Annotated in this window: 48 protein-coding genes (1 of these 48 only partly in view); 24 read left to right on the top strand and 24 right to left on the bottom strand. The window is 38.2% G+C overall.

What is annotated here, in order from left to right; genetic code table 11:
- Together B4N43_RS14920 and B4N43_RS14915 are read right to left on the bottom strand one after the other, a co-directional pair.
- A protein-coding gene (locus tag B4N43_RS14920; RefSeq protein ID WP_075994922.1) for a glycosyltransferase crosses the window boundary here: on the bottom strand, positions 1-780 show its start. The gene continues 1443 nt to the left of window position 1, outside the view; the window shows 780 of its 2223 coding nt (coding positions 1-780); its start codon is at positions 778-780; its stop codon lies off the left edge, out of view.
- A 307-nt stretch (positions 781-1087) separates the two neighbouring features.
- Positions 1088-1396: a hypothetical protein gene (locus B4N43_RS14915; RefSeq protein ID WP_286735475.1), complete on the bottom strand. Its 309-nt coding sequence runs from the start codon at positions 1394-1396 to the stop codon at positions 1088-1090.
- 109 nt (positions 1397-1505) lie between these two features.
- Between B4N43_RS14915 and B4N43_RS14910 the strand changes: the two genes are divergently transcribed.
- Positions 1506-2102: a hypothetical protein gene (locus B4N43_RS14910; protein ID WP_286735474.1), complete on the top strand. Its 597-nt coding sequence runs from the start codon at positions 1506-1508 to the stop codon at positions 2100-2102.
- 1 nt (position 2103) lies between these two features.
- Here B4N43_RS14910 and B4N43_RS14905 read toward each other — a convergent pair whose 3' ends face one another.
- Complete coding sequence (locus B4N43_RS14905; protein WP_286735473.1) at positions 2104-3135, bottom strand: hypothetical protein; 1032 nt, start codon at positions 3133-3135, stop codon at positions 2104-2106.
- Positions 3136-3351: 216 nt separating this feature from the next.
- Between B4N43_RS14905 and B4N43_RS14900 the strand changes: the two genes are divergently transcribed.
- From B4N43_RS14900 to B4N43_RS14890, 3 genes are all read left to right on the top strand, one after another.
- Positions 3352-3945, top strand: coding sequence for a hypothetical protein (locus tag B4N43_RS14900; protein ID WP_286735472.1), 594 nt, complete (start codon positions 3352-3354; stop codon positions 3943-3945).
- Between the two features lie 89 nt (positions 3946-4034).
- Complete coding sequence (locus B4N43_RS14895) at positions 4035-4973, top strand: hypothetical protein (RefSeq protein WP_248932339.1); 939 nt, start codon at positions 4035-4037, stop codon at positions 4971-4973.
- A 12-nt stretch (positions 4974-4985) separates the two neighbouring features.
- Entirely contained in the window at positions 4986-5183 is a 198-nt protein-coding gene (locus B4N43_RS14890) for a hypothetical protein (RefSeq protein ID WP_286735471.1), read from the top strand.
- A gap of 210 nt (positions 5184-5393) precedes the next feature.
- Here B4N43_RS14890 and B4N43_RS14885 read toward each other — a convergent pair whose 3' ends face one another.
- On the bottom strand, positions 5394-5912 hold the full coding sequence (locus B4N43_RS14885) for a hypothetical protein (protein WP_248932341.1): 519 nt from the start codon (positions 5910-5912) through the stop codon (positions 5394-5396).
- Positions 5913-6221: 309 nt separating this feature from the next.
- Between B4N43_RS14885 and B4N43_RS14880 the strand changes: the two genes are divergently transcribed.
- The gene (locus B4N43_RS14880; protein ID WP_286735470.1) at positions 6222-7469 is read left to right on the top strand and encodes a hypothetical protein; all 1248 of its coding nucleotides are present in this window, start codon (positions 6222-6224) and stop codon (positions 7467-7469) included.
- A 192-nt stretch (positions 7470-7661) separates the two neighbouring features.
- Here the strand turns inward: B4N43_RS14880 and B4N43_RS14875 are convergent, their stop codons facing one another.
- Positions 7662-7943: a hypothetical protein gene (locus B4N43_RS14875; RefSeq protein WP_286735469.1), complete on the bottom strand. Its 282-nt coding sequence runs from the start codon at positions 7941-7943 to the stop codon at positions 7662-7664.
- Positions 7944-8397: 454 nt separating this feature from the next.
- Here B4N43_RS14875 and B4N43_RS14870 point away from each other — a divergent pair, with 454 nt between their 5' ends.
- The 7 genes from B4N43_RS14870 to B4N43_RS14840 all read left to right on the top strand — a co-directional run bounded on the left by B4N43_RS14870 (position 8398) and on the right by B4N43_RS14840 (position 19245).
- The gene (locus B4N43_RS14870; RefSeq protein WP_286735468.1) at positions 8398-8964 is read left to right on the top strand and encodes an RNA polymerase sigma factor; all 567 of its coding nucleotides are present in this window, start codon (positions 8398-8400) and stop codon (positions 8962-8964) included.
- Between the two features lie 114 nt (positions 8965-9078).
- The gene (locus B4N43_RS14865) at positions 9079-10224 is read left to right on the top strand and encodes a FecR family protein (RefSeq protein WP_286735467.1); all 1146 of its coding nucleotides are present in this window, start codon (positions 9079-9081) and stop codon (positions 10222-10224) included.
- Positions 10225-10386: 162 nt separating this feature from the next.
- Positions 10387-13764 carry a TonB-dependent receptor gene (locus B4N43_RS14860; protein WP_286735466.1) on the top strand — a complete coding sequence of 1126 codons (3378 nt, stop codon included), beginning with the start codon at positions 10387-10389 and terminating at the stop codon, positions 13762-13764.
- Positions 13765-13785: 21 nt separating this feature from the next.
- A complete protein-coding gene (locus B4N43_RS14855) occupies positions 13786-15654 on the top strand; it encodes a RagB/SusD family nutrient uptake outer membrane protein (RefSeq protein WP_248932347.1) in 1869 nt (622 codons plus the stop codon).
- 30 nt (positions 15655-15684) lie between these two features.
- Positions 15685-17001 carry an IPT/TIG domain-containing protein gene (locus B4N43_RS14850; protein WP_286735465.1) on the top strand — a complete coding sequence of 439 codons (1317 nt, stop codon included), beginning with the start codon at positions 15685-15687 and terminating at the stop codon, positions 16999-17001.
- Between the two features lie 66 nt (positions 17002-17067).
- A complete protein-coding gene (locus B4N43_RS14845; RefSeq protein WP_286735464.1) occupies positions 17068-18618 on the top strand; it encodes a DUF1565 domain-containing protein in 1551 nt (516 codons plus the stop codon).
- Between the two features lie 219 nt (positions 18619-18837).
- Positions 18838-19245, top strand: a complete 408-nt coding sequence (locus tag B4N43_RS14840) for a DUF5367 domain-containing protein (protein ID WP_248932350.1) — start codon at positions 18838-18840, stop codon at positions 19243-19245.
- Positions 19246-19390: 145 nt separating this feature from the next.
- Here the strand turns inward: B4N43_RS14840 and B4N43_RS14835 are convergent, their stop codons facing one another.
- Positions 19391-20284 (bottom strand): helix-turn-helix domain-containing protein, encoded by an 894-nt coding sequence (locus B4N43_RS14835; RefSeq protein ID WP_182983743.1) that lies wholly within the window; start codon positions 20282-20284, stop codon positions 19391-19393.
- Positions 20285-20433: 149 nt separating this feature from the next.
- Here B4N43_RS14835 and B4N43_RS14830 point away from each other — a divergent pair, with 149 nt between their 5' ends.
- Complete coding sequence (locus B4N43_RS14830; RefSeq protein WP_286735463.1) at positions 20434-23487, top strand: SusC/RagA family TonB-linked outer membrane protein; 3054 nt, start codon at positions 20434-20436, stop codon at positions 23485-23487.
- A gap of 10 nt (positions 23488-23497) precedes the next feature.
- Positions 23498-25009: a SusD/RagB family nutrient-binding outer membrane lipoprotein gene (locus B4N43_RS14825; RefSeq protein WP_286735462.1), complete on the top strand. Its 1512-nt coding sequence runs from the start codon at positions 23498-23500 to the stop codon at positions 25007-25009.
- Positions 25010-25453: 444 nt separating this feature from the next.
- Here B4N43_RS14825 and B4N43_RS14820 read toward each other — a convergent pair whose 3' ends face one another.
- From B4N43_RS14820 to B4N43_RS14800, 5 genes are all read right to left on the bottom strand, one after another.
- A complete protein-coding gene (locus B4N43_RS14820) occupies positions 25454-26155 on the bottom strand; it encodes a lycopene cyclase domain-containing protein (RefSeq protein ID WP_286735461.1) in 702 nt (233 codons plus the stop codon).
- Positions 26152-26610 (bottom strand): sterol desaturase family protein, encoded by a 459-nt coding sequence (locus B4N43_RS14815; RefSeq protein WP_286735460.1) that lies wholly within the window; start codon positions 26608-26610, stop codon positions 26152-26154. Before B4N43_RS14815 ends, B4N43_RS14820 begins: the two co-directional genes overlap by 4 nt.
- Positions 26611-26619: 9 nt before the next feature.
- Positions 26620-27456 carry a phytoene/squalene synthase family protein gene (locus B4N43_RS14810; RefSeq protein WP_286735459.1) on the bottom strand — a complete coding sequence of 279 codons (837 nt, stop codon included), beginning with the start codon at positions 27454-27456 and terminating at the stop codon, positions 26620-26622.
- Between the two features lie 4 nt (positions 27457-27460).
- Positions 27461-28939 carry a phytoene desaturase family protein gene (locus B4N43_RS14805; protein WP_286735458.1) on the bottom strand — a complete coding sequence of 493 codons (1479 nt, stop codon included), beginning with the start codon at positions 28937-28939 and terminating at the stop codon, positions 27461-27463.
- A 116-nt stretch (positions 28940-29055) separates the two neighbouring features.
- Positions 29056-29697 (bottom strand): MarR family winged helix-turn-helix transcriptional regulator, encoded by a 642-nt coding sequence (locus B4N43_RS14800; RefSeq protein ID WP_286735457.1) that lies wholly within the window; start codon positions 29695-29697, stop codon positions 29056-29058.
- Positions 29698-29978: 281 nt separating this feature from the next.
- Here B4N43_RS14800 and B4N43_RS14795 point away from each other — a divergent pair, with 281 nt between their 5' ends.
- Together B4N43_RS14795 and B4N43_RS14790 are read left to right on the top strand one after the other, a co-directional pair.
- On the top strand, positions 29979-32441 hold the full coding sequence (locus B4N43_RS14795) for an outer membrane beta-barrel protein (RefSeq protein ID WP_286735456.1): 2463 nt from the start codon (positions 29979-29981) through the stop codon (positions 32439-32441).
- Between the two features lie 201 nt (positions 32442-32642).
- A complete protein-coding gene (locus B4N43_RS14790; protein WP_286735455.1) occupies positions 32643-33152 on the top strand; it encodes an STM3941 family protein in 510 nt (169 codons plus the stop codon).
- 83 nt (positions 33153-33235) lie between these two features.
- Here the strand turns inward: B4N43_RS14790 and B4N43_RS14785 are convergent, their stop codons facing one another.
- Positions 33236-35581, bottom strand: coding sequence for a TonB-dependent receptor (locus tag B4N43_RS14785; protein ID WP_286735454.1), 2346 nt, complete (start codon positions 35579-35581; stop codon positions 33236-33238).
- A 414-nt stretch (positions 35582-35995) separates the two neighbouring features.
- On the opposite strand from B4N43_RS14785, the gene B4N43_RS14780 reads away from it, so the two are divergent.
- On the top strand, positions 35996-36634 hold the full coding sequence (locus B4N43_RS14780) for an isochorismatase family protein (RefSeq protein WP_182983732.1): 639 nt from the start codon (positions 35996-35998) through the stop codon (positions 36632-36634).
- Between the two features lie 169 nt (positions 36635-36803).
- On the opposite strand, the gene B4N43_RS14775 is transcribed toward B4N43_RS14780, so the two are convergent.
- Together B4N43_RS14775 and B4N43_RS14770 are read right to left on the bottom strand one after the other, a co-directional pair.
- Positions 36804-38024 (bottom strand): TCR/Tet family MFS transporter, encoded by a 1221-nt coding sequence (locus B4N43_RS14775; RefSeq protein WP_286735453.1) that lies wholly within the window; start codon positions 38022-38024, stop codon positions 36804-36806.
- Between the two features lie 124 nt (positions 38025-38148).
- Entirely contained in the window at positions 38149-39021 is an 873-nt protein-coding gene (locus B4N43_RS14770; protein WP_286735452.1) for a helix-turn-helix domain-containing protein, read from the bottom strand.
- 212 nt (positions 39022-39233) lie between these two features.
- On the opposite strand from B4N43_RS14770, the gene B4N43_RS14765 reads away from it, so the two are divergent.
- Entirely contained in the window at positions 39234-39413 is a 180-nt protein-coding gene (locus B4N43_RS14765) for a lmo0937 family membrane protein (protein WP_286735451.1), read from the top strand.
- A gap of 38 nt (positions 39414-39451) precedes the next feature.
- Positions 39452-40648, top strand: a complete 1197-nt coding sequence (locus tag B4N43_RS14760) for a GAF domain-containing sensor histidine kinase (RefSeq protein WP_286735450.1) — start codon at positions 39452-39454, stop codon at positions 40646-40648.
- Between the two features lie 102 nt (positions 40649-40750).
- Here the strand turns inward: B4N43_RS14760 and B4N43_RS14755 are convergent, their stop codons facing one another.
- Complete coding sequence (locus B4N43_RS14755) at positions 40751-41770, bottom strand: aldo/keto reductase (RefSeq protein WP_286735449.1); 1020 nt, start codon at positions 41768-41770, stop codon at positions 40751-40753.
- A 24-nt stretch (positions 41771-41794) separates the two neighbouring features.
- Positions 41795-42529 carry a 5'/3'-nucleotidase SurE gene (surE, locus tag B4N43_RS14750; protein WP_286735448.1) on the bottom strand — a complete coding sequence of 245 codons (735 nt, stop codon included), beginning with the start codon at positions 42527-42529 and terminating at the stop codon, positions 41795-41797.
- A 51-nt stretch (positions 42530-42580) separates the two neighbouring features.
- On the opposite strand from surE, the gene B4N43_RS14745 reads away from it, so the two are divergent.
- Both B4N43_RS14745 and B4N43_RS14740 read left to right on the top strand, forming a co-directional pair.
- Positions 42581-43489, top strand: a complete 909-nt coding sequence (locus B4N43_RS14745; RefSeq protein WP_286735447.1) for a diacylglycerol/lipid kinase family protein — start codon at positions 42581-42583, stop codon at positions 43487-43489.
- Between the two features lie 60 nt (positions 43490-43549).
- On the top strand, positions 43550-43816 hold the full coding sequence (locus B4N43_RS14740; protein ID WP_286735446.1) for a hypothetical protein: 267 nt from the start codon (positions 43550-43552) through the stop codon (positions 43814-43816).
- Positions 43817-43916: 100 nt separating this feature from the next.
- On the opposite strand, the gene B4N43_RS14735 is transcribed toward B4N43_RS14740, so the two are convergent.
- Entirely contained in the window at positions 43917-45935 is a 2019-nt protein-coding gene (locus B4N43_RS14735) for a hypothetical protein (protein WP_286735445.1), read from the bottom strand.
- A gap of 192 nt (positions 45936-46127) precedes the next feature.
- Here B4N43_RS14735 and B4N43_RS14730 point away from each other — a divergent pair, with 192 nt between their 5' ends.
- From B4N43_RS14730 to B4N43_RS14720, 3 genes are all read left to right on the top strand, one after another.
- Positions 46128-46331 (top strand): ArsR family transcriptional regulator, encoded by a 204-nt coding sequence (locus B4N43_RS14730; protein ID WP_088162485.1) that lies wholly within the window; start codon positions 46128-46130, stop codon positions 46329-46331.
- Between the two features lie 101 nt (positions 46332-46432).
- Positions 46433-47113, top strand: coding sequence for a hypothetical protein (locus B4N43_RS14725; RefSeq protein ID WP_286735444.1), 681 nt, complete (start codon positions 46433-46435; stop codon positions 47111-47113).
- Between the two features lie 152 nt (positions 47114-47265).
- Entirely contained in the window at positions 47266-48066 is an 801-nt protein-coding gene (locus B4N43_RS14720; protein ID WP_286735443.1) for a 3-keto-disaccharide hydrolase, read from the top strand.
- Between the two features lie 179 nt (positions 48067-48245).
- Here B4N43_RS14720 and B4N43_RS14715 read toward each other — a convergent pair whose 3' ends face one another.
- The 7 genes from B4N43_RS14715 to B4N43_RS14685 all read right to left on the bottom strand — a co-directional run bounded on the left by B4N43_RS14715 (position 48246) and on the right by B4N43_RS14685 (position 57362).
- Positions 48246-49481 carry a Ca2+-dependent phosphoinositide-specific phospholipase C gene (locus B4N43_RS14715; protein ID WP_286735442.1) on the bottom strand — a complete coding sequence of 412 codons (1236 nt, stop codon included), beginning with the start codon at positions 49479-49481 and terminating at the stop codon, positions 48246-48248.
- Between the two features lie 12 nt (positions 49482-49493).
- On the bottom strand, positions 49494-52298 hold the full coding sequence (locus B4N43_RS14710) for a TonB-dependent receptor (RefSeq protein WP_286735441.1): 2805 nt from the start codon (positions 52296-52298) through the stop codon (positions 49494-49496).
- Positions 52299-52551: 253 nt separating this feature from the next.
- Positions 52552-53724: a helix-turn-helix domain-containing protein gene (locus tag B4N43_RS14705; RefSeq protein WP_286735440.1), complete on the bottom strand. Its 1173-nt coding sequence runs from the start codon at positions 53722-53724 to the stop codon at positions 52552-52554.
- 103 nt (positions 53725-53827) lie between these two features.
- On the bottom strand, positions 53828-54010 hold the full coding sequence (locus B4N43_RS14700) for a hypothetical protein (protein ID WP_120336403.1): 183 nt from the start codon (positions 54008-54010) through the stop codon (positions 53828-53830).
- 248 nt (positions 54011-54258) lie between these two features.
- Positions 54259-55923 carry a hypothetical protein gene (locus tag B4N43_RS14695; protein WP_286735439.1) on the bottom strand — a complete coding sequence of 555 codons (1665 nt, stop codon included), beginning with the start codon at positions 55921-55923 and terminating at the stop codon, positions 54259-54261.
- Positions 55924-55955: 32 nt separating this feature from the next.
- Entirely contained in the window at positions 55956-56186 is a 231-nt protein-coding gene (locus tag B4N43_RS14690) for a hypothetical protein (protein ID WP_286735438.1), read from the bottom strand.
- 333 nt (positions 56187-56519) lie between these two features.
- On the bottom strand, positions 56520-57362 hold the full coding sequence (locus B4N43_RS14685) for a helix-turn-helix transcriptional regulator (protein WP_159728223.1): 843 nt from the start codon (positions 57360-57362) through the stop codon (positions 56520-56522).
- Positions 57363-57671 lie beyond the last annotated feature (309 nt).

Genomic DNA, 57671 nt, shown 5'->3' with positions numbered 1-57671 from the left:
AATGTTATATCGGTCTATTATTGTCTCAAGTTTGTTTCTATACGTCTCTCCCTCATATCGTAAAAGATTGGGGTGTGTCATCCCCAAAATAAGGAACATTACATTTGGATTTTGTTCGATAATAGCGGGTAGCGCATAAAGTGTAGTCTCTATACTCTTACTGGGTCCAAGTAAACCAAATGTACTGAGGATTTTCTTGTCCACGAGACTGTATCGCTCAAGAATGGCGTGTTTATCCGTCGCTGGAGCTAAATGCGTGCCATGCGCTATTACGGTTATTTTACTCGTAGGAATTTTGTAAGTACTAGTAAGGATATCGGCGGATCCCTGTGTCATCACGATGATTTGCGAACAATTATAAGCAATGGCATATACATGTTCGAGCAGCATGCGGTCTGGTGCTGGCAACACCGTATGGAAAGTCACGACAATAGCAAGTTGTGCTGAATTAAGATCCTTGAGAAAAGTTATGAACTCAGTTTCTTGACCAACGAAAAGGCCAAACTCATGTTCGATACAGATCAATTTAATATCCTGATCAAACAAAATGTTTTCAAGAATAGTGTCGAAAGAGAACGGGTTTGTTATATCTAATTTCCCTAGTGGACCATCTTCCTGAGACGTATTGTCATCTACTATCGGTATAGGAATTAGTCGATAAGACTCTTCAAATTTACTCGCGATAGCCTTCATTAGATCTGTTGTGTAAGTTGCAATACCGCAGGCGCGTGGAGGATAAGTGGATAGGAAAGCTATTCCTCTTTTTGTTGCTGAAATCATTGTTGGATTTTTAAGTGAAGTCCTTGCATACGATCTTCTTGTATCTTTGACAAGGTGCTGCACGTAGGGAGGTTTATAAATATACAAAAATAAATTGAAAGAAAATTTTTATTATGAGGGTAACAAGAGCAATATATATCCGATAATTTAACGCTGCCAAAATTTAATAAGAAGGAAACAGCCCGTTGAAGCTATTCAACTAATTATTTTTTTAATAAATCGGCAGCCCTTACAATCGATGAGAAGTTGGTTATAACATCCAACAATGAAGACATATTATTTACAGGTTATTGAACTTCGAAGTCTATCATTCACCTGATGCTTTTAAGGCTTTTATCTTTTCTACCAGCAACTTTAGTACTGGTTTCCTCGCGATTAAATTAAAACTCCAGATATCATCCGTGATGAAAACGTAATGTCCATCAAAACTGTAGATATAATCGCCCCCTTCCAGTCCAATTAACCAGGCTTCTTTCTTAAGGTCAGGGTAAGTTCTCAAAACCTTCCAGCAATATTCTTTAATTTCCGCCTCTTCCTGAAAATCATCGAGCAAGCGTAAAATACTGCGCTTTTCGCTCAGCCCATATAGGGATAACATTTCATCGATCTCATTCATAAAAGTATGTAATCCAAGAGCAATTTACATGCAATTCACTAATTACCAACAAAATATCCATATATTTATTATAAAAGGTTATGGTTTTTTACTAGAAATTCAACTTACGATGAAGAGCTATCAATTTCGTTTTAATAACCGCAGCAAAACCTCAGCCATTCTTGTTTGGTTTTTTACGGTTTTATTGGCTATTACACTATCAACTACCCTTTTTCTTGTACGCCCTGCACATGACCTCTCGAGCTGGTTGTTACTGATATTATTTCCGTTCCTCTTAATAGCTATTTATAAACTATTTAAGACGACTTCCGAACGACAATCGACAGAAATAGTAACGCTGAATAAGGACGGATTTACAAGTGCCTGTTTTGGTTCGGTTTTATTTTCCGACATAAGTGCAATCAACATTCCTGCCCGTGAAATATCATTGTTGGGCGGAGAAAACTATGATTACTACAAAAAAAACGACGTAGATACCCCTAACATTGTGATTTCGATTACGACCGACAGAGGCGATATATTTTGTTGGAGCTTAAATGAGTGGGGTGGCTTTTACAACTCAAAAGAGGACTTTTCTGTTTGTTTTGACTTTCTGACTGCCTTAACCGATCAACTGGTTCAATGTTTTCAATTAGAAGAATCGCCTAAAAGTTATTTAAAAATTCTCGATGAAAATGGAATATGGAAAAGAAGCAATGGTTATTGAGTTAGTAAAAGCTATAAATTGCCTTTAGAATACGATCTTCAAAATAATGAGCCTTGGCAGCATCTGACTTTCGTTGTATAGAGACCAAAAAGCCTTTTTCATCATAACTCATTCCCAGCTCACTTACTTTTCGTCCGTTCCAACTATCTTCCATTAGTTTCAGGTTTCGGTTTTGGTCGTAGACATACTTTTCGGTTTTGGGATCAGGGGAAGAAGGTGCATCAGTGAGCTGTACCAAAAGTCCGTCTTTGAATTGATACAATTCAGATGGTGTTTTCTCGACAGCACAGCCATTATGTAGAAACAACACTACCGGATGCCCTTTCAAATAGTAATACGTCTTTTTTTGATAACACGTGTCTGAACCGCCGCTATTTTTACTAAAATTGAAATATTCGGTACGTTCTTCTGCCTCGAATTCGTTTTCGGTATAGGAACGATATTGCATGGAAGAAAAATCATTATTCGCTGTCATTTTCTTCCAAAGGCTTTCGTCCGGTAAAGCACCTTCTAAAATCATGTTGTCCACTCCGGGAAATTGCTCTCCCTGCCAATCATTGTTTTGTGGCCTATTTGGAATCTGAGCATTCAATGTGAAGATTCGGATGATATCAATTTTATTATTCTTATTGTATTGGAAGCTACTCACTTTTACGATGCCATTGGAATAATCTATCCTTGCTTTTTTATCGATGAGTCCGTTTAAATTATAAAAATATCTGGTATAAAAAGCGGTATCAGATTTTTCGTTATTATATCGTATGCTCGTCATACTTACCACCATACCGTCGGTGTTAAAACTGTAAATATATTTCATACCAATCTTCTCTTCACTCTGCAGTAGAATGCTTTTTACTTTATTACTTTTCATAAAAGCAGGATTGAATGAAAAAACAGTTTTTGTAAAATAATCATCGTCCTCCAATGGGGTGACCTTATAGAATGGGAGCACCTGAGCCTTTCCCAAAGCCACAATACAAAAAAACAAAATAAGGGTTAAGAAGTAGCTAAGATTATGTTTTGTGTGCATCATAAAGAAAAATTTTTGTTCTTTTAAAATCGGGGGTTTCAGAAAAATCCAATTTACCCAAAAAACTTAGATAAATGGCATCAAATTTCCCGATGTCATCATTCGTAGAATTCATAATTGATATATACAATATGAGCTATTTATTGTAGCTTTATCTCCAGCTAGTTAATCTTAATAAAGTCTACAAAGAATATTTGTCAGCCAATATCTGCTTTAGAAATGAAACGTATAATAACACTATTCCTAGTTTTTTTATCAATACAGATTAATGCTCAAGATCTTAAAAACCTCAATGATGTCGCAAGTAACGAAGGTATACCGAAAGGGAAAGCTATTATCTATGGCAACTTCATACAACGATTAGGATTCAGCAGTGGCGGTTTTCCGCAGGACATACGTTTGATCAATACAGATACAAAGGAGGTTTGTGCATTTAGAGTGAAACCAACATTCAAATCATCAAAGGAAAATATCTTCATATATACTATCGAGCCGGGTAACTACGCTATTCTAAATTATTGGTGGACCCATAGTAAGTGGTATGGTGGCAAAATGTTTACAGAATATATTTTTAAGAATACGGATACAACGGATGGTTTTGAAGATAAAGTAAACGCTGGTCTGATAAATATAGATGAATTAGAACGCTTTACTTTTAAGATCACAGAAAACTCATTAAACTATCTGGGAACCTGGCATTTTAAAACCCCTCCAGTTTCATTCACGGATGACAAAGTCATACTCGACAAGAAAATGGAAGATAGGTACAAAGCCATTGACTTTTCCCAAGCTAAGCTAGTTATACCAAACTAATAAGCTCAAATCTGGAAATGAAGAACATGTAGTATAAAAATCCTAAGTATTAAAAATATAACAACACCGGATCTTAGCCCCATTACAATATGAGAATCGAAAATAGAAGAGTTGTTAATAGAAGACAGATTAATAAGGCTATTGTAGAGGATGATAAAAAAGGTTTAATCTTAACAGATTCTAACCTAAATATTTTAAATAATCTTGGTTTCGAAGAATTCCGTCTCTTAGATTTTGCCCCTAATGGCCACATTATACTTTTGAAATCCAAAAATTGGCTAACAATACGCAATGCAAATAAAACGACAATTACAGCTTTTGACATTGAAACTAAACAACAACTCTTTTCTACTGACAAATTTCTGGGATATAGAAGCATAATTGATAAGTCATCTAACTATTTTTTACTCGAATATTATTCTGGATTATGTTGTGTAAATATTAAAAACGGTGAGGTGGTTTTCAAAAAAGATAAAATTCACAAAAGTCTTTACAATGCAGATTTACACCTTAAAAGCAACATTGTTTATATCCCAACAGAAAAAAAATCTATTCTGAGATATCACTTTGACGATCATTATTTCGATGAAATAAAACTTGAAAATATAGGCGGTACGAGTTGGATAAAATTTGATAATACCCAAACCTATCTATTGGTAAGTGACAAAAAAAATTCATTACACTGCTTTACACACGACAACTTTGTCAAACCAATATGGACAATAAATTTTTCGAAACTTAAAAAAGATAATAGAATTTGCTGTTACAATATCATAACTACTGAGAGCAATTTGGCGTGTATTCACGGATTTATGCCTGCGAGTGACCAAACTGCGTACGCCGGGGGTACACTACATATTTTCGATATCCTCTCTGGTGAAATAATTGATTCTTTGGATTATGCAAACATTCAAGAAGAAATAATCACTGATTTCCAAGAAGATGAAATCATTATTGACGACTTAAGGTCACTATCATTGAAAACTAAAACATTCCGACAGACGCCGATAGCATCATATCTACACTAGAACTAAATCGATATGGATCATTTAGACCTTATACCATTATGGCCATTAGTAGCTAACATCAAACAGGAAATTAGCTATGGTCAAGGGAAAATGGAAACCCACAATGGCACGAAACAGTTTATCCCAGGCACCAAGTATATTATCGATTGGTATGCTGGGATGTGCCAAGATATTACCGTAATTGGCTTGTCCAGGATACGAAAAAATTAATTACCCTTGTTATACGGGCTGGATGGATCGAAAACTTCTGGGTAAAGTTATGCTACAATCCTAAAGTTTGCTCAAAAATAAAGGCCAACTTTGATAGAGAGGAGGCCGGAATTTAATGGTATACAGAAAAATTTGTAAATGATATGCTTGTCGGTATACCTCAATGGAATATGCTTTATCTGTCATTTCTAATTTTTCAAGCATGCTCGATTAAATACCCAGAATTTTTTGAATACTTATTTTCCCCTTTTTAGAAAATCCAACTTTTCTAAGTCCATCTCGTGAGTAATAGGTCCTTTCTTTAATTTCTGGATTTGAAATCAATTTATTACAACTCATACTGATATTAATATATCCTACGATATCGTCTTTATTTCCGTAAAGTAAAACAGAATAGCCAGTATCAAAACAAGCAATATCTTCAGAGCCATAAGTATGATGATCTGTAATAATCTTTATAAATTTATCTTTATCCTTAATAGTCCTAATATAATCAAAACAAGGAGCTATTCTATTGTTATATACAATTGAAATAGCTTTACTTTGGTTACTTTTCTTCTTTGGATTAAACCGATACAGCTCTATTTTAATGACCTGATTAATATCAAGTTTTTTTGCAATATTTATTACTGGATAATTGTCGTCTACTGCTTTCTTCTCATCTTTCAATTGACATTTAACACCTGTAAAATAGAACATCAACAATAACATAACCAAACTTGTTTTCATAAATTATTTTCTATAGATATTGACGCTCATAACATATCCACAATTTATTCTTTTATCTTTAAAATTTGACCAACTAATATATATTTTTTTGTTACCATTCATAATTAATCGTGTCTATTAGTTCTTGCATTATCGTTATTTTATTGTCCTTTCGTATTTTATCTATATCCTTTTTTACTAACCTTTCTTATAGCATTTGTCATAGAAATAACCAAATTAAATTACTTATATTCAATTATACAAACGACACTGAAAGAAAATACCTTATTTCATTTTTCGTTAGTAACAGTTAAGCCTATTCAAGAACTTATGAAACGTTTGGATATAAACAAGACAAGTCCCGTATCAAAAACGAGGAATATCAATAGACAAAACATCTTAAGAACTGATTTTGAAATCCTTACTAACTTCTATGAGATCTGTAAAAAGAAAAAAATATCAGAACGAGAAGTTTCGTTTTTAATGGGAAAGACCAACAAATATTTCCAAGGGTGTCTCAAGCTGTTTTTTAAAAGTACGATTAAACCTGAATTTCTAACCATTCTGCCGGCCATTACTTCTAAAAACATTCAAGAAATTATACCAAATGACATCGCACCAAAAGAAACTATCGATATCCATGGTACTTATAAACAAGAGAGAAACGAATTTTCGGTCTCAGATTATTATAAATTTACTGTAATTTATCAAAACGGAACCACTAGAAACTATCGTTGGAAAATAGAAATTACGAAAGGGACAAGATCTAAAGTGAACCCAGAACTATTTGAGATATTGAAAAAATTAATCTCACGCCATTACTTTCACAAGCCAAAATTTGCGTTCAATATCTATACTACACTCAATTCGAGGTTTAAAAATGCTTTCAGTCCTTTAGCGCTACAAATTGTGCTTTCGAAACTAACCAATAAAAGCACCAACCCAGCATTTTCTTTGCAAGAGGGTATCGATAATACGAGAACTACATATAGCAAGATATTGACCGAAAGCGAAAAGTTTCTGGAACATTGTCAGGACTATATGATCTGGATTTCGAGCTATGTGCCATTAGATTCTCCCTCGAGCAAGTATTTCATCTGGTATGAAGATACTGACGAAAATGATAAACTGCTAACCTCTCTTGATGGAAAAGTGCTACTCTCACCTTCCATCGAAGAATTGCTGACTGTGTTGAAGAGTAATGACAGTATCTTTAAAGCGCCTGTTAATTTAGAAGCATGGTTGTCCGGTATGGAAGACTTACCACCTACAAAGTCGGTCTCTTATTCTCCCAAGGAAATTATTGACGGATTTAAAGTAGATACTGTTTCTGTGGATACACTCGGTTATTTTGTAGACTTTTACAATCTAGCCGGCGATCTAGGTTATCAAGATGATCGATTCGACGCTCTTCAAGAATTTCGGAAGATTGGAGAGCTTACGAAAGTTTGGGATTATTTTTGCAACAACCGTCTTTTCAAAGCCAGGAGACATAAGGAACTCTCTTTCGATAGGGCAAAGTTCATTGTTGATTTTAAGAAATTGGTTGGAGGGTTTGAGGCGTTAATGCTTGGGTAAACGATTTTGTAGCTACAGGCTTTCATCTGATTACTAAGATTGATTTCAGCACAATTCCGAAAAATATATTTATTAAATGTAAAGATGATTTAGGCGATATTTACGAACTAACTATGGAAAAATAGACGGAAATCTAGCTTGGATCTCTTGGATGACTGGGATATTTGCATTTTTCACCCTTATTTTGCACCGTTATTTTTTATGGGTAGTTTTCAATATATTGATCAGGACAAAAAATGTAAGTACAAGCATAATTGCCTGAATGATAAATACAGGGTAAAGTAAATCTCCTTGGGCATAACGATATCCAAAACTGACTATCGTTACCGGAAATGTAAATGCTAATCCAACAGTTGCCCAATCGCTGTACAACGGGTCGTCAGGATAAATAGAACATACAGATAGTGTACCTATACTGACATAAATCAATGCGATAAAAAATGGACCTTTCCTTTTCTTAAGGTATTTGATCATATCTATTTGGCTAATTTATTTGACCAACGCAATATAGCAATTTACAAAGATTGGTTATATCTCTAAAAAGGCATTAAATATTTTTTGCACTTGAACTTTAAATTTAATACACTCCTATATCAAAAACATCGAAATTTATTCAAGAAGTTCTCTCGCTCATCACTGTCAGAAGAATTATTGTAGTTTTCTATATCAGAATAGGCCCTACATTAACGCGGCCTTAACCGTTTTTTTTTAATCGGGTTTTTCGGAAAAATCCAATTTTCCCAAAAAGACTTAGATAAATCGCATTTTGAATTCGCGTATCAACTATACCCAAATTGCCTGATCAATGATTTCCACAATTAGGTGGTCAAGATTTCAGAAATTTCAATGATATTCTTATTTTGCTTTTTAGCTATTTTGTATTTAAGTTTGAATTGTTTTAACTACCGACTATAAACATCCCGTAATTATGGATTACACCGTTTACTCTGATATGCAAATTTTTGAATTGGTTTGTAACGGCGATGAGCGGGCCCTTCAGCACTTTATGTCGCGTTTTTGGCAACAGTTATTTAAAACAGCTTTTCATACATTTCCAGATGCTGTAGTATGCCAGGAACTGGTACAAAATGTATTTATTAAAATCTGGGGAAATAGAGAGAAGATCACATTAAAGTATTCAATTCATACTTATCTATTCAGTTGTATTCGTTATGAAGTATTCCATGAAATCAAAAAAACGATGAAACATGCTGAATTAAAAAATGACGAAATCAACTATATAGATTCATTTGACCCGCTTATAAGAATGGAATACACTGAGCTGCTCGACTATGTTGAACAATTAATCGATAACCTTCCAGAGAAATGTAGACAGATATTCTATCTCAGTCGAATAGAACAATTAAATAACAAAGAGATCGCCCTGCAGCTAAACCTTTCTCCAAAAACAGTAGAAAATCAAATCTCTATCGCCATTAAAAAGTTAAAGCAAGATATTTCTAAGAATACTATCTTATTCTTTATTTTCCTTTAAAATTTAATCAATTCAAAAACAAATACTTACATTTTATTTTATTAAAATCGAAATTTCCTTTTGGGGGTAAATTCAAAAATTGCACTCTATACCATAGAATCAATTTATAATTTCATGAAGGAGCCTAGATTAATATACTTAATCAAAAAAATTCTAAATAAAACTTCCACAGACCAAGAAATGATGGAAGTGGATAACGATTTATTGAATACCTACCACCACGCTCTTTTAGACAGTCAGGACCTTGCGGATAAAGATGAAATGGAAAAAAAAATACAGCAAAATGTATTAAATGCCATTCGTGAAAGTGAGCAGGGAAATAGGCTACAAAAATTGACGAGACGCTACCTGCCTTATGCGGCAGCCATATTAATCATATCAAGTATAGGATTCCTATTCTATATCAACATCAAATCCGACCATTTGGATAAGCCAAAAGAAGAACATGCAGTGCTTAAGCCTGCCAACGACAAAGCTGTGCTGCAAAACGACAAAGGCAAGCTGGTCAATCTTTCAGGACAAAAGGCAGGCGACACGATCCAATTTGGGGCATTACTTCTAAAAATAGAAAAAGAGGGAGTTATTAGCTACAAAAAGAAGGATGCCGATATTACCGGTCCACCAAAACTAGTCACATTAAAAACCCCGAAAGGAGGAAAGTTTCAGATCAATCTAGAGGATGGAACAAAAGTATGGCTCAATACCGAAAGTAGCATTGTATTTCCCGAACATTTTGATAAGGATCGGCGACTGGTCTCTATACAGGGTGAGGCCTATTTTGAGGTTGCGGAATCCAGGTCAAAACCATTTATTGTTCAGGGAGACAACTTCGGAGTCCGTGTATTGGGAACTAAGTTTAATGTATCTAGCAGAACAACCAATAAATTTTCAAAAGTTGCTTTATTACAAGGTTCAGTACAGCTAACGTCGAAAGTAGGGAACAAGATATTAAAACCCGGAGAAAGGGCCACGATGGATGCCTCTAGAGTTATCTATGATAAATTTGACCCTGAAACTGAACTCGCATGGAAAGATAATTATTTTATTTTCAAAGATGAAAATATCAAATCTGTAATGGATGAATTAGCCCAATGGTACGATGCCGAAATCATATTTCAGGGCAATGAATGGAACGACGTAAATTTTAATATTCGCATATCCAGAAGAGAAAATATAGAAGAAATCTTGTCCATAATGGAATTCACAAAATCCGTGCAGTTTAAGATCGAAGGAAGGAGGATCTATGTCATAAAAAAATAACCAATTACTAAAACTAATAAAGCCAAGATGCTCGAACATCTTGGCCGTGAATAAAGTTTTAAAATTTTCAGTCAAAAACTTAATAACCTTTTAATTCCTCACAAATTTATGAAAATAATATTGGGAAAGGAACATGCTATGTCCTTATCTAAGATAATCCTAATGATGAAATTTTACATATTTCTCGCTTTTTTAGCTACTGTAAAGGCCAACACGCCCGTTTACAGTCAGAAGGTGAGCCTACATTTTAAAAATAGTAGGCTGGATGAGGTGCTTACAGAACTCAGCAAGCAGGCGCACGTCGACTTGGTCTATGACACCAAGCTGCTGAAAAATGCCCGCCCCGTGACGCTTAGTCTGAATGGGGTTTCACTCAATGACGCGATGAAAGCTCTTGTCGAAGGGCAAGGCCTAGAGTTTGAAGTAAGGAAAAAAACCTTGGTCATTCGTCCCAAGATAGAAAAACTGGATATTCAGAACACAAACTATCCGACGGAGATCCAAAAAAGTGTCAGTGGAACGGTCAGCGATCAACAGGGCAATCCATTGGCCGGGGTAACAGTCAGAATAAAGGATTCTCAACTAACCACATCAACAGATAACAAAGGTAATTTTACAATTTCCCCTCCAACTGGAGAACAGGTACTGACATTCAGCTTTATCGGTTACCAAACCCTCGAACGCAAAATTAACAAAGACCGCGAGAGTTACCTGACTGTTACCTTAACCTTGGCGAGCAACAACTTAGACGATGTCGTTGTTGTGGGATATGGTACACAGAAGAAAATTACAGTCACCGGTTCGGTAAGTTCAGTGAATATGGCCGATATGCGGACCCCTGTTCCAAATCTATCGAATGCACTGGCTGGAAAAGTAGCCGGGATCATCTCTGTTCAGTCTAGTGGTGAACCGGGTTATGATAATTCTACTTTCACCATCCGTGGTATAGGCACCTTCACCGGAAATAAATCACCATTGATTATAATCGATGGTGTACAGCGGGACGATGTCAATGGAGGCTTCGCTGGATCTTTCAATAATATAGACCCCGAAGATATTTCGAGTATATCGCTGCTTAAAGACGCTTCGTCTACAGCGATGTACGGTGCAAAGGGGGCAAACGGTGTAATGATCATCACAACAAAAAGAGGCGTTGCCGGTAAACCTAAAATCTCCTTCAAAGCTGAATCTGGGTTTTCAAGTTTCACGAAAACTCCGCAGATGCTGGATGGTATAAAATATATGGAACTCCAGAATGAGGCAAGAACAAATATGGGCTTAACACCCGTATACTCTGATGAACTGATCCAAAAAACACGGAGTGGCTTGGACCCTTATATGTACCCCAATGTCAATTGGATAGGCGAAGTATACAAGAAAAATTCCTTCTTAAACAATTTCAACCTGAATATCAACGGTGGCGGAGAATCTGTGAAGTACTACATTTCTGCATCTTATTATAATCAAAAGGGTCCTTACAAGGTAAGTAATATAAATAATTACAATCCCAATTTAGATTTTAAACGTTATGATTTCCGTAGCAATGTTGATGTCAATTTAACGAAAAGTACCTTGGTTCAGCTTAATTTGACGGGTATGTTGGTCAATTCAAGATATCCTGGAATATCGGCCGGAAACCTATGGTACCTAGCTTATGCAACTACACCCGTCGCCTACCCCACCAGGTATCCGGACGGAAGATGGGCAGGGCCTTTAAATAATGGCGGCAGCAATCCGTTAAATGAGGTTCAAAATAACGGTTATTCTGACGAGTTTAAACCGGTTATCCAATCGGTTCTGACCATCAATCAAAAACTAGATGCGGTTACTGAAGGGCTTTCTGCTTATGCTCGTTTTTCATTTGACAGCTATGGTGAATTCAATAACCGTAGGTCCGGAAGGAATGACTTATGGCAAGCAACAGGTCGTACACCACAAGGAGAGCTTATCTTCAACCAGACCCGCGTGGGTCAGCAATTCCTTGATTATAGCCAAGAATCAGCCGGTCAACGCGTTATGTACCTTGAAACCAATTTAAATTATGACCGTACTTTCAATGACCATAAAATAGGCGGAATGTTACTCTATAATATGCGAAACCGCTTGGTCAGTTTGGCCGGCTCGGTGATCGGTGCTATCCCCTACCGCAATCAGAGTATTGCAGGACGGATTACCTACGGCTTCCGGGATAAATATCTTGCGGAGATCAACGCCGGCTATACGGGATCTGAAAATTTTGAGAAAGGCAAGAAATTTGGTCTATTCCCTTCCATTTCGGGTGGCTGGGTCATCTCCAACGAAGAATTCTTCGAACCGCTGAAAAACACATTTAATCTATTAAAGATTAGGGGATCCTATGGAGTTGTCGGTAACGATAACATTGATGGGGGCAGATTTCCCTACTTAACACAAATTGGCGCTGGTGGAAATACAGGTTTTGGCCTGAATGGGACTTCGGCAGCGGGAATGACCGAGAATGTACTGGGCGTACAGAACCTCACCTGGGAGAAGTCTTATAAAAGTGATATCGGTCTAGAAATCGGTCTCCGGAACAAACTCAATATCGTATTGAGCAGATATCATGAAAACCGGAAGGATATTCTTATCCGGAGGAAATCAATCTCTTCGATTGCCGGTTATAGTAATTTGAATGTTTTCGCGAATCTTGGCGAAATGAACAACACCGGAGTAGACGCAAATCTGGAATACAATGATAAATTCGGCGGTGTCAGCTTGCGTTTGTTCGGAAATGTAACTTACAGTAAAAATAAAATTATTTTTGCCGACGAGCCGATCCGCAAATATAGTTATCAAGCTGAAACAGGAAAACGTTTTGGCGAATATAAAGGGTATGTGGCTACAGGTTATTTTGTAAGCAATGAGGAAATTGCCAACTCACCCGAGCAAAAGTTTAATCCAGTGCAACCAGGTGATATCCGTTATAAAAACCTGAATAGTGCTGACGACAATGTCATTGATGCTTTTGATGAGACCTACCTTGGTAAATCGTGGTTTCCAACATGGCTATTTGGTGCTGGATTTGGAATCTCCTATAAGGGCTTTGATCTTTCTCTATTCTTTCAGGGTGTTGGTGATGTTGGTATTATGGCAAATGGTTCGGGAATTGATTTTCCGGGAGGTGGGGCTAAGGGCGCTGGCGTTATCCCATTTTCGGGCATTGGACTTTACCCCAACAATACCATGTCTATTGTCGAAGATCGCTGGACAGCTGATAATCCACGCCAGGATGCCTATTACCCACGCCTTACCATGGCGAACAACTCGGACAATAATTACCTGAATAGTACCCATTGGCTAAAGGACGGAGCTTACACACGGTTAAAACAGGCTTCAATCGGTTACAATATTAAAGCTAAAGGATTAGACAAGCTCGGATTTAACGCACTATATGTATATTCTTCGGGGCAAAACTTACTGACTTTCAGCAAATTTAAGCTTTGGGATCCCGAGTTGGGTGATAATGGCGCTAAATATCCATTGAACCGCATGATCACCTTTGGTGTTCGGGCACAGTTTTAAACCTATTTAATCTTAGCAAACATGAAATACAGATCAACAAAATATATTGCTTTGGGCTTACTGACACTAAGTTTAATGCAAAGCTGCACTTATCTCGACAAAAAACCGGACAATCTACTGACCTCCGATATGCTCTGGGAAACCCGCGCCAACGCAGAAGGTTACCTGAATCAGATTTATAGTTATGTAAAAATGCCCGTGGATGACTATACCGTTTTGGGAGCAAGTGACGAAAACTCGTGCAATATCCCAAGTGTAAATGTACGCAAGATGGTTGCAGGCAACTGGAATCCCCAAAGTGCTTATTGGCAAGAGTACTGGAATGATGCGTATAGTGCTATCAGACAATCATTTGTTTTCGAAGAAAACATCGATAAAGTTCCGGAAAGTGCGATGGGATCTGACCTCAAGATACAGTATAAAGCCGAGGCAAGATTTCTCCGCGGATGGTTTTATTGGAAATTGCTCCGCCAATATGGTCCGGCAGTATTATTGGACAAACCACTTGGCTTAAATGAAGACTATAATAATTACCCTCGCAACTCATTTCAGGAATGTGTGGATTATATCAATAAGATGATGGATATGGCTGCGGCTGATCTGCCTGTTGTTTGGTCCTCCTCGGCCAATTACGGACGCCCGAGTAAAGGTAGCTGTCTAGCCGTAAAATCACAGGTAGCTCTTTGGGCTGCCAGTCCGTTATGGAATGGGAATCCCCGCTTTGCCGACTTTAAGAACAAAGACGGAAAAGCTTTAGCTCCGTTGCAAAACGATCCCAGCAAATGGAAAATAGCCGCTGATGCTGCAAAAGCTGTCATCGATTTAAATGCTTACAAGCTTTTTACAAATCTGGAGGAGGGAGATACCAATTTCGACCCGTACCTGTCCTTCCGTGATCTCTTCCTCACGAGCTTTAATAGTGAGATCATATTTTCTACTCACAGAGCCGATACCTGGCAATGGGGGCATGAAAAACGAAGCGCTCCTGAACCAGGTGGTATCAATATGATGAATGCGACTCAGAATGTGGTGGATGCTCACCTGATGCGCAATGGCAAAACCATAGACGACCCTACCTCCGGCTATAAAGAAGATGGCTTTGTGCAGCAAGATGATCCCGCTAACTATGGAAAGTCAAGGGACGGAGTAAATAGAGGCTACATCACGGGTAACTCTTCGATGTATGTGGACCGCGAGCCACGATTCTATGTCAACATTCTATACAATGGTAAGCCAATATTACCTGCGCCTACAACGGATGATCGTAACTATTTTTCATCGGATGTCAATAAAGATGGCCGTGGTAGAGCAGAATTCTATTATTCGGGGAAAGCAGGTGCAGGACAAAATTCAAATAGCGCTGACAAAACTGGTTATATCGGGCAGAAAAATGTGAGTCCAGCCTCCAACATCCGCCAGGACCGTGCTGTTTACCGTCCATTTATTCATCTTCGTCTTGCGGAGATCTACCTAAACTATGCCGAAGCAATGAATGAAGTCAACCCTGGCCATCCAGATATTCTAACCTATTTAAATCTTGTCCGTCAGCGGGGCGGCTTGCCGAAACTTGAATCGGTTTACCCTCAGGTGGCTGGCAACAAGGATGAACAACGCAAATGGATCTTGCGTGAGCGGCAGATTGAACTGGCCTTTGAAGGAGACCGTTATTTTACGCTAATCCGTCGCTTGATGATGGGAAATCCCACTGTTCAGACGATATATCGTCTGAACGTTAGTGCCAACGATAATGGTCAGGGCTTTGCTTTTCAGGATTTTTATAAACGGCAAACGCTGCAAACCCGGTATTGGAATGACAAGATGTATCTATTCCCCATCTTACAAGATGACATTGACAAGAATAATGCGCTTGTACAAAACCCGGGATGGTAATTAAAATATGGACTTTATTTTTAAAGATTTATGAAATTAACATATAACGCAACTAGTTTAATCTTTTTTGCTCTCCTTATCCTTAGTCTAGCTGGCTGTAAAAAAGAGGATGCCGGTTTTACCCACGATCCCAATACCCCCATAGTCATTACCGACTTTCTTCCAAAACAGGGATCTGGAGGAACTGAGGTATTGATCAATGGCGAGAATTTTTCCTTGGATACCGCAGCGATAGCTATAAAAATAGGTGGTGTTCCCTTAAAAGTTATCGCTTCCAATGGTACACAGATCATGGCTGTTGTACCGAAAAAAGGAGGAACCGGCCCTCTTGAAATTTCGATCGGTGGAAAATCCGGCACTTCGAAAGATACTTATACCTACCTTTACACAAGAACGGTAACCACATTAGCGGGTAATGGCGCTGCAGGATTTGCCAATGGTAAAGGTACCGATGCCATGTTTAATTTTAGCGGTGAAGCCTGGTACCGTAACAACGGTATAGTCGTGGATGACGCATTAAACGTATATGTAACTGACCCAGGTAATCACTGTATACGAAAAATAGACCCGAACGGAAACGTAACAACATTTGCAGGTTCTCCAGGTAATGGTGGTTTTGCTGAAGGGAAAGGCACTGAAGCACGTTTTAGTCTCCCCTATGGCCTTACCATAGATGAACATGGAAATCTGTATAGTGCTGATCCAGGTAATTGGGATATCCGAAAGATTTCTCCAGACGGAACCACCAAAATCGTTGCTTGGGGCAATAGTGCCCCATGGTTTATCGCTTACGACAGAACTTCAAAAAAAATCTATTACAATGTCGTTGATTCACCGGCCCCTATCTACCAGATCAATTTGGACGGTACGGCCTCTAATACTGTTATCACCGGACTGAATTATCCTGCGGGTATGGCCTGCGGTTCAGATGGCAGTCTTTATATCGCTTTACATGGCGATAATCAAATCCGCCAATATGATCCAAAAACCTGGAAGTATACAGTTATTGCTGGAACGGGCAAATATGGCTATAAGAATGGCCCAGGGAAAGACGCCGAATTCGCACTCCCTTGGGGCATTGCAGTCGACAGTCAAAACAATATTCTAATTGCTGGAAATGGTACCAATGGCGGCGATAGTAATTCTCCCGACCAAAGCATCCGCTTTGTAGACGGCAAAACATATCAGGTAAGTACCTTTGCAGGATCGGGCAAGTCTGGCTTCATAAATGGTATTGGAGAAGCGGCGGCATTCAATGTGCCTGAAGGCGTTGCCGTTGACAAAAACGGAACTGTGTATGTACTGGATAAAAAGAACAATAGCATTCGTAAAATCATATCAGAATAAGAATTCTGTAATTTCAATGAACAGCCTCTATTAAAAAGGAGGCTGTTATTATATACAGCCCTATCAATGAAATTAAAATATTTATTTTCACTTTTATTAATTGCTCAAAACACAACTCTGTCGTGTGCATCCTGTAAGAAATGCGCTCCCTTAGCTCATAATCAGACCAAGATCCCTCTGAAAAACAAATATGTCGACATAAACGGTAACGATAACAATTTGGGTACTAGAAATGCCCCTTTTAAGTCTATTTCAAAAGCAATCGCCAGTGCTTTGCCCGGTGATACGGTATTTGTAAAGAAGGGAACTTATCATGAGAAGGTATTTATTTCAAACTCCGGCACGATTGAAAAGCCGATAGTCCTAATACCCTATTCCAATGAGCTAGTTCGTATTAATGGAGACGGACTGTTAATTTCCGAAATGGAAGCGTTACTAACGATAAGGAATGCAAAAAATATACAGGTCGAAGGGTTTATAGTTGAAAATTTTAGAACAAGCGCCAAAGGAATTGATATAAATGGCATTATTATCGACAAGGGATCAAAAAATATTAGCCTCCGAAAGAATACAATCCACCATATCGAAAATAATGCTTCTCCACAGGATGGACGAAGTGGACATGGTATACTTGTTATAGGCAATACTGCCGAACCGCTAACAAATATTATTGTTGAAGAAAATATTGTTCACGATTGCAATACAGGATATTCTGAAAACATAACCGTCAACGGGTATGTTGACGGATTTACTATTCGCAGAAATAAGGTTTATAACGGTGAAAATATAGGAATAGTCGCTGCAGGTGGATATGCAGGTAATGCCAATCCAGCACTTAATTATGTACGCAATGGTCTGATCAGTGAAAATGAAGTTTATGATATTAATGGAAAAACAGGTCCTATTCCTGCGTTTGAAAAACATAATGGCGCCATCGGAATTTACATTGACGGTGCGCGAAATATAATCGTTGAAAGAAATTGTGTTTATCGTTGTGGCCGGGGTATTGGACTCGTAAGTGAAACTGATAATTTTCCCACACAGGATTGTATTGTACGGAATAATTTAATTTATAACAATTCCCTTGCGGGAATTAGTTTAGGTGGTTATCTTAATTACACCGGCGGTGGAACGATAAGATGCTATGTTGTCAATAATACCTTATATAAAAACAGCTTAGATCGTGGATACTTTGACGAGTTCGAAGGAGAAATCCGATTGGTCGAAAATTGTATGGATAATGTACTACAAAACAATATTATTTATACAATACCTGGACAGCCTTTTATAAACAAATATACCAAGTCGGGACGAGGCAATAATATGGATTATAACCTCTATTTTAGCGAGAACAACGCTACTTGGATATGGGAAGGACAGACCATCTTATCTTCTGACCAATGGAAAAAAATCTGTAAAACCGATCTGCATTCTAATTATAACCAAAATCCATGTTTTGTGAATCCAACCGCAGCTGATTATAGCATAAAAAGAGGTTCTCCTGCAAGATCTTCCGCTAACTTTATTTCCCAACAGATCAATGGAAACTTAGATCTGAGCGGAAGACCGAGAATAGTTAAGGGATTGCTGGACAAGGGAGCCCATCAGCATAAATAAAAAACATCAGCGTGTTTTTGAATAGTGAAAAGTTTAGGCATTTAAAATTAGCTCGGGTATGAAATCAATTCATTACATTAGCTGAGCAAAATTCCTCATTGCACAAGTACAGAGATTTACAAAAATTTCTATCATGTCATTACGCAGCATAGAATTTTCTTGTAGATGAATCTCGAAAGTGGCGTTTGTCGGATAATACCTTTGTTCAAAATTTCAAAAATGAAAAAAACGTTTATTTTACCAGTTCTTGTTATCGGATTTTTAATTTGGTTTTTGGCAACGTTGGCTTTCCGATTTGCGGGACAATTCTTTTTTATTACCGATTCACCGGTCGTACTTACTAGTTTATATGCAGCAGTAATTCCTGCATTGATTTTGATTTCAGTCTTAACTTTCAAAAGATTTAAACTTTCAGGTTTTGAAAATATAGTCGCTGGCGTGCTATTGGTATTGCCGGGAATGATTCTCGATACATTCGCTATTCAATTTTTTGAAGAGATCTTTCCCAATATGCCGTCAAGCCGAGCTGCAACATTTGGTTCTTGGCTCATGTGGGCTTATAGCGTTGTATTATTAACATCAGTCGTTACAGGACTGCGACAAAATAGGATACTTGGCGGGGACTGAAGAACAGACATGCGCTATGGTAATAAATACCGTTTAGCGTCCTCTTTTCAGCATGCCTATTTCAATATGTTTTATAGTTATATCGTGTTCTCAACAGCATACACTGCCAAAGGTTAATAGAATATTACCGGAATTTATTGATTTTTTAAATAAGACCCATCTCTATAATCGCAGCCAGTTCATCACATCCCATGACCAATAGATAACGCAAACTATTAGGAACATAACCAAAGAATTTTTTGAACGCTGCAGTAAAATGGCTTGCGTGCTTATAACCAAGTTTATTTCCAATAACGCTGATCGTTAATCTGTGATCTTTTAATAGATGTTGTGCTCGCTGCATTTTACACTTCAACACAAAATTGAATATCGTTATTCCATAATAGCTTTTAAAGTGCTGTTTAAGATATTGAACATTGGTCCCAACTTCTTTTGCAAGTTTATGTATGGTATAGGTCTCATGAAGGTTTGTTTCAATAAGCAATTTCACCTGGCTAATTTTCTCAATATCTGATTCGCGTAGTTCCAGTTTATTGGATGGAATACCAGGCTGCACCGCATCCATTAGGGTTGAGAGAATAAACAGTGATTTGGACTTATAAAATGCAGGTAATAACAAACTGCTTCCATTCATTCGTATTAGATCCTTAGCTTTTACATACGTTATAAGCGACGTCTCCTCTGAAATTTTCTCCGCATTTAGTATTGCATCATTTATCGCAGCTATATGCTGCTCGGAAATATCCATTTGCTTAAGATAAGAGTCTCGATATAACAGTATGAGACAGCGCGAATTGCTATGTTTGGATGTGATGCTGACTGTATTCGCATGCAATCGTAGCAACATACTACTGCCCTCTTTCAAAACAATTTTCTTCGGCCCAGTTGACAAGCTGCAGCCCTCTTCAATAGCTATAATAACAAGATAGCTCTTATCTTCCGGGACAATGTTATGGTCTGTGTACGGATAGACCATCCTTACTTTATAATCCGGATGATCGTATTTAAATGCTTTTTTTTCTGCTTGAAGTAACTCCATCGAATAGAAATTTCCAATAGTATAAGTCTTATTTCCGATTGCGTTATTCGGTAAATTATCTTAGCAAGTATCTTCGTAAGCTATTTATTTAGACTTAATATAATCAAAGGTATTGAAATCATACTACTTATTCAATTAAACATTAAAAAATGTTAAAAAGCTACTTATTAATCCTATTTCTATTCTTCACCTCGCAGTTTTATGAAGAGGTGGCCGCACAGACTAATTTTACCGTGGAGGGGCGTATCCTGGATTTAAAAACCGAAGAGCCTATTAGTGGCGTTTCAATCCGTGTGAAAGAAAGTATCAAATCAAGTTCTGTGATGACAGGTTCACAGGGCAGTTTTCGTATCCGCCTTCATCAGGGACAGACATTGGTGATCTCACATCTCAATTATACGCCACAGGAAATTCAGGTTCGTAGTGGACAATCCAATCTTGTCATCCGACTAGCTGAAGACCCACACATGCTATCCGAAGTAAACGTAACTGGTGCATTAGGGATAAAAAGGCAAGCACGAGAACTCGGTACTTCGGCACAATCTGTAGACAATCAAGAATTGAACCTTGGTAAGGTCGTAAATCCTCTTTTGGCGTTATCGAGTAAAGTTGCCGGACTAAGGATCAATGCAACAGACTTAACAACAGGAAAAACTGACCCGGGGATTCAAATTAGGTTAAGAGGAACACGTTCTTTAAACCGGTCAAAAAATGATCCCATATATGTTGTGGATGGTGTACCACTGCCCGATATTACGCGAATAAATCCCAATGATATCCAAGACATTACTGTACTGAAGGGAGCTAATGCTGCTGCATTATATGGATCTGAAGGTGTCAATGGTGCAATTATGATCACCACAAAATCGGGTCGGGCAGAAAGAGGGCAGATCAACTATAGCAATAGTACGCTGTTTTCCAAGGTTTTCCTGCTACCCCCTGCTCAACAGAATTTTGGTCAAGGACAAAATGGTGTGTACAGTCCTGTAGCAAATGAATCTTGGGGAGATCGTTTTAATGGTGAGGTCCGAGATTTTGGGTTACCCATCAATGGTGTACAACCAACGAAGGTATATAGTGCTCCGGATAAAGATAACCGATTGGATTTTTTCGATACGGGCGTAACAGTACAAAACGATCTCTCATTCTCTTCTGGCGATGACAAGGGATCTTATTACGTTTCTTTGCAGGATGTTCGTATCAAAGGTGTGATTCCTGGCGACAAATCAAGTCGTACTGGAGTACGATTTAATGGGTCGCGTCGATTTAACAAGTTGAATACCTCTTTCAATACAAATTACGTTTTTTTCAAGAACAATACGACAAGTGATGGCCCATGGTTATCTGTTTATACACAACCCGCCAATATCGACTATAAAGATGCACGAAACTGGCAGGATCCAAGTTCGCCAAATCATCCTTTAAACTGGTATAATCCAGTTGCCGGCACTAGAAATCCCATTTTCATGGCCGACAATAACAGAAATACCTCTGATCAGCATACATTAAATTCAAAACTGGAGTTTAATTATGAATTTACAGATTGGTTAGATGCGACTTTCCGTACTGGACTATATTTCCAATCAGAACCTGGTCGTGTAACGAACAAAAAATTGGTTTCTAATGTAGCAACAAGAAATATAAATGGTAGCGTAAATGATACACATAGAGGCTTTACCCGTTTCAACAATGATTTGATCCTGAATTTTCATAAAAACTTTGGTGATTTCTCTACCAAGTTTTTGGTCGGACAAAATGTTCGAATGGATGATACGAAATCTATCAATATCAGTGCTACAAATCTATTATTTGAAGATATATTCAATCAGGGCTCTCGCACTGGCGAATTGGTCGGTGGTTCAACAATTACAAAATACCGTTCGCTCGCGACTTACGGAGAATTTACGGCTGGATATAAAAACTATCTTTTTCTAACGTTTACAGGGAGAAATGATCAGGTATCGGTGCTTGACCCAGGAAACAACAGTTATTTTTCTCCAGGTGTAAGTTCCTCTTTTGTATTTACAGATGCGATCGCGAGCCTGCAGAAGAGCAGGGTATTGAGCTACGGTCGTATTTTTGCTTCTTTTAATAAGACAGGAAACGTAACCTTAGATCCTTATCGTCTGAACCTGAGTTATAGCCAAACCGCGGGTTTTCCATTTGGTAGTTTGGTCGGATTTACTCCTTCCCTATCTGAGCCAAACCGATCGATAAAGCCCGAATTTGTTAAATCATTTGAGGTAGGTACCCAGCTCGGATTTTTTAACGACCGTTTGCGGACGGATATTGTTTATGCTTATTCGGACTCGGATGGACAAATATTTGATGCTGGTATCTCACGTGCAACGGGCTTCAATTCAACGATCGTAAATGCTGGACAGATCATCAATAAGACCTATGAAATCATGATCAATGGAACTGCAATTAAAAGCAAAGATTTGAACTTACAGTTTGGCCTTAATTTCAGTTATACCGACACAAAAGCCAAAAATCTATATGCCGGCGACGAGTTTAACATCTTTCGACAAGCTTACGCTATCAAAGGCCTACAATATCCAACACTTCGCATGACTGACTTTTTAAGAGAAGACGGGAAAATCGTTTTGGATCCAAACGGGAATGTAATCCCTTCGGAAGAAGAAAAGGTAATGGGAACGATGGTACCGCCCTATCTTTTTGGATTTAACACCAAATTCAACTATAAATCCTTTACAATGGGTTTTCAGATTGATGCGAGACTGGGAAGTTGGATGTATTCGGAGGTAATCCCGAGGATGTTTGCTGCCGGAACACATCCGGAAACTGCAAAATACGATAGGCAGCCTTTTATTATGCCTAATTCTATGGTACGCCTGGCCGACGGATCAATTGTCGAAAATAATGAGGTATATTCTAAGGGAGATAAAGCGTGGTGGACGGCATACGGAAATATACAATCTGTCACCGCCGCTAAAGGAGATTACCTAAAGCTTAGGGAACTCTATATCGGATATGATTTGCCGCAATCGTGGCTATCCCATCAACGGATGATCAAAAAAGCAAGCATTGGTTTTGTGGGAAATAACCTTTTCATCGTCAGGCATTCTTCCAATACAATCGGCGACCCAGAGGCACTTTATAATCAAACAGATGGCTACAACAGCTTCAGACAGATTCCGACATCAAGATCAATGGGTTTTAATGTCAACATTACTTTTTAATACTACGGAGATGAAATACACTATCATAAAATCAGCCTTATTTGCGATTACTTTACTTACAGCGAGCTCCTGTAAAGACTTTCTTGATGTAAATGATAATCCGAATGCGCCAATAAAAGAAAATTTAAGCCTAAATGCCAAGCTTCCGGCTGCCTTGGTCGTATCTGCCGTAAATGAATCTGTCCAACTGAATCAGATCGGTGGTTTGTGGGGAGGTTATTGGGGAACTTCAAATGAAGGAGTGAGTGCTTTTACGGCGTTAAAGACCTATAATGGTCCTGCGATAAGGGATACAAGAGACGGCATACCTGTCTGGGAATCCAATTATAACAACCTACTGTATTACAAAGAAATTTTGGATCAAGCCAATGTCGAAGATGCAAGATTTTATGCGGGGATCTGTAAGATCATGATGGCCCACCATTTCTTTACACTTGTTGACTTTTACAATAATGTTCCCTTCAGTGATGCCTTAAACGGCTCTGTTAACCTGCATCCGAAATATGAATCAGGAAAAGATGTTTATGCCAAGTCCGTTGATCTAATTACCGAAGGTATTGCAGATATCAAGGTTGCCTCTCTGTTGCCCACAACAGACGACGTTCTTTTCAAAGGCGATAAAAGCAAATGGACCAAATTTGGTAACACGCTCAAATTAAGAGCCTTGCTAAAACAATCGGAAGTTGCTAGTCAAGAATCCTATATTAAGCAGGAAATATCGAAAATTATCGAAGAAGGTTCAGGATTTCTTTCCGAGAATGCAGCTGTCAATCCGGGATATCTCAACACTGCAGCAAAGATGAATCCTTTTTACGAGACCTTTTATCGGAACAATGCAGGTGTGGCAGTAGCAAATTATGCCAATATCAGACCAACACAATTTTTGATCAACACGTACAAAGCCTATAACGACCCGCGCTTACAACAAAACTATACGCAGGTCAGCGGAGAATTTAAAGGTGTCCTTTTTGGAAATAATACCATAGCTGAGGAGTTTGCAGCGGTTAATACTTCAGCCTTAAAGGGTCCGCTGGAGAATGGTAATCAGCCCGCTGGGATTATAAAATCATTTAGCCAGTCAACCGTTCTCATTTCCTTAGCGGAAACTGCTTTTTTAGAAGCAGAGGCCATCGAGCGGAAATGGATCAGTGGCAACGCGAGTGAATCCTACCAAAAGGGAATTCAAGCCTCATTTAATTATCTGTTCAACCAAAATAATTACAATGCGCAATCCTATATAAACCAGAAAAGTGTTATTTATACGGAAGCGAGTAACAAAATTCAACAGATCATAACCCAGAAATGGCTTGCATTGCACAACATCAACAATATCCAGGCATGGAACGATTATAGACGTCTGGGTTATCCTGCAATACCAAATTCACTATCATCGCCAAGTTCAGGAGCGTATCCGTTGCGCTTTATGTATCCGGAGACAGAAATCAATACCAACAACGCCAACGTGCAAGCACAAGGAGAAAATGGAGTCCTGCTGGCAAGGGTATGGTGGGATACAAAATAGTATTGTTTATCAATATAGAAATTTAGATTAGAGAGCTAATGTTATCAATTGTGGGTAGCATTATTTGTCAGACGGGGTCCATTGAATGGGCCCCGTTCTTTTTATGACAAATTGCACTTTCACCTCCTGGACTTCCAAAATCATCATCAAGATTTCTCCATATCTAATGCTCATTTTTTTTACAATTACATTTAATGAATGAGGCCGTTATAATACACATACAAGTTATAATGAGACAGATCTACCTGCTTTTGCGATGGATAGCAATTTAACTTTTATTTTGGCCTTGGATTTTGGCTGGTGACGCCAGAAAATAAATTTGTACACTCCCCTAATGTCGGCACATTTTTCTAGGGTGGCACATTCAATACACATTATTGGGTCGATCCACAGGAAAATATGATCGGTCTTATTTTCACACAGGAATATATGGTTAACTCTTCTTTATTGATTGGATTCATGCGACTTACTTTGAAATTTTTTAAAAAAGTAAAGAACCCACAAAAACTGGGTGTATCCGTACACCGCATCTTCAACCGGAATCGTAAGTACCCTGATCCCCATAAATTCCATGGGATTGTAATTGACTATTGGAGATTCCAACCCTGTTCCGGTGAGTATACCATTGACAGGTAAAAAGCCTAACATAAGCAAGGTGAAGACGACAGAGGCCTGCGTAATCCATTGTATCCGAAATGCAAAGTGAAAAAGCACTAATGTCACGATGGTCACAGTAGCGGTAACAACTGTATAGATTCTGTCGGCATATCGAAGTGCCACCACAGCACATATAATGACACTCACAAAGACAACGATATTATTAAAGGCGGATAACGATTGTAATCTAAAAAATTTATCAATGCAGAAATAGGTGAAAATACAAGAAAAAGGGATGAAGATAAAGAATAACCATTCTTCCAATGGTAATCCAGCTATAACTAGGCCTAGGGTGTATCTTGTGTCAAACCACCATACTCCCCTACTGGTAAACCAGACATCCCAAGCTATAAAAAATACAGCAACAAGTGCTGCTGCCTTTAAAAATGGGACAAACTCACGATCGAACCGAAGCCGCTTGTCGAAGGATGCGACAAAACAGATTATGACCGTAAAAAATAAGATAAGCGAGTAAGTATATGGCATCATATTTTTTCATTGTTAGTATACATTTTAAAGTATTTCATCGGAACATATAAAAAGCCAAAACATTCGCCCTCCTCTTTGCCTAAATGTTTATGATGTTGTTTATGGGCACGACGAAGCGCCAAAAAGTAACGGTTATTTGTTTTACTCAACCATTTGAAGCGTTGATGGATAAATATATCATGCACAAAAAAATACGCCATACCATAGAGCATAATCCCTAATCCAATATAAAACAGATAATTGTAATCCCTTAACGAACCGAAATACATCAACGCGATGGTGGGAAGAGCAAAAATGATAAAAAAGTAATCATTCTTTTCCAAAAAGCCCGCATTGCTATGATCGTGGTGATCGCGATGTAATATCCAGAGAAAGCCATGCATAATGTACTTATGGATAAGCCAGGTTGCGCCCTCCATAGCGATAAAAGTGATCAATACTGTAATAAAATTCATAGTTCTATATTATAAGTAAGCAGCTTTGTAACGCAGATAGCTTTTGAAAGCAACATAGGCTTTTTGCACATTTGGTATCCTAATCCTACTTTCCAAAATTTCTTTTGAGGATTTTTTCCGAATCTTCGCAAACAGTGAAAGGTAATATCTGTAAGCTAGATAAACGCCAAATTTTGCCGATGCAGGCAATTTTTTAATTCCCAAAAGCGCTTCCTTAAATTCGCTGTGTATCTCATCCTCAATCTGGCTTTTGAGTGCATTATCGAAGACTGCCATATCCAGATTCGGAAAATAGGTGCGGCCAAGAACATGGTAGTCGTCTTTAAGATCCCGCAAGAAGTTTATTTTCTGGAATGCAGAGCCCAGTTTCATAGCGTAAGGTTTTAACTCCTCATAGCGCTGTCTATTACCTTCCGTAAAAACCTGTAAACACATCAGTCCAACCACTTCCGCCGAACCATAAATATATTCTTTATAACGTTCAGAATTATAGTCGACTTTATTCAGGTCCATTTCCATGCTATGTAGAAATTGGCGGATTAGCTCGATGTCAATAGCATATTTATTTACCGTCTCCTGGAAAGATTGTAATATCGGATTTAATGAAATACCTTCCTCAAGCGCACAGTTTGTCTCGAGGTATAACCGCGCCAGCAATCGCTGCTTATCATAACCATGAAAACTGTCCACTATTTCATCAGCCAATCGTACATAGCCATAAATCGCATAAATACTAGCCCTAATGCTGGGCTTTAGTGCCAAAATACCGAGCGAGAAACTTGTACTATACTTTTCAGTTGTTTTTTTGCTTACTTCATAAGCGAGTTCATCAAATAGCTTTTTCATGGTCTTATGTTTTACGATATAATTCAATGGCTTCTTTGGCAACAATTTTCCCTGATAAAATGGATGGAGGCACCCCGGGACCAGGAACCGTCAGCTGACCTGAATAAAAAAGATTATGGACTTTCTTATTTCTGATCTTGGGTTTCCATACCGCTGTCTGTTTCAATGTATTTGCTAGTCCATAAGCATTTCCAGCGTAAGCATTATAATCGCTGGTAAAGTCGCTTACACAGTAACTTCTCTTGTATGCAATCTGTTCATATAGGTTTTTTGTACCGGTACGCTTTTCCAAGCGCTTTAACATCTTAATTAGATATTTTTCACGTGTTTCATCATCGTCCGAGATAGCAGTCGCCAAGGGCATTAATAAGAAGAGATTCTCACTGTTTGCAGGAGCTACATGAGGATCCGTTTTGGATGGACAACATACATAGAACAGCGGATTTTCAGGCCACTTTTTTTCACCATAGATACAGTCAATATGATCATCCAACGGATGCTCAAAGAAAAGTGTGTGGTGTGTTAGATTTGGAATGGACGATTTCATCCCCAGATAATATATCAAACTTGAGGGGGCAAAGGTCCTGCTCTTCCAATAATCATCATCGTAGTTTCTCAACTCCTTGGCAAGTAGTGTTTCGATATGGTGATAATCGGCCGATGCAACCACGAGATCAAATGGATGATTCACGCCATTAACAACTAATGAAGTGATCTTATTCTTTTCAATATTTAACGTATCAACATTATGATCAAAATGAAAAGTGACTCCTTGTCTCTCCGCTACTTGTTGCATCGCCAGTACCAATTGAAAAAAGCCCCCTTTCGGATAATGGGTACCCAGTGCATAACCGCCGTAGTTCATCAGGCTATATAATGCCGGAATATCCTTGGGTGAAGCTCCCAAAAATATAACCGGAAATTCCATCAATGTCCGCAATCTTTGGTCCTTAAAATATTTGGCAACATAGAATCGAAAATTGGAAAGCAAATCTAGCTTCAAAGCGCTAAGTGCAATTTTTGGAGAAAGGAATTCACTCCAATTGTGACAGGGCTTATTGACAAAATCACGCATGCCGACTTCATACTTAAATTTTGCAGCCTCCATAAATCGATCCAATTGCGTACCCGCCCCAGATTCGGTCTGTTCAAATAATTGTTTTAACTCCTGATAGGATTCAGGTACTCGAATCTGTCCGGAGTTAAATATCATTTCAAATTGTGGATTGAGTGATATAAGCTCAAAAAAATCAGCTGTACTGCATCCAAAATCCGAAAAAAAGGACTCAATAATATCAGGCATCCAGTACCAGCTCGGTCCCATATCAAATTTAAATCCTTCTGTTGTACTAAACTGCCTCGCCCTTCCACCGGGCTGCATATGTTTCTCAAAAACATGCACATCGTATCCTGCCTGCGCAAGATAGGCCGCCGCTGAAAGACCCGAAAAACCTGCACCAATAACTGCTACCTTCTTTTTCATTTTTGTTTTTTTAGCTGAACTACTTGGGTAATCCCCCCAATAGATTTACTGACACTGCAATATGGTAATGTACACATTGTAGTGCTTTTGTTATTTCTATCGCATCTCGGTATGGACTATAACTTCACTTGCTCCAGCAATTTTTCCGGTGAAATATTTCTATCATAGATTAATTGATGAAATTTGCTCAATTTATTCAATAAACTTATCAGTGTTATTTTTTCACTATAGGTCAAATCACCTGAAACAATCTGCGTAGCATGACGTATTTTTCCCATTTGTCGATCCAATGCCGATAAGCCATCTTCCGTGATATAAAGCACCTTACTTCGCCGGTCCAGTTTTGAATCTTGTTGACCGATCCATCTTTGTTTGATCAAACGGTTTATAATAGCCATGCCGGCCGGCTTTTCATGAATATTCCTTCTGATCAACTCCATTTTTGTCATCTCACCAAAGGATCGTAGGGTAATAAGGTATATAAACTCTTCTTGTGTGGAAAAATCAGATTCCCAAATAGCAGCCTTTGAATAACTTTTTGCAAACCTATTCATATGCACTATTAATGTGCTGATTACACTCTCTGGACTACGCCCATTTTCCTTACCGTCCCAATTAGGCTCGACTAGAACATCGGTTTCCTTTGTTACTATCCAACGTTTAAATCCATCAGCGTCAGTGCTGTAGATTCCATCTACGTTTTCCTGTTCAAATTCTTCAACTAATACAATGATTTCTTTTAAAAGCTGATATTTCATACTCTTTATTTAGAACATAAATATACTATATTTGTTTTAATTATTTTAAAAAAGAATATTTTTAGAATAAAAATAAACCAAAAGAAATCTCTATTTGAGTGGTAATTTTGACAAACTGCATCCCATATCGGGCTGTGCTTTGAGCATAAGAAGACCTAGGTGGCAAATTTATAATCATGTTTATTATAAATCGTGCAACATTTTTTCCATGAGTTCGACTAACCTATAGTCATTAACTACAAACAATTGTCATCAGGCTTTAGTACAAGCAACTTAAATATATGAATATCTTAAAAAAAATTGCCCTAGTTCTCCCAAATCTCTTGTTTTTTGCTATCTCTCATGCTTCATGCAACACGACTACCATTTCAATCATCGATTCAACCTTTACTGTTACAGGCAAAGTAATCGATTCTATTACGAAAGAACCCGTTCATTTAGTTTCAATATACCTGATGGATCATCAAAGTAGCAGCACCCCTGTCAAAACAGTGGTGACAAATGAAAGCGGAGGCTTCCAATTGACCCATAGTGAGCGTTCATTTTACCTAAAAATCAACCACCTTGGCTTTCAGCCTCAGATAAAAAGAATTGAAACGCCGAGCGGGAGCAATATAGATATCGGTACTATAAGGCTTCATAAGATTGACAATAAACTTGAGGAGGTTGCGGTTTCTTCCAAGAGACCTACCTTGGAGCTAATTACCGGTGGGTATAGATTTAATGCGGAAAACAATATATTAGGCAATAGTACAAATATAGCAGAACTGCTCAAGCAGGTACCGGGATTAACCGTTGATGAAATGGAAGGCAAATTACAATTGCTCGGAAAGGGGGCTACTGTATTGATAAATGGTCGAAAAGTCAATTTGGGTGGTCAGGATTTATTGAACTACCTGAAATCTCTACCGAGCAACGAGGTCTTGTCTGTTAATGTGCTTACCAGTCCAGGCGCAGCATATGATTCCGCAGGAGACGGAGGTGTGTTAGATATCAGACTTAAGAAAAATTCCAATTTGGGCTTCTTTGGGTCGGCAAGTACAAGTGTTTCTACCCTTTGGGGAACGGACCAATCGCTTAATTTAAATCTAAAAAAAAGTAAGTTTGAAATTTCATTGGGCTATAATTTTTCATATGGTGAAAATTTACATAAGCGAAACGATCTTATAAAAAACTATTTCTTACCTGATTCTAGTTATCTCTATAGACAAGAGCAGGTTAGTGAAAGATCCCAAAAGACACATTCCATGAAAATCAATACACTTTATAATATTGATTCAACAAGTACACTCTCTTTTAATTATTGGTACGCCAGCTTTTATGGTAAATTTCCAAATGAACGAGACGCCACGATCTATAATCGGAAAAATGAATTTCAAAGGCAGCTTAAACAGCGGGACTTCATGTTTTTAGACAATAATTTCCATATCGTCGATTTGATCTACGACAAAGATTTCAAAAAGAAAAACAAGCTTTCGATCGGTCTGAATTATGCTAAATACTCGAACGAGAATAACACTTCATTCTGGAGAAAGGCATATAATTTTTCTAACACGGAAATAAATTCCTCAGAAAATGATAGCAGAAATTTTATTATTACGAGACCATATGAAATCTGGACCTTCAATACAGACTACAAAGCTAACATCGGAAAGGGTACTGATCTAAAATTTGGTGTAAAATATGCCCGTGCAAATACAGAAAGCTTCTTTAAGATTCTGACCACAGATGGAAATATCGTCGAAGGAGAAGCAAATATTGAAAATAAGGTTCAATATAACGAAAATATACTTGCTGCTTATTCTTCTCTGAGTGGTAAATATAAACACTTCTTCTTCGATGTAGGCTTGCGACTAGAATCATTCGATTATAAATTACGATCGCTTTCAACTGACGAACAGATTAAAAACAACTATCTTAATCCATTTCCCAACTTTAATGTACGATATAATTTCGAGGACCTTAAAAACAGCATTGCTTTATCGGGGAACAGAAGAATCGAACGACCAGGTTATAACATGCTCAATCCATTTGCGGTGACCAATAATCCCATCTATTTTACCAACGGCAACACACAGTTGAAGCCATATTTTGCAAATAGACTAGATTTGCAATATTCACATAAGTGGAATACCAACCACTCACTGATCTTTTCTTTATATGGAAACTCCTCGAAGAATATGTTTACCTATATCTCAAGATATAATGAGGAGGTTGGAAGTCCAGAGTTTAACTATTATAATGATTATAATCTAAACCAAATTGGAGGTTATGTCATGTCGCAAAACAAATTTGGAAGCAGCGTGAATGTCAGTACATATTTATCGGCCCAACGACCGACTTTCAGATCGAATAATACAGAAGATATTTTGTTACCTGGGATTGTCAACTTTAGTGGGTCGATCAACACCTTTATTAATATTCTGCCAAAGACTACTGTTCAAATATTCGGCTTTTATGCTTCGAAAAGAAATAGTTTTCAAATGCAATATGGGGCAACAGGATATATCACGACGGGTTTACAACAAAAAGTGCTTCGGGACAAGCTAAACATATCCCTGACGATTGAGGATATTTTCAACTTACAAAAAGCACCTATTTCCATTTTAGGCAATGTGATTAGCATTGAAACAGTGAATAAATTGAAGTCACGCTATGCAAAATTGAGTTTCAGTTACAATTTCGGAAAGACCTTCTCCGCAAAACAGACCAAAAAGCTGGAAAAAGATTCGAGGATAGATTAACCCATCAATAGGTTAATCGTCAAAGATGATTCGTGGAAGGATAGCGCTGGATATAATTAAGTTTAGAAAATAGCTTAAATACAGATAGACCTCAAAATACTGCGAATTTAAAACGAATCCATACGAACTGAAATTCGCATGAAAATTTGAAAAGCGTTGTTTTAACTTAGTCCGATAAACATGTGAAAGAGAACGTTAATTATGAATGAGACTATCATAGAATTCGATAACAAAAAACGTCTGAAATTAGCACTATTTGGCTTGCTGTTGACGATAGCGGCTTTGGCATTTGCTTACTATATTTTCTTTGTCGCTGAAAAAATAAGAATTTTCCATGGAGCATTGATGTTGACCTTAGGGGGCTTAGGATGTTATTGTCTAATTGGCGGAGTAAAAAGCCTATTTGTTAAAGATCGGACTGGCCTAATATTGAACGCAAATGGCATTCGATATAATGGTACGCCAGTAGGAATAAAAGCTGGGACTGTAAAATGGACTGCTATTCAATCTGTCTCGACAGGAATGGCCCATGGCGTCCATTTTGTTTTTTTGAAGCTACACCATCCCGAAAATTATATGCAGCAGTTCTCTCCACAAGTGCAACAACATGTGCTCGAAAATGGAATAGCCGTTTCGGCAGATCAACTGTCGCTTGATTTCAATACACTCAAAAAATTGATAGAAGAGTATTATGAGCGGTATAAGCGATAAAAAGAGGGAAAAGACTGGCTATAAACAAGCCCCTATAAAATCTTACAGGGGCTTGTTTCTATTAATCGTATCAAATTGTTGTATTACAAATCCAGTTGGATACCTAAATTCGCTATTGTTCCACTTCCTTTTACATAATAACGGCCTTCATTTGTCGCTCCCCTCACCTCCGCGTGCAGTGGAAAGTAATCATTATTAAGGATATTATTAACTGAAAAAATGAACGCCAGATTCTTTAATTTGTAGCGTGTTTGGAAATCCATCAGACCATAGCCCGAAATCGGATATTTGCCATAATTATACTCAGAAGGTTGAAACACATCCCGTTTCCCCAAATGTAAATACTGCAGATAGACATTCCACCGATCTGTCAATTTGAAATCTGCATTGATATTTACTTTAAAAGGTGAAATAATGGAATTATCCAATTTATCCTTGTATTTTCCCTCATTTTTCAAATCTTGTCTACCATCCATATACCCGAGTATAGTACCAAACTTCAACCATTCAACAGGGGTTACATCGACTACAAATTCCAAACCATAAATACGTTGAGGCACTTGAATCAGTTCATAATTACCTGGCGTTGAAGTTTCTGCGAAAGTACTACCCTTTTTGGAAGAGCTATAGTACCCTGTCAATTGGTAACTTAACATAGCATAGGTTCCATTTAGCCCCAACTCAAAATTATTGACAACTACAGGCTTCGGATCAATTTGACTCAAAGGTACTCCATTCCGTAATACAAGTCCTACATCGCCGATAGAGTACCCTTGTGAAAATGATACAAAGGGCTGCAGGTATTTTAATTTATTATACCTTCCCGCCAAATTGAATACAAATGCGTTTGAGTTGCTCTTATCTCCAGGAGTGACTTTCCCTGCTTTTGTTAGATCTCCTACTTTGAAATCCAAGTTTTCGTATCGCACACCACCTTTTAAGATCCAATATTCAGCCAGGTTAAACTTACTTTGAAGGTATAGGGCGCCACTTTTCATATTCATGTCGGGTGTCACTAATCCATCGTCCAACGTTTTTTGAACCGTGTGATCCTTTAAAAAATCTACTCCATAAATTAAAGTTACCTTATTGCTGTTGGATAGATCAAAGGGCGTACTAAAATTTAGTCTGGCTCCCTTATGATCAGAATATATTTGGTTGTAGCTTTCAAATACCGTGTTCATATCTTCATAATACAGACTCATATTTGCTGAGGTTTTACCAAAGTTACCATCATACTTTACATGAAAAGCCTTATTGTAAGGTGTCCCACCGTTAATCACTGTATCTGAAGGTATCCCTATAGCAGGTTTACTACCAAACTCTCCCTTAGTACCGACATATTTACTATCCTGAACACTTCTATAATAGTTACCCATAAGTTCAACACGATGATTATCGTTAATCTGATAACCAATCTTCGCCAAGGCATTATAACTTTTTGTCTCGCCCAGGCCATAAAATGGACTTACAATGATACCATCGGAGCTACGTACCACACCTGTTCGCGCAATCTTTCCTTGCACAACATAATCAAACTTGTCTTTCGATCCAGAAAATACTTGTGCCAAATTATACCCATATGTTTCATCTGGTTTGACCAAGCTTAGGGAATTATTTAAAGAGGTTGAAGAATGAAAGCTCCTGTCTGTCTTTGGCTTCTTTGTTATGTAATTAATTATACCACCGGCGGCGCCATTTCCATACATTGCAGAAGCACCATTGATGACCTCAATATGGTCAATTGCGCTAGCGTCTATCGTCTTCATATCTCTTCCGCCATTTCTTAAAGGAGTAGATTGTGGAATTCCATCAATAAGTACCAAAAAATTCCGACCACGTATTTTAGCAATGAAATTGTTTTGGCTTTCCTCACTGGGAGAGATACTTGGCACTTTCTGCATTAAAATATTGGGTAGGTTGTCATTTATCAGACGTTGATCTTCTAAAGTCTTACCTCCAATATAGGTAATTGATGATGGCACTTCGTCAATACTTTCAGCCAGTCGGCTCGCCGTTACGACAACTTCATTCAAATGATTACTTGTTTGCTCCATGACAAAGTCTGGGAGCTCGAGGGTTTCCCTTTCCAGTGCGATCTGCGATTTGATTTCCTGAAAACCAATATGCTTTACGGTCATGGAGTGAATTCCTTTAGGAATCTTTGAAAAAATAAAATTCCCTTCATGATCAGTCTTGGCGCTATTTATCCCGTCAATATTGACATACACATTGGACAAACCTTTCCCTTCTGAATTTTTCACCTTGCCCTTAATTGTCCCCGATTCTTGATCATTACCATTTTTCTTAACAGCAATCGGTCTTTCCCTTGAAAAACTTATTGCTGGAATTATGGAAAAACTTAAAACCAATAGACTGCTCGCTAATGTTGTTTTTTGGGTAATAAACCAAGATCTTGTTGTTTTCACGTGTTGAAGGTATTTAAAAAATCACTCGTCCTGTCCGCATATTGATATCTGTTTATTTCCAAACCTTTCTATCCGGGAAAGCCTGTTCTGAAAAAGAGATAATTACTATTTAGACTAATTATTATTAACGGCAAATATAGTAAAGTTGGGAAATACTTAAAGCTAAAAATTTAGAATAATAAGCGATCAAATATCTCGAGCGATTATTCTTTTAGAATGCAATAATGATAATAGCAGAAATGAACCTTAATGTACATTATGTTTTACGCTTGTTGTACTCCATTTTTTGCTGCTTCAACAGCCCCTAACTTTATCAAACAAAAGAAAACAGGTTCCTCTAGGTTATATTTCATGACATACCGGAACCATTGTCATTATTAAAAAATTAGTATTAACATTTTAAATCTTAAAATCATGGCACTTACAACAAGGATCAACGCGGACGATGTAGCATTTTTACTGATCGATCACCAAAGTGGTCTATTCCAGACCGTAAAAGATATTGAAGTACCTACATTAAGAAGTAATGTAGTCGCTCTTTCACAGGTCGCCGCTATTGAAAACATTCCTGTTATTACAACTGCTTCAGAACCAAAGGGGCCGAATGGTCCATTGATGCCAGAAATCCACGAAAATGCATCACATGCACAATATGTCGGACGTACGGGTGAGGTAAATGCCTGGGATACTCCAGCATTTGTTGAAGCTGTCAAAGCAACTGGTAAGAAAAAATTGGTTATTGCGGGTGTATTAACAAGTGTTTGTGTGGCGTTTCCTGCCATTTCAGCAATTTCCGAAGGTTATGAAGTTTTTGCTGTCATTGACGCTTCAGGTGATATGAGCCCATTATCGACACAAGTAACAATTTCTCGATTACAGTTGGCAGGCGTTATCCCCATTACGACCACAGCTGTAATTAGCGAAATATTAAAAAGTTGGAAACATACTGACGCTGCGAAATATGCACATGCACTTTCCTTGGTGATGCCTAATTATCAAGCTTTAATAGAAAGCTATTATAAAGCACAGGAAGTCGCACTAGAAAGCAAATAAGTATTTTTATTTTGTTTGACCATCTACGGGATCGCTTTTACATAAGTTTATCCCGTAGATTACCTTCCGCTTTCCTTGAAAAAATAAAGGACAAATGGACTGTAGCAAAACAGGTGTATCCTCCATCGTCTAAACCTTTAACATCGTCAGCATGTTTCTAGCCCATTGCTTAATGGTTATTATTTCGTTGAAAAACAAAATATATAATGATTCCACTCATGCAAATTAAAATGGATCCCAGAAAAAATGGCACTCCCGAAAATTGAAATAGCGCTTTATCCTGTGTAAAATAGTAGAATGAGTTTGTCATTACAGGAGGTCCAATAATAGATGTTGCACTTACCAAACTTGCCAACACTCCCTGAAGTTCACCTTGTTCATTTGAAGGAATACTCTTGCTAATAATGGATTGCAGTGCGGGTCCACAGATTCCGCCTAAGGAATATGGGATAAGGAAAACAAACATCATCCATCCTTCACCAGCGAATGCGAATAGCATAAGACCGATCGCATAAAAGAGTAATCCAAAATATACACTTTTCTCGTCGCCTAATTTAGGGTTTACCCATCTTATTAGAAATCCCTGTACCAATCCAAGTAATAATCCGAGCAACCCAAGTGATAAGCCAACCGTCCGTTCTGTCCAACTAAACTTATACATGGTAAAGAAATGCCAATTACTCTGCACGGCGTGAAGAGCGATATAGACCAAAATCAAGGCAACAACAAGGCGCGCTATTTTCGATTGTTTTTTCAGAAAATTAAATGTTCCAATAGGATTCGCACGTTTCCAATCAAATGGTCGTCGTTTATCCTTATCTAAACTCTCCGGCAGGAAAAACAGCCCATAGAGAAAATTCACTAGGCATAATAAAGCGGCTGCATAAAAGGGTACTCGAGCGCCGTAATATCCAAGTAAACCACCGATTACCGGGCCCAAGATAAACCCCATACCAAAAGCTGCGCCTATTAAACCAAAATTTTTGGTTCTATCTTCATCCGTGGATATATCAGCGATGTACGCACTAGCGGTTGAAATACTAGCCCCAGTCAGCCCAGCAATAATTCTTCCCAAAAAGAGCCAACTGATAGATGGCGCCAATGCTAATAATATATAGTCGATGGCAAATCCAAAAAGAGAAATTAAGATAATTGGGCGTCTACCATATTTATCACTGAGATTGCCCACTATAGGCGCACATATAAATTGTGTAATAGCATAAGCAAAGCCGAGCCATCCTCCATATTTTGCTGCTTCGCTAAGGTCTCCATGAATAAGTTCTGCAATGAGTTTAGGAACAACTGGAAGTATAATGCCCCAACCTGTAATATCAATCAACAGGGTAATAAATATAAACCCGATAGCTGCTTTTTTTCCTGTATTTTTCATGCCGTAAAATTAAACAGACGGAAAAAGGAGCTATTGACAATTTAATGGTGTTTACGTACCATTTGAAAGCTAATTCTACTTGAAAATCTGTAAATGCCTTCGATAGTTAAACGAATACCATCTATCACACGTTTCGATAAGTTGTTGGTGACAAACCAACAATTCGTTTGAAGTATCTGCAAAAGACGCTTGTTTCTTCAAAATGAAGTTCATTACTGATTTCTTTGATTGATAAATTAGAAGATTTTAATAATGTTTTAGCATGTAGAATTGTGATATGATCAATCCATTGTAATGCCGATCTTCCAGTTTTCTGTTTGAGGAAAGTTGAAAGATATTGAGGTGTTAAATGTAGTTTTTCAGCGTAAAATACAACACTTCTTTGTTGCCCGGCATACTTTGAAACGAGCAGATAAAATTCATCGATAATCTCATGCGTACGGCTTTTTACCAAATTTCTGTTATTTGGTAATTTAGAATAGACTTCAGAAATCATACTAACTAGCACCATGACGAGATGCCGTAGCATTTGTGTCTTATTGGGACTTGCTTTTTTATGGTAGAAGTTTTGTATAAGGGTCAATAATTCATTTTGGAGTTTAATTTCTTCCGATTGAAGTCTAATAATTGGCTGCCATCTTATTTGATTGTTCATTACAAACTCCCGTAGAACAGGAAATTCTGTAATGAAATCCAATGAAAGACCGATTGTTATAATTTCAGCATCTTCACTCAATGATTTTGTGTCGATCATCACTTGTGGCTGCAAAATAGCAATGTCCCCTTTATTTACGTCATATTCTAAGAAATGGATTTGAGATTTCATAGATCCCTGTACCATAAAACCTAATAATAAACCATCAAATATACGGCTATGACTTGTATACTTCTTCCCAGGGCCATGTCGTTGACTAAGAATAACTATGCCTTCCGTCTTTTTTGAAAGGTCAAGATTATACAATTGATAGACATTATCCAAAGTTATTAATAGAGCCATGTTCAAATGTCGTTAAAAAAAAACAGCATAACATGTGTTTTTCATCACTTTTACCATTTTCCTAAGGGAATCAATGTTTTAAGTCGTAGAAATTGAAGAAAAAAGCCGTTATACTAATGTAAAACGGCTTTTTTTGTAAGTTTTCTTATCAAGTTACAAAATTACGAAACGATTCTATTTAGATATTGTTCTTCAATAAAGAATAATATTATATGGAAGACCTATTATATTCGGTAGCTATTAGCGTAATGATTGTTTGGGCGATTACTTTTGTGGGCGGATTCATAACAGAAGATTTTATTCATATTCTTTTAATTATTGCAGCTATAGCATTTATATTTCGCGCAATAAAGGGTATTAGTAATTCTAAAGTGCACCAACCTCAACAGTAAGTCAAAGCTATTCGTAAACAAATAGACCGGCAGTAAAAATGACAATCCCAAACCAATTAAATCAAAATCAATGGTACGATAGGCATACGAAGAAGAGCGACTTCGACTCCTGTCAAAGAATTTTGGAGGCTTTATGTGGCCACACGAAAATGAGGTATGGCATGATACGCAGGAAAATTGGCCGTAAATGGGGGAATTGGTGCGTTTATGATTATCATTCTCAGAAGATCGTCAATAAAAACAGCGAAAACTACGTTAAAATATATCAGGAAATAAGGAAAGGTTTCTCACCTATTTACATTGACGATAGCGAGCATTGTTCTGTAGACGAATGGACGCAAGTTCTTCATGAATTCGGTTTAAAAAGCTATATCTCTTACCCCATTATTAACAAAAATAATTCTATTGTTGGACACTTGAGTTTCATGAATGCGGAACCTGTACACTTCGACCCAATTAAATTGGAGACGTTGCTCCCTGTTTGCAGTGATTTGATTGCAATAGATTTTAAAACTGCAATTGAACGTAGAAATACGAGAAGAAAGTTAGAACAGGAACTCAGTTATTCCAAAAACAGAGAACTCGTTTTATCGTCCTTGGCCCATGACTTAAATAATCCCGTCAGCATCGTAAAAGTGATATCGCAATATCTTGGCGCAAACATTAAAGATGAAAGCCAAAAAAACTTAATAAAGAAAATAGAGGAGGCTTCATCACGGGTAAAAGGTGTGATAGATGATATTTTAGATTTCAGTAGTATCCGTCTTCAAGACAGGCTAATTAGAATTAATGATCATTACCGCATGGATTCATTGATTAAGCAAATCTTATCGGAATTTGAAGTATTACACAATAGGGCACTAATCGCCAACATCAACCTTCCAGTTGATGTACCTTGTGATCATCAGAAAATGGGGCGGGCTTTCGCTAATTTAATTGGAAATGCTATAAAACATGGTAATCCTCATGAAAATATCGAAATAAATGCATGCATTCAAAAAGAAAATTTAATTTTTAGTGTTACAAATGAGGTCGCCTATCCTCAATATTCAGATCTTACAGATCTATTTAAGCCTTTCGTAAAAGGAGTCAATAGTAATGGGCTCGGATTAGGATTATTTATTGTGAGTGAAATAGTAAAAATTCATAAGGGAAAAATAGTCGTAAATTTAAAAGACAATAAAATTACTTTTAAACTAATGATCCCCATAAATTCAACTACAGTTGTTCAATAATAAAGTATGGACAATGATTTCAACGAGAATTAGTTTTCGCTGAGATACTTTATTCAAGAGAAAAAGGGTGCGCTAATCACACCCTTAATCTTATCAGGTATCTTAGGTATTGGGTACCGGTGCGTGTTCTTCAATAAGTTTATCATGTTTTAACTCTTTCCAAAAGTCGGCGGGAATCTTGGCCTTAAAGGAATGTGCATTTTGCACGGCCTGCTCAGCGGTATGTGCTCCGGGTATAACACCGGACACTGTTTCGGGAGCGGCTGCAAATTGCAATGCTGCTGTACGGAGATCCACAGCATGATTTTCCGCGACCTGTTGCAAAGCATTTAGCTTTTCTTTAACACCGGCAGGAAACTTCCCATCATAGAGATAACGGTCTTTACCCGATAAAAATCCAGCACATAATGGAGCTCCTACAATAATGGAAATATCTCTTTCAGCAACTTTGGGGAAAACCTGATTCAGTTCATCGTCATGTTTTATCAATGAATACTGGCAGGCCGAAAGAAAAATATCTGGATCAGCAACTTCCAATGTCTTTAAGATAGGCGCAACGGTATTGACTCCAAGTCCCCAACCTTTAATAACTCCTTCTTCTCGCATCTTAGTCAATTCGGGCATTGCTCCATGAATAGCTTGCTCAAAATAATGTGTATAGCTGTCTTTCATATCCCCATTGTCAGGTGAAAGGTCATGAATAAATACAACATCAATGGAAGATAATCCCAAGCGCTGTAGACTATCTTCGATACTTCTTCTCACTCCTGAGGCGCTATAATCATATTGGTAAGCAAAATTTAATTTTCCTTTCCATAACGATTGTTCCATTTTAAAATCCTCCCGTGGCAACAATAATCGGCCCACTTTTGTTGACAACGTAAAACTTTCTCTAGGCTGATCTTTTAAAAATAAGCCCATTCTACGTTCACTGATACCCAAACCATACCATGGCGAGGTGTCAAACAATCGTATCCCTGCATTCCAGGCGGCTTCGACTGCCTTTAAGCATTCAATATCTGAGTTGTGCTGAAATCCATTTCCCAATGCCACTCCCCCAAATCCAGCTTTATTGGCGGGACGGAATTTTTTCTTTTGTATTAAATTTTCGGCTGTTACCATCTTGTAGTGTTTTATTACTTGCTATTATTTATGTTCGCTTGTCTGCCTTGCCGCAAGTTCATCATGTGCAGTAAGATCAAGACGTAAAGGCGTAATAGAGACCAAATTGTGTTCTACTGCCCAGCGATCAGTCCCCTTTTCAGCTGGTTCTAATGGCACCACTGTAATCCAATAGTTTTTCCTTCCCATGGGATCCTGTCCAGGAACCACACTGCCATCATATAAACGTACTGATTGTCTTGTCCAGGAAACCCCTTCGGGTTTGGGTGGAAAATTCACATTATAAAGAGCAGGACCCTTATTTTTCAGTAATATCTTGAGTACCTCGATTGTCCACCGAGATAGCCCTTCAAAATCAGGTTCTGTCTTTCCAACAGGTGTACTCAATGCTATACCAGTAATCCCGAGCAATGTGGCTTGCTTTGCTGCAGCCAATGTTCCTGAGTGCCACATTGAATTGCCTAAGTTTGGCCCCATATTAATACCAGAAAGTACAACCTGCGTATCTGGAAACATATGCAAACCCAAGGCTACACAGTCTGCCGGTGTGCCATTGACCCTATAGGCATCAATATCCTCAAAAGTAACAGGCGCATGCCGATAGCTTAGGGGCCGAGAATGCGTAATAGCATGCCCCATTGACGACTGCTCAACATCGGGTGCAACAATCTTAACCGTCCCAAACTCTTTCGCCATCTGTGCCAGTGCCGCAATCCCCGGTGAATAGATACCATCGTCATTGGTGATAAGTATATTCATAGCTGTCCTTTTCTATGAAAACCAATCTCAAGCATGCTTTGTTCTGCTGTTATGAAAGAACATGGCAAAAACATAAGGTTAGTACACAATCCTGCTGCTGGGGATGACTCGAATGGAGATAAAGATGAACTATGTCAATTGATTGAAGATCTTGGCCACAATTGCACTGTAGTAACAAAAAAAGATGCTGTCAAAAAGATCGACGCACAGACGGATATCATCGCCTTGGCTGGCGGTGATGGCACTATAAGAATGACCGTTATGGGTCTACTGGAAAAAAAGCTAAGATTTAAGAGGCCGATCGCTATATTACCACAAGGCACGGCAAACAATATTGCTATCTCTCTTGGTATTCCTCTAGACTCTGAAAAAGCTATCGGTCTGTGGAGAAGCGCTATACTTAAAAAATTCGATGTAGGGATGGTCATAGGGTTAGAAAGAAAACCTCTATATTTTATTGAATCTATCGGTTTTGGGGTATTTCCTACACTAATGAAAAAAATGGATAAAAAAAACACCGAAGATCTTAGTGCGGAAGATGAAATCAAAACTGCACTAAGACAGCTCCGCAAGCTGGTGGAAACATTCCCCGCTACCACACTGAAACTTACGGTAGCTGGAAATAACTATGAAAAAGAGTGCATACTAGTTGAGATCATGAATATATCAAGCATCGGACCGAGGCTAGTGCTTGCTGCTGATGCTGATCCTGGAGATGGACAGTTTGATATCATCATTGTCACTGCCGATCAACGTCAGGAACTTATAAGCTATATCGATGGACTATTGAATGGAACCAACGTCGAATTTAAAATAATACCTATCCGGGCTAGTCGATTAGCGATGGAATGGAAAGGCAAAGAAATACACATCGATGATGAGCGCAAGAGTTACTTCGGCCAACAATTGAAGCTTAACTTGCTGGAAGGTATAGTTGAAATTATTACAGGCAATAAATAAGATACGATTTCAGCCAACGATAATGGTTCGAAAAATGTTCTCTTTAAAAAAAGAGTTAAAATGAACAGATCAAAAAACATAAATAATAAACTAGGCATGGTGGCCCTTCTCATGACTGCTATCCCAAATCCGGATCCACGTGAGCCAAGCCCAGACTTGTCCGAGTCACAGGAAGAGGAAGCTTCTAAAGAAGAAGACGAGGGCCCTAACACCAATCTATCTGGTCTCAAAGACGATCGCACCCATAACAAGGAGGAAGCACAGGCTGAACAGAAAGAAAAAGATAACGAAGATAAACCCGACCTTTCTGGTGACATCAATGTTTAGATCATAGCAAAATGATCCTAAATCTTTACGTGGGATATTTACCTGGGGACATATACCTCTCGGTATCGAAACATTGCAGTCAACGATAATATTAAGCCCCTTAACCTTTTCGAGGTGGGAAGAAAAACAGCTTTGGATTTATTTTAAAATAGATCCAAACAGCCTTTCCCATTTTAATCAATTCTTTCGACGATAGATTTCGCGAGCGGAAGGCTAACATCAAGGATAGCGAAAAGCTGACCATAAAATTAAAGAACCCAATAATTCCAATCCCTAAAATGCCCCAAACCCATATGTCGGTAGAGAGCTCCATCCCATGACCAAATAAGCCCAAAGCCAAATTTCCACTGGCAAATGTAATATGCCTAATGTCAAGATTTAAACCTAAAAAAAGTCCGATGGAAGCTGTTGAACCCATAAATATCCCGAACCACACGTTAGACACGATTCCTGCCCATTTTTTTTCATAAAACGAAGCTATTTTGTTTGTTTTTGCTTTTCCAAATATCTTTTTCAACATGGGGTGTTCCTGAATACGATAATATACCGAGTTATGCTTGTCCCGATTTGAAATACTACCGGCAATAATACCGGAAAGAAATAAAAAAACACCTGCAATAGAGGCATGCAAAACCAAGGGCGTTTTTATCGGATTGAGATCATTGACCAGATGCAACCACTTGCCACTCGCAATATTGACCTGAAACAATTGTTGAATCACCCAAACAAGAAAAAGACTCATCGGAAAAGCCATCAAAACATTACCGACAAAAGCAATAAACTGAGACCGAAATAATCGCGCAAATAATTCAGCAAATATCCAATACCGATGTTTGTTGGTCCCCTGTTCGGCAATCCCCTGCTCAATTGCGTTGACCAATGCGGAAGCAGTCATTGCTGGTTGTTTGGTGGCTAAGGTAGCACCAAAAAGATAAATTAACGTAAAGCCAACAGCATAATTCAGGCTATATAAAAATGCATGACCAAACTCACTGCTGTGAACCTTACCTAACAATAATTTAACGATACACATTACGCCTACAATAAGTCCTCCACCGCAGGCAGAACGGAACATTTTCCAATATTCCTGCCGACTTGAAGTAATATAATGTTCTCCAGTCTGAGCAGTATGATGAGTAATCTCGTACGCTAAAAGCTGTGTACTTTGCCCTACCAATTTGCGAATATTGCTTTTTCGGGAATTGTATCCAATCAGGGTCATTGTTAGTGCGATAGTCTTTTCCTTTTTTTCCTTCGGATTATCAATCACTAAAAAAAGCAAGATTTCTCGGATCCTTTCAAGTTGTTGCCGCATGCGCAAAAGTGATTGATTAACCTTTATGGAAATTCCGAAGCGATGTGAATTATCGAAGGCAGTTTCAATATACGATTCGCATTGCTTATGAAGTACCAAAATTTGTTTATAAGACAGATCATCCGAGGAGATAAACTTATTATCCGATTGCAAAATACGATCATTCAATTCGGTAAATTCCCGCATAATGGCTATAAATGGACTATCAAAATTTTGAAACTCAGGCACCATCTTGTTTACATCCGTTTCCATTGCACGTCCCGTAATACGTTGAACCAACAGTTCCAATCCATACAATATTTCGATCATTCCAAAACCAGTTTCATCATCATAAATTGTTTCGAATCGACATAAACGAAACAGTTCATCGACCTGCTCTTGCGAAACCGTAACAATCCAATCGGCATCACGAGGTTTGTAAAAAACCTGATTTAATATATATTGCAAAGTAGACTTGGGTGGCTGAAAAGGTAAGTATCGCTCGGTGATCCTTTTTTTAAGTTCATAAAAAAAATCCGCATAGCTGATAATTCCTGTATCTGAAATCAACTGATCAAAATCTTTCCTGGCCAGAATTCTTTTTAAATAAAGCTGAAAGCATTCCAGCTCCTCGGGTGCGGCATGGAGATAATCCAGTAAAAATTGAATATCGATCTGATAAAGCAGATTGGTATGCTTGGGACGAATGATATCCACTAGAAGAACCAAAAAATCGACGTTTACATAAGCAGAGTCTTCTAATTGAGTTTTAAATCGTATAAACAAACTGCTTACCTGCTGCTCTTTATCCTGTTCTTTTTTCATAAATTATAAAATCCCTGTTTTAGATACCAAATTTAGGTACATTTTGTTTTTTTAATCTAAAAGAATAACACGCTACATTGTGTCAAATAGCCACTTGAATAGATGATTTTGATCATTTTGCGTCCCTTTTCATTTTCATAATTTTACAGCTAAGAAACTATAAATCAAAAACTAAGCCCATAACAGACGAAAATGAAAAACTACGATAAAGTGAAGTCCGCAAAATTATGTTACGAACATATCGGCGGAAAACTCGGCCAGCTCTTACTGGAGGTGTTAATAGCAAAAGGTTGGCTAGCAAAAACAGATCCCAGCGATAGAAACCTCTATATTACTGAACTTGGAGAATCCCAATTGACAGCATTTGGCATTGACTTATCACAAATTAAATCGTAACCATCATGAACTTACGCTTAGATTACGACAATTTCTTTCTACCCGCACAGGACCTGGAGAAACATTTTCAGTATATTCGTATAACTTAACGAATTCATACTATGAATGCGATAACAGACTGTGAACTTCAAAATATAGACCCAGACGATATTGGCGATGTACTCGTTAAAGTCGAAAAATCATTTGACATTAAGTTTAGGGGCACAGAACTTATGCATATCTCAACGTTTGGTGAGCTCTGCGATCATATCACAAATAAGATCCAACTTGATCATTCTAGCGACTGTACAAATCAGCAGGCTTTTTATAAGCTACGTGAGGCAATAGCTTCGACAGCTCAAATCGATCATAAAACGATCACGATAAACGCTGCACTTGCGGATATTTTCCCAAAAAATGGTCGGCGGTTAAGGGTAGAAAAACTCGAAAGACATTTAGGCTTTAAACTTGATATCCTACGCCCTCCCTTTTGGCTGACCCTATTACTTGCGATTTTTTATGTTGCTTCCTTAGCTGGTATTTACTTTAATTGGCCAATTGGACTCACAGGCCTTGTGTTTTCGCACACTTCGCTTTGGATTGCACACAAAACCGGTAAGGTGCTTGGCTTGCAGACGGTAGGACAATTGGCAAAAAAAATGACAGCGGAAAATTATTTAAAATCGAGACGAAACCCTACTACATGCAATAAAATCGAGATTGAAAAAGTATTGACAGACCTGTTCAGTAGTGAACTATACCTTGACAAAAGTAAATTAACAAGAGAAGCGAAACTTGCTTGATATATACTGATTCGTCGTTTAAATTGTCTTATTATGATCTAGCCAGCGCTTAACGGCAATGAGTTACGGATGTCCACGATATTTCTTAGACTGTAAAGTTTAATGGAATATATCGTATCTTGCTATCCAATTTTAAACCAAATATCACTTCAATGCAAAGAATTATCTATTCAATAGTAGCTATCGGTCTTATTTTTACAGGATGCACAGGAATGAAAGGTCAGGGCGATAATAATGGCTGGAAATCCTTGTTTGATGGAAAGGACATCAATGATTGGTTTGTCAAAATTCATCATCATGATGTTGGTGTGAACTACGGAAATACTTTTCGAGTTGAAGATGGAATAATTAAGGTCAGATATGATCAGTATGATGATTTTAATGATCAATTTGGCCATTTATATTATAAAACACCCTTTTCTTATTATCATTTAAAATTTGAATATCGATTTGTAGGCGAGCTCCATAAAGGTGCCCCCTCCTATACACTTCGTAATAGCGGCGTTATGTTTCATTCGCAGGATCCCAGAACAATGCTGAAAGAACAGGATTGGCCCATTTCTGTCGAAATGCAACTTTTGGGAGGACTAAGCGATGGCCAGCCCCGCCCTACAGGCAATATGTGTTCTCCTGGAACCAATGTCGTCTATCAGGGCAAAATAGCTTCCTCACATTGTTTAAATTCTACTTCGAAGACCTATGATGGTGATCAATGGGTTAAAGGGGAGTTGATTGTATTAGGAGATTCGTTAATCAAACATATCATTAACGGAGATACCGTACTAGAATATTCAAGACCTCAGATTGGAGGTGGAACAGCCAATGGATATGACCCTAAAATTAAGATCGATGGTAAGTTGCTCAGCAGTGGATTTATTGCATTACAGAGTGAAGGTCAACCTGTAGATTTTAAGAATATATGGATTAAGGAACTACCTAAACCAAAGAAGTAAAAGAGGTTAAGGAAAGAAAAAGGCACAAAAATGGAGTTTTTTAAGAGAAAAACAACCGTTCAGATTATTTCAATTTCTGAAAAATCCTGTATGAACAAGTAAGATCATTCGAAAAACTTTTGAGAGTGACCTTACTTGTTCAATTTATTCAAGTGTATTTGCAATAGCGACCAATAGACCTAACGTTTTGTAGATACCATGTCCTTAGATTTTTTCATCATGCTATTTACAGGATTCCGACGGGCCACCTTACTATTGGGCAGCCTTACATAATAAGAAGTATTATAACCATTTCCAGGTCTAAAAAAATCTGTGGAAATGATCTGAGCTCCACTACTGAAAGCAGCATTAGCCCTACTGTAATCATTTATTTTTGCTTCGTAGGTTTCAATATCAGACCTACTACGTACGATATACCCCTCCCTCACCAAACGTTGGATTTCTTCCTGACGAACCAAAGCATTGTCCAATAGTATAAAAGAAGCAAAACTATCATTGGGTTCCGACTGGACAAACATGATACGCTTCTCAAGATTAGGTTTATCTTTAACATAGGCAGATTCAAGGTTCATTCCTGCTGTTGCTGGCAGCAGCAGGAAGACAAATTTACCGCGAGAGGCTTTAACAGTGGGCCAATGACCAGAACGTATTGCTTCACGTAAAGTACTGTAATTTCCACGTACATCGTCAGGTGTAATGAGCTTTTCTCTTCCCAATACCGCAACAACTTCGGCATCCAGCTGGTCAAAAGCTTTATCATCAAATGGAAGTACCTCAGCACTATTAGGAAAAATCGGGATCCCCTTGTCTTTGGCTTCGACCATAATAAATATGGGGAGATGTTGGGGATGCTGTTCGGACCAGTCTCGCAGCGCTGCAAGACCGGCACTGAATGTTGCATAATGTGATCGAAAATCAAAATCAGCAATATGAAGCATCTTGAAACCAGGTTTTTCCAAATCCTCTTTTTGATATGGAGCGAGATCCGAAACTCCCATTTTATTTAGGAGTTCATAGCCTGCAGGTTTATCAAAGCGATGGCCAGTAGGGTCATAATATACATCCATTTCTAAACTACGGATTCCACTATCTAGTTGCACATCAAAAGGTGGATGGTCGTATTTTAATCCTTCACTCATAGACATCGCATTGGGGTGAAACTCCTTAAAGGAATTAAGTTTATCTGGAGGGAATAACGTTGACATCTTCTCCATCATCTTTGAAAAAATAGGGTCTGCATAAGCCGAAAGACGTGGATCCACGGGTCTGGCGTAACTATTGTGTGTCCCCAGGACTTGAATCTGATTGATCTTTAGTTGATCCAGTTCTGCCAGTTCGGTTTGTTGGCCAAAGCTTGTTCCAATGCCCACTACAAACAGGGACATTGCGGTTAAAGTGATTTGTTTCAATTTCATTATTGTTGTCATTTAAAAAAGTTTTGCACTGATACCAATTTGACCACGGACTGAATACCATTCAGCCTGCTCAGCACGATCGTATACACCATGGTAATAGCGTACTGGGGCACCAGTAATATTGTTTAGTTCGGCAAATAGCCTAAACTTGGCGTTAATAGCATAAGAAGAAGAAAAGTCTACCGAAAAATTACTCGAATACCATCGATAATGCTCAGGTCCAGCTATTTGCCGAATAGCATCAAGGTATTTCCCTTTATAATTCCCTGCAATACGAGCCATAAATTTGCTATTTTCATAGATTAGAGAAACGTTGAAAAGATGCTTGGCCTGTTTAGGAATCACACTTTTATCTTCTATTAATTTTCCATTGTCAAAGCGCGGAACTGTAGCTTTTGAATCTGTAAACGTATAATTTGCATCGATTCCAAATCCCTTCCATATTCCGGGCAAATCGGTAAACCGCTTTGATATGCCGGCTTCGAAGCCTGCGAGCCAAGCATTTTGGAGGTTATCCGGTTCGTTGACATTGAACATAATGCCATTGATATTTTGTGTAGACTGATTGGAATAAATCAAGTTGGAAAGCTTTTTATAAAATGCGCCTGCTGAGACCATCCCTATTCCACCGAAATAATGCTCAACCATCAGATCAAAGTTGCTGGCAAAAGTGGGTTTCAAATTAGGATTTCCGCGTGTGATCATACGGTTGATATCATCCTGAACTGTACCTGGATTGAGATTCCCAAAATCGGGGCGCGCAAAACTTCGCGTAAATGCAAGTCTAATAATATCGTTTTTTGTCGCATTTATCTTCACATGCAACATAGGCAGAAAGGCATTATAGCTATTGTCCTGATTGATAGCTTCGACATGAGTAGATTTATCGGCAAGCGTAGACACTTTGTTCCCCGAAAAAGTGACTTTGTTATATTCGTTCCGTACACCAGCAATAAGGGTAAACTGCTCAGTCAGTTTGTACTCCGCGGAGCCATAAATAGCGTAGACATTTTCCCTTCCACTGTAATAGTTGGCCGCTCCAGAGGCATTTGTAGCGGAATCAACTCGGAAGGGATACAACTTGTTACCAGCAATTCCTGCTGGTGAAGCCAGCTGCTTTACGGATTCCATAGAAATCTGGTCAATGAGTTCATTGTCATAAGGTGATCCTATTTCGGTCAAAAAACCCCCACGATACGGATAAGGTTCAGTCCCTAAACTAGCTAAGGTCGGGGCAGGTCCTGAAACACCGGCTACATAAATACTATACGGGTTTTCTACTTTCTTGTCTTTGTGAATATATTTGCCGCCAAATTTAACAGTCAATGAATTGCTCGGCGTATATTTTAAATTGACGCCAGCACGTTTGTTGCTCTCCTTGTTTTTACTCCTAATATTGACGACTTGTGTCAACTTCATAGCCTCGGCACTAATTGGAGAGGACGGTGAAAGATGTGGTAGGATCCGATCAATATTATCCCCTACTCCATCAGGTGAATCCATCGCCAAGTATTTCTTTCCATCTGTAGCCATGTCTTCGTAGGAAACCTTCTGGGAGAAAGTAGCCATCGGGTAGTAATCGGGATTCTTAAATTTGAATGAAGATCGATCCATGCTAATTGCCCAGTCCAAGCCTAATTTTTCTGAAAAAACGGATTGTCCGCTCAGCTCTCCGGAATACAGATTTGTATGATAATCTGCCGTCCTTGTTGTAATTGTTGCTGTCTTGGTATTAAAATAGAAGTAGTTTTCCCGTACGCGTTGCGCATCTAGATATTCACTATACAAGCCCTTGACCATAATTTTGTGTTTCTCGTTGAAGGCATATTCCAGCCCTCCATTAAACCCAACAGTACGTCTGTGGGCAATATAATCACGCAATTGAAGATCTGTAATGGAAAAAGCTTGAGTCTTATTGCTGTTTCCAAAATCATAGTTTAGATTGTATCGATCCTGGGCAGCTGTTCGGTCCCAGATTACTGCAGAAAGAATGTACCCTAATTTACCCTTCGCAACACGATCTCCAAAAAGGACAGAACCATTATATGAGCCTCGTTGAGATTGTCCATTATACCCACTGGCAGCATTGATGTTGAGCGTACGTTTAAGAGGGGCAGCCTTGGTAATAAAATTGATGGATCCACCAATAGCATCTCCTTCCATATCAGGAGTAATAGCTTTTGACAATTGTACATATTGAATCATTTCCGAAGGAAATATATCCATCTGAATTCTTCTATCTGCATAATCAAGACTAGCTGAAGGAAGTCTATTTCCATTTAACAACGAAGCACTCCACTGGATTGGTGTCCCCCGTACAGAAACATAGCGTCCCTCCCCTTGATCCCGCTCAATTGATACCCCTTGAATACGTTGTACAGCTTCGGCAGCATTCCGATCGGGCAGTTTACCAATGGCATCTGCCGCTAACACTTCCATAATGGCATTTGCCCCTTTCTTGATGTTCAATGCTTTAAGTTGAGAGCCCGCAGAAGAACCAACAACAACAACTTCACCGAGGCTATTGTTGGAAGGTACCAATTTAATGTTCCCTAAATGGATCCCTTCATGGGAAACTATTGTATCAAGTGTGAACACCTGATAGCCGGTATAGAAAATAGAAAGCTTAATACGTCCCTTTTCTTTTAAAATCAATGTAAATCTACCATCTAAATTGGTTTGTGCCGCCAGCTTTCCAACTTGCACTGTTGCCCCGGGCAAGACTTCATCAGTCGTTGAAGTAACTAATCCCGTAATCTGTTGTGCCTGTAAAAAAAAAGGCATCAACACAATCAAAAAGAGTAACGTTCTTTTCATATCATGTAATCAATTTTTGTTATTTGATACGAAATTGATATTTCATTAACTACCGATCGTCTTCCTCGATAAAGAAGAACCCGCCACTTACGAAAAACCACATAAACAGCTGTATTTATGATATTTACAAGAATTAATTTTGTATTAAGCTTAGGTTATCGATAAATTGGCACCTGGCTAACGACGCAGAAATACGCCTTTGCCAATTCATAGCGAAAAGTATACCGTTACTCGGAGATGCTCCAGTAAGCCATTAGGCCTTCAGTAGATTCAAATGCGCTGCGCCCTTGAGATAGGCTGATGGAGTGCAACCTTGGACTCTTTTAAAATATTGATTAAATGAAGATTTGGAATGGAAGCCGGCCTGAAATGCCAATGAGAGAATATTAATACTTTCGCCTTTTTTTCTGCACTTATCCATCAGCATCACCACCTCCTTAATCCTATACTCATTGATATACTGATAAAAAGACTTTTCTTTGTATTGATTTAATGTTTCTGAAAGGTGATGGCGCGATACATCCGCTTTTGCTGCCAGACTTTCCAATGTCAGATCGGGATCCAAAAAAACTTTATGATTGGACATCAAATACTCTACCTTAGCCAAAATACCGGCGTAGTCCAAGCTGCTATTCTTTTCATTTTCTTCCACAGGAAAAGAGTGCTGTTTTTTACTTTCGACGAGGATCAGTTCTTCCTCTTCATTGACAGATAGCTGTTCCTTAGGTTTTTCCGGCTGATAAACATGGACATAGAGGAAAGAGCTTATTTTTACATAAATAATCGAGATACAGATAATCGCCAATATCGAATAGATAAAGACGCGAAGCCACAAATGGATAAAAGAAAAATAAGCGGTAATATCGAACAGCTGAGTCCAAATCGTGATGATAAGAAATGCAAGACCTATTAGTAAGAACAAAAACGCAGCTAACCTAACCATACCTTTTTCCAATTTCCAGAACACCGATATTGACTTTATCTGAGCCAAAATCTTTAAAGGATAAGCAATATATAATACCGTATAAGCATAACCTGACATTGAATTGTATTTTTTTATAAATGGCGGTAGCTCCCCAGCACTGTTAATTACATAAGCAGCAATCCAAAAATAACCAATTGAAGCACATATCGACGGAAGCATAGCCAGGAGAATATCAATGGGTTTCCCGCGATGTTCGAGATAGCGCATATAACACCATAGTAACCCTGGATAGGCTAAAGCAATAAATGTATTAAACTGTTGGTGGATTTTTGAATGGGGCCAAAAAACATTCAGAGCAAAACTGATTGCCAAATGCAAAAATATGGAGGCCAATAAATAAGAAAGAATATTATCATGCTGTCCATTATTTTTTTTATTCTTTAATAAAACACCCAATGCCAATAAAGCCTGGGTGGCCCCTACAATAATAATATAATTCACGTCCTTAATCTGACTAAGCTGTTTCGCGAAGTTAAGAATCAGGTATTATCAAATTGTTAAATATGCAATCCACTCCCTATTCGGTATTTGACATAATAAAGAATTAAGCAAGTTTACACCTATCGCGCAAATATTTCCTTAGCCAGATGATTACTGTCCTCCTATCCTGTACATTATATTTCGCCATGGCTTCTTCAAGCCACAACTCGCCATTAACAATTGCGTTGATCACATCCGTCTTCACTTCTTTTGTAAATCGGGGTCTAACTTTATTATTTTCGTTCATTAAATTGGTTTTTATAACTGGCTTTTCAGAAAGCTCATATCGCGTTAAGGTCAGTTGAAGATTGAAAATTCATAAATTTCAAACACAAAGAACTAACACAATCTCGCTTTTTTAATTAACGTTATAGGAACATAACTGGTCACTATGATTATAAAAAGCAACCTGTAAAACAGGTCGCTTTTATCGCTATTTAAACGAAATCCAAAATTCTAATTAAATAGCTCATTAATCATCATAAGAACGCGATGTTAATTTCTTACACAACGCACATTTTTCATTTGTGTCTCGATCAAGTCTATGCCAATGACAGATATGTTGAGTAGATTTGCTGTCAGATCCGCACTATTGTTCCCGAAGAGTCCTTTTTCACCGTGGTAATACCACGCACCCAAACCAAGTAGTCCTCCAATTTTAATACCCGAGGAACCGGTCCAGATTTCCGCACGAGTTCCGAAATTGCCCAGGTTGATCTGTACAAGACCATTCACCACAGCGAAAGAGGTACTACCCCCATTGAAGTTGAAGTGAAGTTTGTTATTTGGATATGGTGCGGCTGTTCCACTTGCGTTATATTCAAAATAACCTCTACCGTTACTTGTGCCGTATGTCGGACTCTGACCACCGATTCCCAAAAAGCCGGTCAGCTTCCGAAAATCACTTTCACTAGCTTGGCGCCACACACCTTTAGGATAAACTTCGTTACAAGGATCACTATTGACGCCAAATCGATCAGGCACCAGCCCTTTGAATGAAAAGTAAGTATTTCTGGCATTTGAATGTGCATAGGTATGGTGAAAACGATATGGATTATGCCCTGCCTGATAGTAAATATTCTGTCTCGCCCATCTTACTCCGTCCACAGTTAAAGGTGATTCTAACAAATTGACCAATAGACGATGGCTGTTTCCTAATACCGGTGTAATGTTGAAAGTAAAATTCGCTGGAGTCGATGAGAATTGGCGCGTTGAATTATCATCTATTTTCAATGCCAAATTTGAGACATTTACTTTTATCCCACCAGATACCGCTGCAGGGTCTGCAGTATACACATAAGCGATTTTTGCATCTTGGTAAGACGGGGCAATATCCGCAAAACTTGAAAAGGCTATTTCTTGATCAGCAGAAATTAGGTTAGAAAGTGTACCGTTACCAACATCAATTGTGGCAGTTTTTATTCCTGCGATCTCTACCTTAGCGCCGGTCATATTAGCGAACATCCCCATCGAGTTCAGTTCTACCGCCAAACGGGCAAATTTATGTTTAAATAGAATGTTGATCGGAACATTTACATTTGGTCCTCCCGTGGGCACAGCAACCTCACCCGTTGCATACAACACATCTTTTCCAGCTGGAAGCGCAATCGTTGTATTGCCCGTATTGATGTTAGGGATATCTTCACCATTATTGTAAGATAAAGCTACCCATTTGTAGGTTTGGCCCTGCGTCACATCAATTGCTCCTTGGCTGCCTGTTGTAAATTGCGTAGAAGATACCAGTTGGCTGCCGTCTTGTGAAAACAAGAATAAACGATAAGTAATGCCATTGTCCATCGCGGCGGCACGTGCCCCATGTGCAGATGTTGCTGCAGCCTTAGTGGTAAACTGGGCCGCCTTAAATGGAACATTATTATCAATTTCAATCAATGCATCAAATTCTGGAAACTCCAATAGTTTTGGACCATTCAAACTGGTCGAATTTGTACTGGCTTTACCTTTGACAGATGCTGTCTGCTGCGTCTCATCTATACCCGATACTTTGAGAACCAGCTTCGTTCCATCCAGTTTTGTTCCTTCTTCAGTCTGATCAATACGACCATCTTCCTTAGAACACCCAGAGAATGTAACCGTACTTCCCAACAATAGGGCAATAGATGTAACGGTCCAACTTAAACGCTTTAAACGTGATATTTTCATAAAATTGTTAATTTAAATAAATAGATGTTAGTTTATAAATCGCCGTTACCTTCGCCTCCAGAACCATTTCCCCAATCGCCAACACCAGGATTTGGACTTCCTGTACCGCCCGAACCGGCAGCAATCCCTTGTTCCAGCTCAATTGTTTGCACCTCCATAGTAGGTGCTTCGTAGGTTTTCTTTTCTTTTTTCATTTTTTTAAAATTTGGTTTAATTACATCGATACTTAATTGAATTAAGCCTAAAAATGACCTAAACAACATTACCAATAATATTTACGCAAACTTATATATGAAAAAGAAAAATATTTAAAAACAAAGATTACATTTTGACCACAAACATGACTACAATTTGACCACACAAAACATAAAAACCTAACAACCAAACAGATAACAACAACAAAACTCGATGTAATTCGACACGAACCAAGTCCAAAACAATAAAATAAAACCCTAAAAAACAGACAAATAAACAGAAAAGGAAAAATACAGAAACATAAAATCAAGCAAATTAACCCAAACAAACAACATGTTAGCGCTAGCGGAAAGCAATAAAAAATGTACGCTAAAAAATGGATGGCTGCGTATCATCTTGGTCTAAACCAGACTTTGTAAATAGGCCTCGAGATCCACTTCTTTTTCTAATTTCAACTTTTGCTTTATTCGATACTTCGTCACACGAACACTTTTGGGTTCAATATGAAATGCAGTCGCAATATCAAGTGTACTGTGCTGGAGGTACATATATGCGCAATGCTTTAATTCGAGTGCAGTGATCTTGTTTTCAGACAACAGTCTTAGTTTTAGAAAAAAATCAGGGTTGATGGCTTGAAATTCGCGAATAGGTTGTCCCGTCACTTCATCAAATCGCAGTTCATCTTTTATCATCCGTTCAAATACCCCCGCATTTTCATTGCCTTCTGTTTCTACAAGTACGACCTTCAAATGATCAAGTAGTTTATTTTTACGTTCGATCTGTAATGCATCAAATAGAGCTGCCTTTTGCATCTGTTCATTCTGTGATTGTAGTACTTGTATTTGAGAAAGCAATTTCATCCGATCATCTTTTTGATAGTCGAGTTCACCATTCAGACGGTTTTCTAAATCTTCATTCCGCATTCTTAGTTTTATACATTCATCTGTCTGCGCTTTATGTTTTATTCTGAAGAAAAAACTTAACGTAAGAATCATAAGAAATAAGATGACACTCATACTTCCCCAAAATATACTATGATATTGTCGATGTTTAAGATCTCTCTCAATTGTGTTCAACACTTCAACAATTTCCGTTCCCTGTCCATTTTGACTTAATTGAATATCCTTAGTCCCGCTCCCTAACAATCCTTTCGTTCTCCATTGATAAGTCACATGCAATAACGGCGTAACATATGCTTTACCTAAATATGTTCTTTCCAACGAATAAAAGAGCTTTTTTTTCATCTTTATGGCATATACTGGAATATATCCAGACCTTGTAATATCTCTAGAAATTTTTTGATTAAAAAATAAACCCTTTACCATGATAAGACCTTTCATTATTAAGTTTCTTGATTTCAAATAAGATTTGCATAAACAGCTTTTGATCTATGTAAACGACCGATAAATGGTGTACAACAACAAATTGAGTATGTATATCGTGTTACTTTTCGGTAGGCACCTTTCATTGGCGGTTGATTTATGGCTGAAATCTTTCTCTAACAAATAAGCCAAAAATTCAAAACTTAATCAAGGGTTAAAAGGCTTCAATTT

This window comes from Sphingobacterium sp. UBA1897 (assembly GCF_002337775.1).
In the GTDB taxonomy this organism is placed as follows: domain Bacteria; phylum Bacteroidota; class Bacteroidia; order Sphingobacteriales; family Sphingobacteriaceae; genus Sphingobacterium; species Sphingobacterium siyangense.
The sequence above is the reverse complement of the archived record's forward strand: the minus strand, read 5'-3'. Positions and strand labels throughout refer to the sequence as shown.

What these genes read in the sequence shown, in the direction of transcription:
- B4N43_RS14915 (WP_286735475.1), bottom strand. Translation starts at nt 1,396, where the DNA reads ATGAATGAGATCGATGAAATGTTATCCCTATATGGGCTGAGCGAAAAG.
- B4N43_RS14910 (WP_286735474.1), top strand. Translation starts at nt 1,506, where the DNA reads ATGAAGAGCTATCAATTTCGTTTTAATAACCGCAGCAAAACCTCAGCC.
- B4N43_RS14905 (WP_286735473.1), bottom strand. Translation starts at nt 3,135, where the DNA reads ATGATGCACACAAAACATAATCTTAGCTACTTCTTAACCCTTATTTTG.
- B4N43_RS14900 (WP_286735472.1), top strand. Translation starts at nt 3,352, where the DNA reads ATGAAACGTATAATAACACTATTCCTAGTTTTTTTATCAATACAGATT.
- B4N43_RS14895 (WP_248932339.1), top strand. Translation starts at nt 4,035, where the DNA reads ATGAGAATCGAAAATAGAAGAGTTGTTAATAGAAGACAGATTAATAAG.
- B4N43_RS14890 (WP_286735471.1), top strand. Translation starts at nt 4,986, where the DNA reads ATGGATCATTTAGACCTTATACCATTATGGCCATTAGTAGCTAACATC.
- B4N43_RS14885 (WP_248932341.1), bottom strand. Translation starts at nt 5,912, where the DNA reads ATGAAAACAAGTTTGGTTATGTTATTGTTGATGTTCTATTTTACAGGT.
- B4N43_RS14880 (WP_286735470.1), top strand. Translation starts at nt 6,222, where the DNA reads ATGAAACGTTTGGATATAAACAAGACAAGTCCCGTATCAAAAACGAGG.
- B4N43_RS14875 (WP_286735469.1), bottom strand. Translation starts at nt 7,943, where the DNA reads ATGATCAAATACCTTAAGAAAAGGAAAGGTCCATTTTTTATCGCATTG.
- B4N43_RS14870 (WP_286735468.1), top strand. Translation starts at nt 8,398, where the DNA reads ATGGATTACACCGTTTACTCTGATATGCAAATTTTTGAATTGGTTTGT.
- B4N43_RS14865 (WP_286735467.1), top strand. Translation starts at nt 9,079, where the DNA reads ATGAAGGAGCCTAGATTAATATACTTAATCAAAAAAATTCTAAATAAA.
- B4N43_RS14860 (WP_286735466.1), top strand. Translation starts at nt 10,387, where the DNA reads ATGATGAAATTTTACATATTTCTCGCTTTTTTAGCTACTGTAAAGGCC.
- B4N43_RS14855 (WP_248932347.1), top strand. Translation starts at nt 13,786, where the DNA reads ATGAAATACAGATCAACAAAATATATTGCTTTGGGCTTACTGACACTA.
- B4N43_RS14850 (WP_286735465.1), top strand. Translation starts at nt 15,685, where the DNA reads ATGAAATTAACATATAACGCAACTAGTTTAATCTTTTTTGCTCTCCTT.
- B4N43_RS14845 (WP_286735464.1), top strand. Translation starts at nt 17,068, where the DNA reads ATGAAATTAAAATATTTATTTTCACTTTTATTAATTGCTCAAAACACA.
- B4N43_RS14840 (WP_248932350.1), top strand. Translation starts at nt 18,838, where the DNA reads ATGAAAAAAACGTTTATTTTACCAGTTCTTGTTATCGGATTTTTAATT.
- B4N43_RS14835 (WP_182983743.1), bottom strand. Translation starts at nt 20,284, where the DNA reads ATGGAGTTACTTCAAGCAGAAAAAAAAGCATTTAAATACGATCATCCG.
- B4N43_RS14830 (WP_286735463.1), top strand. Translation starts at nt 20,434, where the DNA reads ATGTTAAAAAGCTACTTATTAATCCTATTTCTATTCTTCACCTCGCAG.
- B4N43_RS14825 (WP_286735462.1), top strand. Translation starts at nt 23,498, where the DNA reads ATGAAATACACTATCATAAAATCAGCCTTATTTGCGATTACTTTACTT.
- B4N43_RS14820 (WP_286735461.1), bottom strand. Translation starts at nt 26,155, where the DNA reads ATGATGCCATATACTTACTCGCTTATCTTATTTTTTACGGTCATAATC.
- B4N43_RS14815 (WP_286735460.1), bottom strand. Translation starts at nt 26,610, where the DNA reads ATGAATTTTATTACAGTATTGATCACTTTTATCGCTATGGAGGGCGCA.
- B4N43_RS14810 (WP_286735459.1), bottom strand. Translation starts at nt 27,456, where the DNA reads ATGAAAAAGCTATTTGATGAACTCGCTTATGAAGTAAGCAAAAAAACA.
- B4N43_RS14805 (WP_286735458.1), bottom strand. Translation starts at nt 28,939, where the DNA reads ATGAAAAAGAAGGTAGCAGTTATTGGTGCAGGTTTTTCGGGTCTTTCA.
- B4N43_RS14800 (WP_286735457.1), bottom strand. Translation starts at nt 29,697, where the DNA reads ATGAAATATCAGCTTTTAAAAGAAATCATTGTATTAGTTGAAGAATTT.
- B4N43_RS14795 (WP_286735456.1), top strand. Translation starts at nt 29,979, where the DNA reads ATGAATATCTTAAAAAAAATTGCCCTAGTTCTCCCAAATCTCTTGTTT.
- B4N43_RS14790 (WP_286735455.1), top strand. Translation starts at nt 32,643, where the DNA reads ATGAATGAGACTATCATAGAATTCGATAACAAAAAACGTCTGAAATTA.
- B4N43_RS14780 (WP_182983732.1), top strand. Translation starts at nt 35,996, where the DNA reads ATGGCACTTACAACAAGGATCAACGCGGACGATGTAGCATTTTTACTG.
- B4N43_RS14775 (WP_286735453.1), bottom strand. Translation starts at nt 38,024, where the DNA reads ATGAAAAATACAGGAAAAAAAGCAGCTATCGGGTTTATATTTATTACC.
- B4N43_RS14770 (WP_286735452.1), bottom strand. Translation starts at nt 39,021, where the DNA reads ATGGCTCTATTAATAACTTTGGATAATGTCTATCAATTGTATAATCTT.
- B4N43_RS14765 (WP_286735451.1), top strand. Translation starts at nt 39,234, where the DNA reads ATGGAAGACCTATTATATTCGGTAGCTATTAGCGTAATGATTGTTTGG.
- B4N43_RS14760 (WP_286735450.1), top strand. Translation starts at nt 39,452, where the DNA reads ATGACAATCCCAAACCAATTAAATCAAAATCAATGGTACGATAGGCAT.
- B4N43_RS14755 (WP_286735449.1), bottom strand. Translation starts at nt 41,770, where the DNA reads ATGGTAACAGCCGAAAATTTAATACAAAAGAAAAAATTCCGTCCCGCC.
- surE (WP_286735448.1), bottom strand. Translation starts at nt 42,529, where the DNA reads ATGAATATACTTATCACCAATGACGATGGTATCTATTCACCGGGGATT.
- B4N43_RS14745 (WP_286735447.1), top strand. Translation starts at nt 42,581, where the DNA reads ATGAAAGAACATGGCAAAAACATAAGGTTAGTACACAATCCTGCTGCT.
- B4N43_RS14740 (WP_286735446.1), top strand. Translation starts at nt 43,550, where the DNA reads ATGAACAGATCAAAAAACATAAATAATAAACTAGGCATGGTGGCCCTT.
- B4N43_RS14735 (WP_286735445.1), bottom strand. Translation starts at nt 45,935, where the DNA reads ATGAAAAAAGAACAGGATAAAGAGCAGCAGGTAAGCAGTTTGTTTATA.
- B4N43_RS14730 (WP_088162485.1), top strand. Translation starts at nt 46,128, where the DNA reads ATGAAAAACTACGATAAAGTGAAGTCCGCAAAATTATGTTACGAACAT.
- B4N43_RS14725 (WP_286735444.1), top strand. Translation starts at nt 46,433, where the DNA reads ATGAATGCGATAACAGACTGTGAACTTCAAAATATAGACCCAGACGAT.
- B4N43_RS14720 (WP_286735443.1), top strand. Translation starts at nt 47,266, where the DNA reads ATGCAAAGAATTATCTATTCAATAGTAGCTATCGGTCTTATTTTTACA.
- B4N43_RS14715 (WP_286735442.1), bottom strand. Translation starts at nt 49,481, where the DNA reads ATGAAATTGAAACAAATCACTTTAACCGCAATGTCCCTGTTTGTAGTG.
- B4N43_RS14710 (WP_286735441.1), bottom strand. Translation starts at nt 52,298, where the DNA reads ATGAAAAGAACGTTACTCTTTTTGATTGTGTTGATGCCTTTTTTTTTA.
- B4N43_RS14700 (WP_120336403.1), bottom strand. Translation starts at nt 54,010, where the DNA reads ATGAACGAAAATAATAAAGTTAGACCCCGATTTACAAAAGAAGTGAAG.
- B4N43_RS14695 (WP_286735439.1), bottom strand. Translation starts at nt 55,923, where the DNA reads ATGAAAATATCACGTTTAAAGCGTTTAAGTTGGACCGTTACATCTATT.
- B4N43_RS14690 (WP_286735438.1), bottom strand. Translation starts at nt 56,186, where the DNA reads ATGTTGTTTAGGTCATTTTTAGGCTTAATTCAATTAAGTATCGATGTA.
- B4N43_RS14685 (WP_159728223.1), bottom strand. Translation starts at nt 57,362, where the DNA reads ATGAAAAAAAAGCTCTTTTATTCGTTGGAAAGAACATATTTAGGTAAA.